The following is a 50882-nucleotide window of genomic DNA, read 5'->3' on the forward strand; positions in this document are numbered from 1 at the left end:
TCTGGGGCCGTGAGGATCGGGTCAACCCCCTCGACGGCGCACTGGTTGCGCTCAAGATGATCCCGCGCGCGCAACTCCACGTCTTTGGCGGTTGCGGTCACTGGGCGCAGCTCGAGAAGTTCGACGAATTCAACCGGCTCGCAACCGACTTCCTGCTCGACGGAGGTAAATGATGGGTATTCGATCTCTGGCGTACATGCGCATCGGGGCCACCGACATGGCTGCGTGGCGCGAGTACGGACTCAAGATCCTCGGAATGATCGAGGGCAAGGGCGTCGACGCTGATTCGCTGTATCTGCGTATGGACGACTTCCCGGCGCGTCTTGTCATCGTTCCGAACGACACCGACCATCTGCTCGTCTCGGGTTGGGAAACCGCGAATGCGGCTGAGCTGCAGGATATCCGTGACAGGTTGTCGGCAGCCGGTGTTCCGTTCAAGGAAGGCACGGCGGAGCAGCTCAAGGACCGTCGCGTCGTCGAGATGATCGCGTTCGAGGACACCTCGGGTAACTCCCTCGAGGTGTTCCACGGAGCTGCTCTCGAACACCGCCGGATCGTGAGCCCGTACGGGCACAGGTTCGTGACGGGGGAGCAGGGCCTCGGTCACGTTGTGCTCACCACTGATGACGACGACGCGTCGCTGCGGTTCTATCGCGACGTACTCGGATTCAAGCTTCGCGACTCTATGCGTCTGCCTCCGCAGATGGTCGGCCGGCCCGCGGACGGCGACCCGGCGTGGCTGAGGTTCCTCGGATGCAATCCGCGTCACCACAGCTTGGCGTTCCTGCCGTTGCCCAATCCGACGGGCATCGTGCACTTGATGCTCGAGGTGGAGAACTCCGACGACGTCGGATTGTGCCTCGACCGGGCATTGCGCAAGAAGGTCAAGATGTCGGCGACTCTCGGTCGACACGTCAACGACGAGATGCTCTCGTTCTACATGAAGACTCCGGGCGGGTTCGACATCGAATTCGGTTGTGAGGGGCTAGAGGTCGAGGATGAAAACTGGATCGCGAGGGAAAGCACGGCCGTGAGCCTGTGGGGTCACGACTTCACGGTGGGAATGAAGCCGTGAGTTCGCCCGACGCGTCGGTGAGCGCGGAGCAGGCGATCGATCCACGCCAGTTCCGCACGGTTCTCGGGCAGTTCTGCACGGGTATCACCATCATCACGACAGTCGACGACGGTGAACCAGTCGGGTTCGCGTGCCAGTCCTTCGCCGCGCTGTCACTCGACCCGCCTTTGGTGTTGTTCTGCCCCACCAAGGGTTCTCGGTCGTGGGCGGCAATCGAGCGGACCGGGAAGTTCGCCGTCAACGTGTTGGCGGAGGAACAGCAGGCAGTGTGTGCTCGTTTCGGGTCACGTGAGCCGGACAAGTTCGCCGGTATCGATTGGACGCCATCACCGTTGGGTTCGCCGATCATCGAAAAGTCGCTCGCACACATCGACTGCACGGTGGAAACCGTCCACGACGGCGGCGATCACTACGTGGTCTTCGGTCGGGTGTCGTCGATGAGTGAGATCAAGACCGAACGCCCGCTGCTCTTCTACCGCGGGCAGTACACGGGCATCGAGCCGGACAAGACCGTCCCGGCTACCTGGCGTGACGATCTGGAAGCGTTCCTGACGACCACGACGGAAGATACCTGGCTTTAGGGGGCAAGCCCCCTGTGAGTGGTTAAGGAGCCCACGGACTCCTTAACCACTCACGGGGCCGGAGGCCCTACAGCGAAAAACACGTATGACAGAAGTCGTCACCGAACGGCGTCAGCAGGATGCTACGACGCACAATCCTGTTGGATCGTCCTGCACGCTTGACCGCCTCGATCACCGACGGCTGCACCTCGACCACCTGGTACCGGTCGGCCTCGACGGGCTCGCGTGAGAACGCCACCAAACCGAGCCGATGCAGGTTGTTCAGGTAGGCGCTGATGCGGTCCAGATGACGACATCCCGCTAGTTCTCCGATCATCGACAGACCCTCGTCGATCATTTCCGAGCCGACTCCGAACGGCCGCGCCGTGCGCACATCGACGCTCGGTTGCGCACCGGAGGTGGCCAACAGCCGAAGAATTCGAGCTTCGTCCGGTGCGATCTCGTCGAGGATCCGGTCGTAGGCCGGGTGCAGATCGTCGCGATCGGTCACGTCCGCGGAACGGTCCAGCAACCTGTCGCCGCGTACCCGCAGCGCCGCGAGTGTGGCCTCGACGCTCTGTTTGCGATTGGTACGAGTTGCCATTGCCGCCCGCAGATTCTCCGTCCGCGAGCCGTCTCCGTTGGAGTTCTCCGCCCGACGTTCGGATTGCACGTTGGCGGATTCAGCAGCCTCTGCCGCGGCTTCCGCGGCGGCCTGAACGATCTGGCGAGTTGCTTCCTTCGCCGTTCCGAAAGCCCAACCCGTCAGCTTGATCGACGTGAGCGTCGTCGTGGCGGTCAGCCCGACAAGGCTACGGATCAGACGCTTTTCGACGGATTCGACCGGCGCGATGTCCGCAGCCCAGTCGTACGATTCCGCTTCGACGATCAGGCGATGGTCGTGCTCACTCATACTCATACTCATACTCCGAATATTGCGAGGTGCAGGAAACCGGCAAACGAGCCCAGCACGGCCCCGTGTACGAACAACAACCACTCGTCCTGTTTGACGGCTGAGCGTAGTAGTTCACTGAAATCTTCCGGTGAAAGGATGCTCATACGTTCGGTGACGAAGACGCGAATCTTCTCCGACTGGCTCTCGGCGAACTCCGCGTCCTCGAAGACCCGGGGGTACAGGTCGAGCACTTCGGTGGTGGCCAGGCCGGGCAGACGCTTGTAACTCTGCGAACCGACGGTCATCTTGACCACCGACTTAGCCCAGCCTGCCGCCTCGTCGACGGATTCGCGCAGTACCTGATCGAGCATCCGCCGCGTCCGGTCCGAACGGGGACCTTCGAGGAGTTCAGTGCCGATGTTCTCGAGCGTCACGACGTGATCGGCCAGGGTTTTTGCGTACCCGGCGATGATCTCGGTGCGTCGTTTCAGGAAAAGTCCCTGCCTCCACGGCACCCAACGGCTGGGGGTGATCGGCTCGAAGATCATCGTGATGCCGAGGTAGTTGACGATGTACCCGATGATCACGCCACCGATGGGAAGCACCCACCACTGCGGAACCAGGTGGAGGATTCCGACGAGCACGAAGCCCATCGGGAAGCCGAAGTAGAAGCCGAAGTTCTGCATGAACCGGAGCTCTTTGTTGCCCATCGTGCGGAAGATGTCGTTGAGCAGTTTGGGATGCGAGGAGAGGTAGCGGATCACCATCAGCTTCGCGTCGATGAACTCGTCGATGTCCTCTTCGATGCGGTCGGTGATCATTCGCACGCTGGCCGGCAGATCGTCCTCCACCTTGCGGAAGACGGCTTCCTTCACCGAGGTCGGAAGGTTGTGCCAGAGCTGAGGATTCTCGGCCGTCATGATTCTGGTGACCACGCCGCGCACTTCACTGCGCGAGATGTTCACCAAGTGCTCGGCAATGCTGTCCGGGTCCAGGACGCGGTAGAAGTCGGCGATGCTGCCGACTTTCGCGAGGGATTTGTCGACGGCGATCGACGCCATCTTTTCCGCTCGAGAGGGGACGATGCCTTGCCAACCGAATCGGCCGTCGCTCGTGATCGCGGGGATCACCTGGACGCGTCGAGGGAGGAACGGGAAGAGCAGTTTGAGGCCGGGCACTTTGATCCCGTGGAAGTTGATCGGAGCAAAAAGCATCAGGACGCCCGACCAATTGGTGATGTACCCGATGATTCCGGTGAACAAAGGAATGGTGATCAACTGTTCGAGCAAGTGGTCCGGCACCGTCGCACATCCTCCTCATATCCGAGAACCTCACGTTCGGACATGATTGCCGAAACTTCGCTCTTCGTGGGTGTCTCGTTGGCTACTGCTGCGCCTTCCCAGTTGCGTCAGCATAGAGGCCCGACAATTCGGGCTGTAGGTGGGTAGGAAGTTGATGTAACCTCGCGTACATGGTCAGTATTGCGCACAGCACGACGACGCCGGTTCTCTTCCGGCGCATCGTTTAGCAACTGCTGACCGAACCCTTTCAGCCCCGGGAGTTATCGCCCCGGGGTTTTCCTGTTTCTTCGCTCCGTGTGCGTCTCCCTTCGAACGATTTGGAGAGCTCTCATGAGCGTTGACCACCGCGAACTCGGGCGCGAGCTGGAGTTTTTCGCCACCACCCCCATCGTCGGAGCCGGCCTCCCGCTCTGGTTACCGGACGGCGCGATCATCAGGAGCGAGCTCGAAAAGTTCGCCGCCGAGCAAGCCGCGCGATCCGGTTGCCGGGGTGTCTATACCCCCGTTATGGCGAAGAAAGAGTTGTACGAGAGATCTGGGCATTGGTCCAAGTTCTCGGACGACATGTTCCCCGAAATGAAGATAGGCGGAGAGTCATTTCTCCTTCGTCCGGCTAACTGTCCTCATCACGCCCAGGTATTCGCCGCTCGCGGTCGTAGTTATCGCGAGCTACCATTCCGCGTTCGTGAACTCGGCTCGATGTTCCGTAGTGAACTCTCCGGAGTTCTCAGTGGCCTGAACCGCGTCAGACAGATCAATCTCGACGACGCACACGTCTTCTGCAGTCGCGAGCAGATTCGAGCGGAAGTGATCGTCGCGCTCGACGCGATCGAGGACTGCTACTCGACTCTGGGGATTGCCGAACGGGGGTACCGACTCTCGATCAGAGGGACAGGGCAATACCTCGGCACCGACGAGCAGTGGGCCGACGCCGAGGATCAACTTCGCGGAGCATTGAACGCGCGCTCGATCGAATATGTGGAAGCGAAGGGGGAGGCGGCGTTCTACGGTCCCAAGATCGACGTCCAAGTGCGAGACGCGCACGGCCGCGAGGAAACACTCTCGACCGTCCAACTCGACTTCAATCAACCGGAACGGTTCGAACTCGAGTACACCGCAGAAGACGGATCCAAGGCTCGCCCCGTCATGATCCACCGAGGACTACTCGGGTCGATGGAACGCATGACCGCGCTCTTGATCGAAAGGTTCGAAGGGCGGATGCCGCCGTGGCTGGCACCCAATCAGGTGTCGATTCTGCCCGTCGGTGACCGGCATCGGGATGCGGCCGAGCGTTTGCGAGCCGATCTCGAGGCGCGCGAGGTTCGAGCGGCGATTGCGCCTTACGGTTCGTTGGGACGTCGCATCCGCGAGGCCCGCACCCACCGGGATCCGTATATCGCGGTGATCGGGGACAACGAGGTGCACGGCGGCAGCGTCGACGTTCTGGTCCCTGCGCGAGGTGGGCGATCGGTCCTCGACGCGGGTGTGTTTGTCGCTCAGGTGGTCTCGGGCATCAAAGAGCGTGCCCTGCTTCCGGCAGGCTTCTAGCCGACGGGCAGCTCGTGGAGGGCGCGCACCAGCGGCGCGAGTTCGGGTGTCTTGCATGCCTCGTCGAGTGCGGCTTCGAGGGTGGCGTCGTGCGTCGGCCGGGCGCTTTCGAGAAGCTCGCGGCCGGCCGGCGTCAACTCCGTGTAGATGCCTCGACGGTCGTCGGCGCACAGGATGCGGGTCAGCAGTCCTCGATCTTCGAGTCGATTGACCAAGCGCGTCGTGGCACTACTGCTCAGTGCGGCAGCGCGAGCCAACTGGGCCATGCGCATGTGCCAGCCGTCCTGGCGGCTCAGCGCATCGAGCACGGTGTATTCGACGACGGACAGTTTGTGCTCACGCTGAAGGGCGCGTTCCAGTTCGGTGTCGAGGGCGCCATGCAGTGCTGCGAGTGTGCGCCACCCTTGCGAACGGATTTCGACGGCGTCGTCGGCGATCCCCATGTGATTCTCCTTATCCGTCTCTTGCCGCTCCAGGTTACCAGCTTGCGCATGTAGCGCGCGCGTGCAACTATTTATGGCGCGCCTGCAACTACTGCACACGCCCGCTAACGGCTTACGCGTAAATCTGTGAAAGGAACATCGAGATGCCATTGGGTCTCATTGCCCTCGCTATGGGCGGGTTCGGGATCGGCCTCACCGAATTTGTCATCATGGGCCTCCTGCCCGAGGTCTCGGCCGACTTCGAGGTCACCGAGTCCGTCGCGGGCTACCTGATCTCGGGCTACGCACTGTCGGTGGCGATCGGCGCGATCCTCCTGACCGCTGCCGTCACCCGCTTCGAGCGCAAGAAGGTCCTTCTCTCGCTGATGGTGCTGTTCATCATCGGCAACCTGATGTCCGCGCTCGCGCCCTCCTACGAGGTCATGATGGGCGGACGAATCGTCGCCGCGCTGTGCCACGGTGCGTTCTTCGGTATCGGTTCGGTGGTTGCCGCCGACATGGTCGCGCCCAACAAGCGCGCCGGCGCCATCGCGATGATGTTCGCAGGCCTGACCATCGCCAATGTTCTCGGCGTTCCGTTCGGCACACTGCTGGGCCAGCAACTCGGATGGCGCTCGACGTTCTGGGCCATCACCGTCATCGGCGTCATCGCGCTGATCGGAATTGCAGCACTCGTCCCGACGACGCCCGCAAGCACGACCGGCGGCGGATTGCGCGGAGAGTTGGGGGCGTTCCGCAACAAGCAGGTATGGCTCTCGATCGCCATCACCATCCTCGGCTACGGCGGAATGTTCGGAGCCTTCACCTACATCGCCTTCACCCTCACCGAGGTGACGGGATTCGCGACGTCCAGCGTTCCGTGGCTGCTCATCCTCTTCGGGTCGGGCCTGTTCGTCGGCAACTTCCTCGGCGCCAAGGCTGCCGACCGCTCGCTGACGAAGGCACTGGTCTGGATTCTCGCGATCCTGACTGTCGTTCTGATCGTGTTCGCCGCCACCGCCGAGAGCAAGGTCATGACCGTGATCTCGCTGTTCTTCATGGGCGCCTTCGGTTTTGCGACGGTTCCCGGTCTGCAGATGCGGATCATGAACTACGCGTCGGCCGCACCGACAATGGCGTCGGGTGCAAACATCGCCGCCTTCAACGTCGGCAACGCGCTCGGTGCATGGCTGGGCGGAATCACTATCGCCGCGGGGCTCGGCTTCACCTCCCCGATCTGGATGGGAGCGGCAGTCACCGTCGCCGGTCTGCTGGTCCTGATCGTCGCCGCGAAGATCGACCGCCCGACGGCGTCAGAGCAGTCGGCACCGACCACCTCGCTGCATCCGACCGCCGCCTGAACCTGGCCGCCGCGCGGTTCAGGTGAGGCGGAATTCGGACGTCACCCCGGAGAACGGCGTGATCGTGCCGCTACCCCGAGCCTTCGAAGCGCCGAAGTGCTGGACTCGATACGTACCTGCCGGAGTATCGGCCGGAACATTCCACGTGATGCGAACGACGGAACCGTTGCTCCCGACCCGGCGCCAGTGCAGTGTGGTGGACCAGTCGTTGTCGTCGGCGACCCGCGTCCAGGATCCACCGGTATTGCGCTGGATCTCGTAGAAGGTCCCGTTTCGGTGAGTGTCGTTCTTGGGGTGGCCGGAGACGAACTCGACGGCAACCTGCCTGCCCGGTGAGGTGTCGCCGGGCTGGACAGTTGTATCGCCGAATCGTGTTCCAGGCAAGGGCTCGTCGAAGTCGACGCCAGGTCCGAAGCTGGGTTGGAACCCGGACAGGTCGGCGGGCGCGGGGCCGCGAGGAGGTTCGGTGCCGTCGCGCATCGCGGATGCAAGGGCGGCATACCCCTGCTGATAGGCGGGCAGCGTGTAACGGCCGAACATCGTCGAACCGCCCTCGTACTGCTGAGAATCGTATTCCTGGGGCGTGGTGCAGTAGCTCGAGTACGAGTTCGCGTATCCCTGGAAGATGACGTTCTCGAGGGGGACCTCAAGCTCCTCGGCGACGGTTCGACGCACTCGTAATCCGGAGACGATAGTGAATTCCGCAGGGCCACCGACGATGTAGAACTGGCCGATCCGCAGGATCTGGATCTTGAGTACGTTCGGCACCCATCCGCCCGGTGGCAGCAGGCCCACCGGAACGACTACGAGCTTGGGGGCCTGTGCGTCCTGAAGCCATTGAGGCACAGGAGCATCCATGCCTCCCAAGGCGTCGATCATGGGGTTTCGGGTGCCCTCGGGGAAGATCGGAATTGCCGGTCCGTCCTCGACGCTTCCGGCGCTCATCGCCGCACCGATCGCGGCCGGAGCGGTGCGGTGCTCGCGCCCATCCGGGGTGAATCTTCCGCTCACCACCTGATCGGCCATGTCCAGGTACATGATCCGACTGTCCACGCCACCGGCCACGGTTTCGGAGGCCGAGTCGAAGGCAGTTCGAGCCGCCGCTACCTGGCGGAGCCCGATGATGCGTGCATTCTCGAATTCGTCTTCGGTCGGTCCGCGGCCGGGCTCGAGGAAGAGGTTGGGTGACATGTCGCCGCTGTTGGTCTGCGGAAAAGCAGCAATGAAGCTGGTGTCGCCGTCGAGGTAGCGCACACCCTGGTCGTCGTGCTCCCAGAAGTACGCCGCGGCGCCCTTGTTGTCCCCGGAGATGAGATGGTTCTCGTTCGTGAGCGAGGCGCAGTGGGTGGCGAACCAGTTGATCGCGCCGATGTCCCTGCTGCCCCGGCTGATCCGCATGACACGCATGTGGTGATCGTTGCCGCCGGGGTAGTAGGCCTTGTCCTCTTCGGGATTGAGGTCGAACGCTACCCGCGAGCGGTTGACGCTGGCATCGGTGAGATCGGACCGGCCGAAGCGAACCGTACCCGGCGCCAGGTTCTCGTGGGCAGCGCTGATCGCCTCGACCATGCCGTTGACTTCGGCTTCGAACACCTGCAGTTCGAATCCGAGAACGGCGAGGTTGTACGCGTAGTTGTGCGAGGCCCCACCGCACGCCGCGTGTGAATGGATGGCCGTCAACATGACGTTGCGTTCGGTGTAGATGTCGCCGAATCTCCCGGCCAGTCGGCGCAGGACCTCGTCGTGAACGGACTGGAAGATCATGCAGTTGTCGACGCAAACGTAGACGACCCGCGACCCGCCGGACTCGAAGATGAAGGCGCGTGCGCGCATTCGCTGGTGCAGACCTTCGGCGCGTTGGTCGAAGCTCGAGTAGCCCATCATGCCGACTTCGGCGACCGGCCCGGTCACATCGGAAATTCCGACACCCACCTGCAGTGGGGACGGCGACTTGTCGGTGCGTGCGGGCGAAACGGTGCGTACCGGCGAAGCTGCGACGGCCTGGCTCGTCGACAGAGCGGCGAGCGCAGGTGCGGCGGCAGCGCCTGCCAGTACGGTGCGTCGGGTGATCTGCACGAGTGTCCTTTCGGGCGGTCTGACGCGAATTGGTCAACCGTCCAGGAGTGTAGCCCGAGTCACACGTGACCGAAAGGGGTGCCGTCGGCCGACACTCAGATCGTTGTGGCCTCCCCGAACGTCATCGCCAGGTTTTTGATGGTCGTGGTCATCAGGGCGCGGCGGGGGAGTCCGAGTTTCCGAAGCTCTGCTGCCATCGGGTGACTGCCCAGTTGAACCTCGGCTCCACCAGGGCGCGATTTGACGCCGGTCGGTGCCATGTCCCACGACGTGCACCTGGTGACGCCGTCGAGATGTGAGTACGCGGCCAACGACATATTGGCTCCGCCGCCCGGCACGCTGACGCCGGACTTCACACTTAACTGCGTGATGAGTTTGCCGTCGCGCGAGACGGATCCGCGCTTGACCGAGCCGACGTGCTCGGTGTCGAACTCGGCGAGCACCTTCGGGAATCCCCAGATCTCCCGGCCGGCGGCCTTGGTGAACTCGCCGTCCACCGGCAACTCGTGAATGAGCGCCCCCGCAGTTCCCGAAGCGAGCGAACGTAGATCTCCTAGCACCGAGGTTTCAGGAGGTGCAGTGTGGCTTCGCACCATGTATGTCACGCCGAATTCGTTGTACGGACCCAGATCCCCGTCGATGTAGTCGACAAAAACCAGCCCGCACAGAGCCCGGCCGGGACGGTACTGGAGCACGGTCAGGCCGGTGTAATCGATGATCGACTGCGCGGTTGCGCTGGGTACGGAATACAACGCCATGAAGGCGGACGCGGTGCGAACTTCGACGGGCATCGCGACCTTTTTGCCCAGAATCGTGTAGCTCATGGCGCGACCACCCCGCGGAGTCCGTCGGAGCCGTAGACGGGTTCGAGCATCGAGCGGAAATCCGGTCCGCGGCGCAGCATTTGGCCTCCGTCGACGTTGATGATCTGCCCGGTGATCCAGGTGGATTGCGGTCCAAGGAGAAAGGAGGCGAGTCCGGCCACGTCCTCGACCTCGCCGACGCGTTCGAGCGGAGTGTTGGCCAGGTAGTCGTCCAGGATGGGACCACCGTCGGTGATGAGCGCGACGAGATCCGTTCGGGTCAGCCCCGGCCTGATTGCGTTGACACGAATGTTGCTGGCGCCCAGTTCGTCTGCTGCCAACTGCACCAGGTGGTCCACGCCGGATTTCGAGACGCCGTAAGCGCCGAACCAGCGATGTGTGTTGCTGCTGGCGATCGACGAGATCGCGACGATGGATCCGCCGCCTCCTGCCACCAGTGCCCGTGCGCCGTGCTTGATCGTCAGCATGGTCCCCGTGACGTTGAGGTCGACGGTGCGGCGCCACGCGTCGACGTCGAGTTGCGTGACCGGTGCGATGGTTTCGTTCCCACCGGCGCAGGCCACGACTCCGTCGAGCTTTCCGGTGGCGGACACCGCCGCGGCGACAGCGGCGACGACGTCTGATTCGATCGTGACGTCGGCAGGGGAGACGCTGACCGTTCCTGCCGGATTCGACTGCCGGATCGATTCGGCGGCAGCATCCAGTTTCTCCTCGTTGCGTCCGCAGATCGTGACGTGAGCGCCGGACGCAACAAGCGAACGAGCGATGCCCAGGCCGATGCCACTACCGCCGCCGGTCACCAGTATCGATGTGCCGGCGAAAGTGGGTATGCCCGCTGAGGCGGTGTCGTCGTCCATGCGTGTCTCCTGGTCGTTGCTCCGGCGGGCTCGCGTGCTGATTCTGGAGGTTTTCCGGTTCGGCTTCGGTGAAAACGCCCCACGCTATATAGGAACAGGTTCTACTTATTGAGGCAAGGGTTGTGCGAGAGGCGGAGTGATGGCTACCAGACCGACCTTCGATTTGATCGACGGGCGCTTCTACAGCGGAGACCTCGGCAATGTGCGCGACGCGTACGCCTGGATGCGCGATAACGAGCCCGTGTACCGGGACGACGCCAACGGCATCACCGCGGCCGCGAGCTACGACGCCGTCGTTGCAGCCGAGCGGGATCCAGAACTGTTCTCCAACTCCGGTGGCATCCGCCCCGAGACGGGTCCGTTGCCGCAGATGATCGACATGGACGACCCGCAGCACCTCACGCGTCGACGCTTGGTCAACGCGGGTTTCACACGTAAGAAGGTCGAAGCCAAGGCCGACCGTATCCAGGAGATCTGCGATCAACTGATCGACGCCGTCTGTGAGAAAGGAGAAGCCGACTTCGTCGCAGACCTGGCAGCACCGCTACCCATGGCCGTCATCGGCGACATGTTGGGTGTCCGTCCGGAGGAACGCGCGATGTTTCTGCGGTGGTCGGACGATCTGGTGAAGGCATTGGGAAGCAACGCTTCCCAGGAGCAACTGCAAGCCATGATGGCTGCGTATGTCGACTTCACCGCGTACATGATGCGAACCATCGCCGAGCGGAGGAGCGACCCAGCCGACGATTTGGTGAGCACGTTGATTCACAGTGAGGTCGACGGCGAGGCCCTCTCCGATCAGGAAATCGTCAACGAATCCCTGCTGATCCTGATCGGCGGTGACGAGACCACACGGCACGTGCTCAGCGGCGGTATGGAACAGCTGCTGCGCCACCCGGACCAGCATCGAGCGCTGGTCGACGATTCCGATGCCATTCCGTTGGCGATGGAGGAGATGCTGCGGTGGTCGTCGCCGATCAAGAACATGGCTCGAACCCTGACCCGTGATACCGATTTTTTCGGTGCGCAGCTGAAGGCGGGCGAGAAGATGCTGCTGCTCTTCGAATCGGCAAATTTCGACGAGTCCGTGTTCCTGGACGCCGAACGGTTCGATATCGGCCGCACGCCGAACCCTCACGTGGCCTTCGGCTTCGGAACTCATTTCTGTCTGGGTAATCAGCTGGCCAGGTTGGAGGGAAGGATCATGTTCGAGCAACTGTTCGCCAGGCTGCCGGACATGGAACTTGCCGCCGACGCGCCGTTGCAGCGGCGCGCCGCCAACTTCGTGTCCGGGCTCGAGTCGATGCCGGTGCGGTTTACCTCTTCCGCACCGTCAGCCGGGTAGTTGGCAGTTGGGCGGCGCAGCATCTTCGGAGAGGGGGCTACCCGCCGGATTGACATAGATGACTTCGAGTACCAATGGAGTTGTCTGCGAGTTGTTTCCGATGTGGACATGGTCCGAACCGCTGGGTTCGATCAATGTATTTCCCGCGCTGTAGATCCCGTCGACGGAGCAATCGGATCGGTAATGACTCAATGTGCCCTGCGCGATCAGTGCGTAGAGCGTCCCGTCGTGGAAGTGCCAACCGGTGGAACCGCCGGGGTCGATGGTGATCTGGCGCAGGATGTAGTCCTTGCCGTCAAAAGTCACCTGCCCGAGGATTTCACCGTGTACTCCAGTGCTCGGTGTTGCCGACGCATTGATCGGCGTCAGCGACAGCCCGATCGCTGCGGACACTGCAAGCAGAACCTGATGTCGTTTACGCATGAGCGGCCCTCCCAGACGGATGTGCTCCTGAGTGTCCTCCGACTGTGTTCGATTTATCCCGGTTTTCGTGGATCTAACAGGGTGAAGGTAGAGGTATGTCCCTAGGTGGTGGTTACGCTCGAGCCATGCAGCAAGTGGCGACGAGGCGCAGGAGCCAGCCGCCGCCTGCGCGCTTCATGTTCGAAGAGTTGATCGATCCCCACCGCCAGCTTGCCCGGCATTGGCTGGAACTACTCGAGAGCGAGATCGCACCGGAGATCGTCAGGGCTGTGGAACCGGAGCTGGTGATCTGGTCGTCGATCTGGCCGGACCGCCCCGACGCCGTCATCCGATTCGACATCGAGGCGGTCGGAAACAGCACGATGCTGCGTTGGACGTTATTCCTCGACAATCCGATGCCGTCCGAGTCGGATGTTGTCAGGATGCGAAGGCGGCTCAACACGTTGATCAATGCGAATCTGAGGTCGATCTTCGGCTGACGCGGCGCTCAGATCAGCGCCGGATTCTCGGCGTACACCTCTTCGAGGATCGACATGTCGAACAGTTGGTCCGCTGTAATCTCCAGCCCCGCCTTGGACAGTGCCGCGATGTTCTGTTCGATCAGTTGGGGTGTCATCGTAAACAACCCGTTGGCTTTGGTATCTGCCGACACCACCAGATCGTTCTGCGCTGTGGCTTCCTTGATCTGCTCTTCGAGTTCCAGGTTCTGGTCCTTGCCGTAGACCTCGACGGCAAGGCGTGCCGACTCTGCTGGATCGGCGACCGCGTCTTTCCATCCCTGGATTTCGGCCTTCAAGAACGCCTTGAGCTTGTCCCTCTCGTTGTCGATGGTGGACTGGAGAACCGTGAACGATTCGGCGACCAACGGCAGGTTGTAGTCCGCGAAGAGGAAGTGGGCGTTGGGGAAACCTTTGGCGGCCAGTGTGATCGGCTCGTTGGTCACGTAGGAAACCCAACCGTCCACCTCACCGTTTGCCAAGGGGCTCGGATCGAACTGCGCGGGTACGATCGTCATCTGGCTTTCGGTCAGGCCGTTTGCTGCCAGGAGAGCTCCGAAGACGAGCTGATTGGAATCCTGGACGCCGATCTTCTTGCCGATCATGTCCTGCGGTGAGTTGATCGGTGCCGCAGCGGAACTGACAATCGCAAAAGGGTTCTTCTGGAATGTCGCCCCGACGATCTTTGCCTCCAGTCCGTCGAGCACAGCGGGGGCAGTGAGCTGCGGTGCGGACATTCCGATCCACACCTTGCCGGTGTCCAAGCCGGCTTCGACGCCGGTGCCGGCTGCGCCACCTGCCACCAGGTCGACATTCCCGAAACCCGCATCCTTGTAGTAGCCCTTGTCGAGAGCGAAGTACTCGCCCGCGAACTCGATGTTCTTGATCCAGGACAACTGCACTGCAACCGTTCCGAATTCGGAACCGTCGTCCGTGGTTCCGCCACTCGAACTGCTGGAGTCACTGCTACACGCGAGCAATGACGCGCTACCGGCGACTGCGATGCCGGTCAGCGCGGAGTATCGGAAGAAGGCCCTGCGGTCCAGCTGGCGGACGGGCTTGATTGGCGTCATGAATCGGAACACTAGGGCCAGTCGGTTTCGTTCAGTTTGCTTGGGAGACAATGTTTGTTGAGGTCGTGTTAACAGATGTCACGCCTTGCCGGCAGAAGGCCCGAAACGGGACAGAGCGATGTTTTCGAAGATTCCGACCACGGCGTAGAGGATGATCGACACCACGGTGATCACCACGATCGATGCCCACAGTTCGTTGTACTGATAGCGCGGAATGGCTTTGATCATGCTCGAACCCAAACCTTGGCCGCTACCGAGCCATTCGCCGATCAGTGCTCCGATCAAGGCGCCGGGCACGGATACTCGAGCGGCGGCGAACACTGCCGGAAGCGCGGACGGTACGGACACCATTCGCAGTGCCGTCCAACGACTCCCGCCGTACGCGGCGATGAGATCTTGCGCCTGGGCCGGAGCGGCGCGCAGACCGACCATGATTATGACCAGGGCCGGGAAGAACACCACTATCGCAACCATGACCGTCACACCCACGATTCCGCGCCCGAATATCAGGACGATGATCGGGGTCATCGCAACGAGAGGAACAGATCGTAGAAGCATTGCAACGGGCATGAAAGTCTGTTCGACAGTGCGCGAAACGACAAAAATGGATGCGACCACGAGCGCGGCGGTCATTCCGACGGCAAAACCGACACCGGCATCGCGCAGTGTGATGAACAGGTTGTCGACGATGCCCGAACGCGCATCGGCAGATTTCGGTCCGGAGAATAGATACTCCCAGACGTCGGCAGGCGTCTTTCCCACACGCGGACCTACCTGGGGGAAGGCGTTGAGAAAGACCACCCAGATGACAAGCAACAGTGCCGAGGCGATGGCAATCGGGGCGAGGAATCCCAATGTTCCTCGTACCGCGGTCATTTCTGTGCTCCCGGAGCGCTCGTCCACGGGGTGACCAGCCGGGCGATCGCTGCGACGACGGCGTAGCCCAGGCCGGCGAGCAAGGCGGCGGCGATGGCCATACCCCAGGTTCGCGGTACGTTGTACGACGTCTGAGCGGCCGTGAGTGCGACGCCGATCCCACTGTCCACACCGCCGAGGTACTCGCCGAGGATGGCACCCAATACTGCCGAGGGTGCGGCAATCTTGAGGGCCGCAAAAGTGCTCGGAAGTGCGCTCACAAGTTGGACTTTGGTGAACTTCTGCCAACGCCCACCGCCGTAGGCGGCGACGAGATCGAGGCTCGTCTTGTCTGCCGATCTCAGGCCTGCGAGCGTGCCGACCATCGTGGTGAAGAAGCAGTACATCGCGGCGAGAAAGATCGTGGGGGTCCGGCCGCCGAAGACGACCAGGATGATCGGGCCGAGCGCCAACAGCGGTGTGCAGTAGCTCAGGATTGCCAATTGTGTGGCCAACCCCTCGATGGGCGGAATGAGAACTACAAGTACGGCAAGCGTGATCGCCAGCAGGTTCCCCCAGAAAAAGCCCTGCAACGCACCGGAAGCCGTGACGGTGAAATTGGGTCCGTACAGCGACCAGCCGTCGTCGAACATCGTCGAGACAACCACCCACGGCGTCGGAATCGTGCCTCCCGCAACACCGGCGGCGGCGAGAATCCACCAGAGAGCGATCAGTCCGCAGACGCCGACTGCACCGCCGAACCATGTCGGACGCTTCACTCGGATCCGGCGCGGCGCTGATGGCTGCGCCGCCGCGGCCGCGACGTTCTCGATATCGGTAATGGTCATGCGACGCCTGCTTTTCCGAAGAGCAGTCCGGAGAGGTAGTCGTGAATCTCGTGGAATTCGGGTGTCCGCATCATTTCGGGCGTCCGCGGGCGCGGCAGGTCGATTGGCACGACTTCGAGGACGCGTCCGGGCCGCGGCGTCATGACAGCGACGACGTCGGAGAGGAACACAGCCTCGGCGATACCGTGCGTCACCATCAACGTAGTCGCCGGCTTCTCGGTCCAGATTCTGAGCAATTCGATGTTGAGCCGTTGTCTGGTCATGTCGTCGAGCGCGCCGAACGGCTCGTCGAGTAGTAGGACGCTCGGCTTGACGACGAGTGATCGTGCGATCGACACACGCTGACGCATACCGCCGGACAATTGTGCGGGCTTGGCCTTCTCGAATCCTTCGAGGCCGACGAGCGCGATCAGGTCGGCTACCAGGTCGGGGTCGGGATCGATGCCGGCAACTTGCAGCGGCAGTTTGATGTTGGAGGTCACCGTCCGCCACGGCAGCAAAGCCGAATCCTGGAAGGCGATTCCGAGTTCGCGACGCTTGCGCAACTCGGCGGGGGACTGCCCGTTGACAAGGGCTGTTCCCGACGTCGGAGTATCGAGGCCCGCAAGAATGCGGAGGACGGTGGACTTCCCGCAACCGGACGGCCCGAGCAGAGACAGAAAGGAGCCTTCGCTGGTTTGGAGGGACACGTCGGTCAGCGCGGTCACCGACCGACGTCCCATCTCGAAGGTCTTGCCGAGGCCGGAGATGTCGAGACCGGTTCCAGCGGGGCGAGGTGTGGTGACGGGACTGGTCATTCCCGCACAGTACGAACGTCCGGTTGCGGTCATGTTGCCTGCGCGTCACCGCTGCGTGAGGCTGGTTCGGCGTGTCCTGTCACAGCGCCGTGGTGAGATGGACCTCTGAACGGAGTGAGGGGAGCGAAGATTGCTGAAGTTGTACCGGGCCGAGCGATCGGACACCTTGGTCTCGGCGTTGGCCACGCTCCTCCGTACGCCGCTGTCGGATCCATTCGCCCGGGAAACCGTTGCGGTGCCGGCCAAGGGCGTCGAGCGTTGGCTCAATCAGCGGCTGTCCTCCCAGCTAGGCACGTCCGGACCGTCAGCAGTGGACGGAATTTCTGCGAACATCGTGTTTCCTCCACCCGCGCGCCTGGTCGCGGAGTCCGTGGCCGCGGTCAGTGGAGTCACTGCAGACGACGATCCATGGTCGCCGACGCGATTGGTGTGGACGGTTCTCGATGTGATCGACGAGTCGCTCGGCGAGCCCTGGTGCGGGGTTCTGGCGAAGCATCTCGAAGGCCATCGTGAGGGTCGACGGTTTGCGTCCGCCACACATGTCACCGAACTCTTCCGCAGCTATGCCGCGCAACGCCCGCAGATGCTGATCGATTGGGCCGCCGGGCGGTTGACGGACGGGCACGGGTTATCTCTCTCGGAGGATTTCGAGTGGCAGGCACGCCTGTGGTGCATCGTCGCGGACAGGATCGACCTCCCGGGACCCGCAGAGCGATTGGGGCAGGTGAGCCGCGCGCTTGTCGAGGATCCGGCCTTGGTCGATCTACCGGAACGCCTGTCGGTCTTCGGGCCGACACGTCTGCCGGTCGATCAGCGAATGATCTTGAGCGCCCTGAGCGCGCATCGGGACGTGCACGTCTGGCTCCCGCATCCGAGCCCCGCGTTGTGGAACAAGATGAGCTCGCGCATTCCACCTCGAAGTGAGGGCGCGATCCGACGTTCGGAAGACGGGTCGGCCCTGATATCTGCCAATCCGTTGCTGTCGAGTCTCGCTCGCGACGTTCGTGAACTTCAGATCAGCCTCGGCGCCGCAGAGTTCGAGTCGGTGCATCTTCCTGAACCAGCCGGCCCGAAATCCCTCCTGGCGACGGTCAAAGCCGACGTCATCGCAGATCGCGCTCCCAGCGTTTCAGCGGAACCGGATGGGACAGTTCAGGTCCACGCCTGCCACGGTCCGGCGCGGCAGGTCGAGGTGCTCCGAGAATGTCTTCTCAGATTGTTCGAGGACGACCCGACATTGCAGCCACGCGACGTACTCGTGATGTGCCCGGACGTCGAAACATACTCACCTTTGGTTCGTGCCGCATTCGGACAGGGCGTCCATGGCCACCCCGGGCATCTTCTACGAGTTCGTCTGGCAGACCGCGGATTACGTCAGACCAACCCTGTCCTGGCCGTTCTCGGCTCTCTCCTCGTATTGGCCGACGGCCGGGCCACGGCCAGTGAGGTTCTCGACCTGGCTGCGACTCAGCCTGTCCGCACGCGCTTTTCGTGGGGTGACGACGAGTTGGAAAGATTGCGCGAATGGACGACGGAAGCGGGTGCTCGCTGGGGAATCGGTAGTCGCCAGCGTGCAACGTTCGGTCTCGACGCATTTCCGCAGAACACCTTCAACACCGCCATGGACCGAATCTTGTTGGGGGTCAGTGCGGACGAGTCGGAAAATGCCTGGTTGGATCTCGCGCTGCCACTCGATGACGTAGACGGCACCGACATCGATCTGAGTGGACGGTTCGCAGAATTCGTCGATCGCCTGGCTGTCTCGCTTCGCGACCTTGCCGGCCCGCATTCGCCGGCCGAATGGCTTCGCGTGCTAATGCGGGCTCTGGACCTGCTGACCGACACAGCGCCCGCCGATTCCTGGCAGAGCGCGGGGGCTCATCGCGAGTTGGTGGCCGCTGTCGAATTCGGCGGAGAGACCGTGTTACGTCTGGCCGATGTTCGCGCGATGCTCTCGCGCAGCCTCGCGGGCAGACCTACGCGTGCCAATTTCCGAACCGGCGAACTGACGGTGTGCACGATGGTTCCGATGCGTTCGGTTCCGCATCGCGTGGTCGCGCTGATCGGGCTCGACGACGAGGTGTTCCCCCGAACCGGTGGAGTCGACGGTGACGACATCTTGTCCCGTGATCCCGTTGTGGGGGAGCGTGATCTGCGCAGTGAAGACAGGCAACTGCTTCTCGATGCCGTGATGTCTGCGGGTGAGCACCTGGTGCTGTTGTATACCGGTGCCGATCCGGTAACCGGTGTCGTCAGACCGCCGGCGATCCCCCTCAGCGGTCTCCTCGACGTACTCAGTGCGACGGTGGGTCCGGACGCGATGAACGGGGTGCTGACACGGCATCCGTTGCAGTCGTTCGACAATCGAAACTTCTCTCCGGATAAGCCGTTCAGCTTCGACACGGCAGCGCTGGCCGGTGCGAGGGCTGCCGCCGGAACACCTGTCGAACTGCCGACAGTCTTGTCGACGGAGTTACCTCCGGTAGTAACCGAGGAAGTGAACCTCGCGGATCTGGTGAACTTCCTCGTTCATCCCGCGCGTGGTTTTCTGCGCCAACGCCTCGGCGTCCGGGTACCTGAACTCGACGACGATATCTCGGATTCGCTGGCAACCGAGCTCGATCCACTGTCCACCTGGGCTCTGGGTGACCGGATGCTTCTCTCGCGCTTGGCTGGTCGCAGCCCCGCAGATTTCCGCGCAGCCGAGTGGCGCCGCGGTACTTTACCGCCCTACAACCTGGGCGCCTCCGTTCTGGGCAACGTCGAGTGGGTGGTAGACCAACTTGCCGGTCTTGCATTGCCGCACCTCGACGGCGACTCCGAGGCCGTCGACATCGACATCGACCTTGGTGACGGGCGTCGACTCACCGGAACGGTGACCGGGGTGCACGGCAATTCAGTGGTTCGGGCGTCGTATTCCTCATTGGCGCCCAAACATCGGATGACGGCCTGGATCAACCTGCTCGCCCTGAAAGCTCACGGACGACCCGGTGCGCTTGATGCAGTGTCCATCGGACGGGGTCGGGGAAAGATCGCAGCGGCGCGTTCAGTGCTCGATGTGCCAGATAACGCCGTCGATTTCCTGAAGCAGCTGGTGGACCTTCGGGAGCGGGGACTTCAGCGACCGTTGCCGATGTGGGCCGCCACGTCAGCCGAATACGCGCGCCGACGCTTTGGCGGCGAGTCGGTCGACGATGCCACAAACGGTGCGGATACCCAGTGGACCGGACAGTACGGCGAGATGATCGATCCAAGCAACGCTTACGTTTTCGGTGAAGCCCGAACACTCGCGGAGCTGGCGGCGGACCCGCCTTCGGACGACGAGTTCGTCTGGGCCGAGGAACCAACTCGGTTCGGAGTTCTCGCCCGACGACTGTGGGATCCGTTGCTGACCAACGAAAGAGCGGAGTAACCCGTGGACTTCGACCTTTTGGGGCCACTGCCTACCGGTACCACGGTGTTGGAGGCCAGCGCCGGAACAGGTAAGACCTACGCGATCGTCGGACTCGCGACCCGTTGTGTTGCCGAAGGCCTCGCTGACATATCGCAAGTTCTGCTGGTGACATTCAGTAGAGCTGCCACTCAAGAACTTCGTGAGCGTGCCAGGGAGAGGTTCGCCGGAGTGTCCGCAGCACTGGTTGACCCAGAGGGGGCACGGCGGTCGGAAGATGATCTGGTGGCGTACCTCGCCACAGCTGACGACGAGGAGATCGGCGTGCGGCGTCGTCGACTCCTGCGTGCCCTCGCGGAGTTCGACGCCGGAACCATCACGACCACTCACAGCTTCTGCCAACGGATGCTCGACGGACTCGGCATCGCCGGGGAACGTGAGCCGGACACAACTTTTGTGGAATCGGTCGACGACCTGATCAGTGAGGTCGTCTCGGATTTGTACCTCGGCCGCTACAGCCGGACGGACTCGTCTCCACCGTTCTCCACGAAGGATGCGCTGGCCATTGCGCGAAGCGCAGTCGGCGATGGTCAGGCAATTCTCGAACCCGATGGCGAGGAGGAGACCGCACCCGGCCAGCGCGTCCTGTTCGCGGCTGCTGCTCGCATCGAGGTCGAACGACGGAAGCGGACCAAAGGAATTCGCGACTTCAACGATCTCCTGACGTTGTTGCACGGCGTATTGGTGGATCCGGAATACGGCCCCGTCGCGTGCCGTCGGGTGCGCGAAAAGTTCAAGGTCGTGCTGATCGACGAGTTCCAGGACACCGATCCGTTGCAGTGGGACATTCTGCGGTTGGCCTTCCACGGGCACACCACCCTGGTCCTGGTCGGTGACCCCAAACAAGCCATCTATGCGTTCCGCGGGGCAGAAGTCCTGAGTTATCTCGATGCGGTCAATCAGGCGGACGCTCACCAGGAGTTGACCACCAATTGGCGTAGCGATCCAGGGTTGTTGGCGGCACTCGAACACCTCTACGGTGGTGCCGCACTCGGTAACGAGGGCATCGTCGCGCATCCGGTGGAGGCTTCCCACAAGAAGTCTCGGTTGTCCGGCCCGGTGCCGATGCGTGTGCGCCATCTACCGCGAACCGGAGCTGGCCCGCTCAATCGTTCAGGATTCCCGGCCGTCGGCAGACTTCGCAGTCGCGTCGCCGACGACGTCGCAGCAGACGTGGTCGGCTTGCTGGGCAGCGATGCCCGATTAGTCGTCGACGGTGATCCACGCCCTGTCGAACCGGGAGACGTCGCGGTGTTGGTACGCACCCACAAGCACGTGGCGATGATCCGCGATGCTCTCGATGCCGTAGGCGTACCTTCCGTATTGACTGGCGGGTCCAGTGTTTTCGCGACACCCAGTGCGACGCAGTGGCTGTGGCTACTGCAGGCAATCGAGCAGCCGCACCGATCTGATCGTGTCCGGTTGACCGCGCTCTCGCCGATTTTCGGGCGGACCTCCAAAGATCTGGACGCAGACGGCGACAACGTCGTCGCAAAACTCGCGGGTCAACTGCGCTCCTACTCAGGGTTGTTTGCACGCGTCGGGTTCGCGGCCGTGTTCGAAAGAATCTCCGCCGAAACAAATCTGGAGAAGCGTGTACTCGCGGCCCCTTCCGGCGAACGAGATTTCACCGATCTGCGGCACGTTGCACAACTTCTCGGTCGTGTCGCCACCGAGGAAGCGTTCGGGTTGAGCGCACTGGTGCGCTGGCTCTCCGACCGGATCAAAGACCCGACGTCCGGGAGTGCCACAGACCGAAGCCGTCGCCTCGACAGTGATGCTGCCGCAGTGCAAATCGCAACCGTGCATGCCACCAAAGGTCTCGAGTTCCCGATCGTCTACGTCCCGTTCAGTTGGGAGAGCGTGGGCGGCTTCAACTCTCCGACGCAGTTGCTGCACGACCCCGACGGACGCCGAATCCTCGATGTCGGTGGGCAGGAAGGCCCAGGGTACAACGCCAGAAAGACTGTTGCCGAGGCTGAAGAAGCGGGCGAAGAACTGCGGCTGCTGTACGTGGCGCTGACCCGGGCGCAGTGCCAACTCGTGCTCTGGTGGGCGCCAAGCTACGGGACCTCACGCTCGCCACTGCACCGGCTGATGCTCGGACGTACACCCGGCATCGCCGAACCTGCTCGGGTAGTGAAGGTGCTCGACGACGGCACGACCGCAGCACGTCTCGCGACCTGGCCGGCAGCAGCTTCCGACGTGATCTCGGTGGAACCTGTAGGCCCACATCCACCCTCGCTCGTCCGGTGGTCCAGTGCGGCCACTGACGTGTCAGAACTGGCTGCGGCGCGTTTCGATCGAGACCTGGACACTCTGTGGCGTCGTACGTCGTACTCGGCACTCACCGCCGGAGCTCACCACGCGGCCACGACCACCGACAGTGAGGTTGAGGATCCCGAAAAGGACGACGAGCCGGAGGATTCCGTAGACATCGGGACCGTCGCCTCTTCCCCGCTGGAGGCGTTGCCTTCACCGATGAACGGGCTTCATGCGGGCGCCGCATTCGGCACCCTGGTGCATGAAGTGCTCGAGGTGGTGGACACGACTGCGGCAGATCTGAGAGCGGAACTCGGGATGCGCTGCGCCGAGGCGATCGCGGTGAGGGCGGCCGAGGTGGACTCCGAAGCACTCGCGGATGCGCTGTATCTGGTGATGCAGACTCCACTGGGATTCGGAACCTTGGCCACGATTGCACCGAAAGATCGACTTCCTGAACTCGATTTCGAACTCCCACTGGCCGGCGGCGACGATCCGGTGTCGATGATCGTCACCCTTCGCGGAGTGTCGGAACTGTTGAGGCGCCACCTTCCCTCCGACGACATCCTTGCGTCATACGCCGACCATCTGGACCGCGTCGAGACGTCACCGATGCGCGGATTCCTGACGGGCAGTATCGACGCCGTCCTGCGGATCCCGGGCCCGTCTTTCGTGATCGTCGACTACAAGACCAACCGGCTCGGCCGCGGTGATCTGACGGCTGCCAACTACACGCGTGAACTCATGGCAACGGAAATGATGCGCTCGCACTATCCGCTGCAAGCACTGCTGTATTCGGTTGCGCTGCATCGGTATTTGCGCTGGCGACTGCCCGATTACGATCCGCTCCGCCATCTCGGCGGCGCTCAGTATCAATTCGTGCGTGGGATGCTCGGCCCGGACAGTCCGCCGGAATGCGGTGTGTTCGAATGGAAACCACCCGCTCAGCTGACGGTTGAACTATCGGATTTGCTGGCCGGTCTTGATGCGTCCCACACAGCAGGGGAGATGGCTCGATGACCGAGGCACAGCTGGCCCAGCGCGCCAAGGGGGTTGTGCGAATTTTCAACGAAGCTGGGGTGCTGGTTGCCGCCGATGTCCATGTCGCGACGAGGGTGTGCAGCCTGGGCGGTGAAACGTCGGAAGAGGTGATGCTGGCTGCAGCGTTGGCGGTCCGCGCCGTGCGATCAGGTTCGGTCTGCCTTGATCTACGACGGATGCGTGATGTGAGCGTCGACAACGCGACGGAAGACGAACTTACGTCGTTGCCGTGGCCCGAACCGTCGGAGATCGTTGCTGCCCTTCGGCTGAGCCCACTGGTGATCGGAGGCAACGCTGGACCGCTCAGGCCGCTCCGGTTGGTCGACACGGACGACGGCGAGCTTCTCTACCTCGATCGATATTTTCTGCAGGAGCAGACGATTCGGCGAGTCCTCGGTGAGCGTGCGTCCACCTGGCCGCCCGCCGACGTGAATGCCGTCCGAGCGCGGCTGGACTCGTTGTTCGCCGACGAGAACGGCCCGACTACAGCCCCTGATCGTCAACGGATAGCGGCTGCTCTCGCCGCGACACAGTGGACCACGGTCATCGCTGGTGGGCCCGGAACCGGCAAGACCCATACGGTCGCACGTATTCTCGCTCTCTTGTCTGCAGAGCTGGGATCGAACGCCCGGATCGGACTGGCCGCACCGACGGGTAAAGCTGCAGCACGGCTGCAGGAGTCCGTTCGTGAGCAGACCGCGAGCCTTGGCCTTCCCTCAGAACTCGCGGCCATGACGTTGCACCGGTTACTCGGTTGGCAGCGGGGGAGTTCGAGCCGCTTCAAATACAATGCCACCAACAGGCTTCCCTATGACGTGGTCGTCGTCGACGAGACGTCGATGGTTTCGCTCACCTTGATGGCGCGCCTGCTCGAGGCTGTTCGCCCTGATGCTCGGCTACTGCTCGTCGGCGATCCCGATCAGTTGACCTCCGTCGACGCGGGCGCTGTTCTTGCTGATCTTGTCGCCCGCCCGGTAGAAGTCAGTGGAAATCCGGCGCTGACACAGTTGGTGGGTGACGATCTCGCGACCGCCGGATCCGAAGAGGCACTGAGCGCGGACGAGCAGGATCGTTTGCGGGGCGGGATCATTCAACTCTCACGCGGGCGCCGCTTCGACGGAACCATCGCACTGTTGGCCAGGGCAGTCCGAGCGGGAGATTCCGCTGAGGTTCTGCGTATCCTGCGCAGCGGTGATCCCGCCGTCTCCTTCCATTCTCCCGAGGACGTTGACGCACTGCGCGCCGACATCGTTGCGAGTTCAGAGGTGGTAACGAGGTCGGCCGAGGAGGGTGATGCGATCGGTGCACTGAAAGGCCTGGAATCGCACCGCCTTCTGTGCGCGCACCGTGACGGTCCGTACGGTGTCGGGCGGTGGGCGCAGCAAGCGATGGAGTGGGTCGGCACGGCATCAGGGCAATTCCTGGACCCGACGCGGTGGTATCCGGGCCAGCCGCTGTTGGTGACGGCCAACGACTACGAGGCCAAGATCTACAACGGGGACGCCGGGGTGATCGTGCAGCGTGAGGATGGCGTTCCTATTGCCGCCTTCCAGCGGGGTAGTGATGCGTTTCTGCTTCACCCGAGCCAGCTCTCGTCGGTACAAACCGTCTACGCGATGACGATTCACCGGAGCCAGGGCAGTCAGTACGACACGGTATCGGTGATGTTGCCGGCCGAAGCGTCGTCACTGCTGACCCGGGAGTTGTTGTACACGGCGATTACTCGCGCCAGAAACCATGTGAGAGTAATCGGCACCGAGGAATCCGTGAGGGCGGGAGTGCAGCGTCAAGTGCTCAGGGCAAGTGGACTGCGTCGTGAGATCCGTCCGTACGACGGGCCGTGAAAGTCGGATGTTGCGGATTCTCTTGGTCATACGTTGTATACGACGAACACCTTTCGCACGGTCTCGGTGACCGTCCACGTACCCTTCCATCCGATTGGGAAGATTGCGCTCGTACCGGCAATGAGGTGTACGGGATCGCCGTCGTCCTCCTCCACGGTCATGGCGCCGGAGACGATGGTGATGATCTCGCCGCGGGTGAGGAACTCCCACCGTGACTTGCCTGGTTCGCTCTCCCAGACTCCGGATTGAATGCGGCCGTCGTCACTGGTGAACTCGACGTCTGCACGAGTGATGATGTCTCCGCCGAGTGGCTCTGCACTGGGTTGGCCGAGCAGTGCTTGCTGAAAGATCCCGCTTGCGCTGTTCAACTCTGCGGCGCGGAAGGTAACGGTCACAATTCGATCCTGACTTTCGTAACTCATGTGAATTATCGGACTTGTCGATGATGTCGTGTGTCAGTCGAGCCGGGATAGGTTCACTTGTCGCATCTTTCGGCAGTTCGCTCGTACAGATGTCGAAAGTGCGATCGACCACCATTCAACCGGGGTTCAGGGAACCATCTCACGCCGAAACATGCCCGAGCCCATGGCGAAATTCCCCCGCGTCGGCGATCTCGGACGGGGGTGATCGGTTGCGTGGGGGGCTTACGTGGTGGACGCAGTCAACGAGGTGATGAAGCGCTCGGCTGCCGCGTCGACCTCGGCGTCAGGGGTGAGCAACCGCTGCAGCAACAGTCCTCGCAGACACGCGGTTGCGATGATGCTCTGCTGCTGTGCATCCACCGCTGTGGATCCGTCGCGAAGGGCTGCCTCTTCGAGGAGATGTGCCAGATCATCGAGGTCGGTGACGAACTCTTGGAATGCATTGTGCTCGTACACCGCAAGTCCGACCAGGTGAAAAAAGGCACGGCTTCGATCTTCGCGCTCGGCGTTCGAGTAGAAGCTCCAGATCGCCCTGCACAGAGCTGTGAATCCGAGATCTTTGCCGATTTCGGCGACGGCGAGGTTGTCACGGCGCCGGGCCTCCGACAGCACGGCAGCGAGAAGGCCCGGTCGAGATCCGAAGTGATAGGTCAGCAGCGTGTGGTGCACTCCGAGCCGCTCAGCTACTTGGCGCATCGACAGCTTCGGACTTGGGCCGGTTTCACCGAACTCGTCGAACAGTGCCTGTAGCAGTCGCTCTCGACCCTCCCCAACCGGCGATCTCACATTACCTCCATTGACGAATTCACCACTGTTGAGTACCGTACCGCACATCGAATTCACCAGTGTTTAGGAGAGTGGTTTCTAATGCTCGGGAGGTCCCTTTGACTGACATATGGTTTGCCGGCGGAATGGTCGCGGATGGATCGGGTACCGACCCTGTCGCGGTCGATGTGTGCGTGAGCAACGGCCTTGTCACGGCGATCGGACAGGTGCCGTCGGGTGCGACGACAGTCGACCTCGACGGCATGCTTCTGACTCCAGGGCTCATCGATGCCCATGTCCACCTGGGCCTTTCGAGCCCGATACGACGGCAGTTCGGGTTTGAGCTCTCGGCAGCCGAACTCGCTGCGGATATCTTCGGCGCTGCGGGACAGGCCCTCGACGCAGGCTTCACCACGGTGCGAGACGTCGGTGGTATCGACGGCGGAGTCGTCGACGTCATCGCCAGCGGCAAGGTTCGTGGTCCGCGTGTCCTCTCGTGTGGTCCGGTGCAGTGCCAGACCGGTGGGCACGGCTATTACGGGGCTTCGTGGGAACCGACTGAGCTGTGGAACATGCACCACGTCCCCGGGCTCTGCGCCCTGTCTTTGATGTCGGGTAATGCCGACGAGCTACGACGCAACGTGCGCGAGTCGTTCCGCCGAGGCGCAACATTTCTGAAACTGTGCGTCACCGGCGGTGTCGTCGGAGGCCACGACCGCCTCACCGACACACAGTTCACCGTCGAGGAAATCTCCGTGGCAGTGGAAGAAGCAGCGTCGCGCGGCACCTACGTCACGGTGCACGCGCACAACAATGCGGGCATTCGCAACGCAGTGCGGGCCGGTGTCCGGTGCGTGGAACACGGCACCGACATCGACGCGGAGACTGCCCAGTTGATGCGCGAGCACGACGTGGCTCTGGTCCCCACCTTCGCCGTGGTCGAGCAGTTGACGGACACCGAGAGCATGGACCTGGACCCTGCAATACGAGAGCGCGCCGCCGGAGTCCGTCAGCGCATGGCCTCCGCACTCGAGGTCTCTCGCGCAGCAGGCCTGAGGATCGGCCTGGGCTCGGACCTCATCGGGCCGCACCAGCAGCGCCGAGGCGAGGAGTTGCGCTTGCGCGCCGAGTTGGAGTCGCCGATGCACGCACTCGTGTCGGCCACCAGCGTCAACGCCGACATCCTCGGTATCGGGGAAACCGTCGGGACGATCCGCGTCGGAATGCAGGCGGACATGGTTGCCTGGCAACGAGACCCGCTCCGAGACGCCAAGGTGTTCGCCGATCCGGACATGGCTGTTCTCGTCGTGAAGTCCGGCCGCGTAGTGAAGGGAGAGGTTCGATGAGCGCAATGCTGCACGGTTGCCTTGCAGACACGGAGTACTTCGAAATAACGGCGAAGTCGGGGCACAGATACGGCGTCTGGGTGACCACACCCCCCGGCTACGCGGACTCCACGGATTCCTTGCCGCTGATCTACGTGATGGACGGCAACTTGGTTGTAGGGTTCACCGCCCCGCTCATCGTCACGCAGGCAGACCCGTATCTGACGATCGCTCCGTACATCCAGGTCAGCGTCGGTTATGCCGGTGAAGAAGCCGTCAACTGGGCACGGCTACGCAACCGCGATCTCGTGCCGCCGGGGGAACCGGTAGGCGACGAAATGCTGGCTACTCTTGCCGCTGCTCGCGACTCGGGTGCAATGACCCAGGAGTACGTAGACGCCTACCTCGAGGAGCTGGCAGATACCCACGCGGATGTCTTCCTCGACTTCCTGACCAACGAGCTCCACCCTCATCTGTGCTCGTCGGAGCTACGTGTCAGCGAGTCCGGGCACGGTCTCTTCGGCTACTCCTACGGAGGCCTTTTCACCCTCTACGCATGGCTGCGCGACGCGGCCCCATTTGCGACCTTCGGTGCGGGTAGCCCGGGAGTTGTGAATACAGACAGCCAGATCCACACAATGGTTGAGGCCCTGCCAGAGCGTGGCGTGGGCTCAGTTGTGCCGAAGTTGCACGTCACGCTGAACGAAGTCGAACTGACAGGGCCCATTCCGATCTATCGCGGACTGGCACGCAACGTTCTCGCTGTCGTGGAGAAGTTGCACGGCAAGGGTCGGTCGCAGGATGTTTCGACCGCGTTGTTGCGGGAGACCCACGTCACCGGGATACAGGCATCTTTCCTCAGCTACTTGAAGACCTGCCATGCACGTTAGCTGTCCGTCCCGGAGACGATGTACCCACTGACACGTTCGACGGGCGATTTTCCGTAGACGCCGTTGAAGGAGAAGTCGGCTGTGGGTGTCCACCACGTGGTGGACACCCACAGCCGTGTCTATTCAGTTGTCGCGGCTATCGATTGAGCGGCCTGATTGCTCTCACGTGAAGTGGCACTGCCTGTTGGTGCCAGAGCGGTACGTGGGTGCGACGTTGCCGCTGATTTCCCCGCTCCGACATCGATTCGAGGATTTCACGTCGAGATTTCTGGTCGGTGCCGCTTCTCAGAAGTCAGGCACCGACCAGAACAGCACAACGACTCACACGGTCGGACAGAAGATTTCGTCGTTCCTACGACAAATCTCCAAGCCGGACAACACTTCTAACCCATAACGGTTCCGGTCGACTCGGCATTGGGTGCTCGAAGGCGGGAGAATGCTCCGAGGTTGATTTCGAGCCCGGTGTGGGTCCCGACATAGGTCACGGGATCAGCGTCATGATCGTGTCCGGCTTCCACCTTGTCGATGATCCTCGACATGAGGCGTCCAGCGATGGGTGCATTCTTGAATTGGTTTCCGCTGGTGCCCATGGCGACGTAGAAACCTCGTCTATCTGTCTTGTCGTAGATCGGGGTCCAGTCGGATGCTGCGTCGTACACGCCGGCAATACCTTTCGGTTGTGACGGAACCTCCAGGGTGGGAAAACGCCTGGCGGCGCGGAAAACCTGCGCTTCGAACCGGGCAACAGTGCGATTCGGGTTCGCGGTATCAGGATCGTCGATCCACTCGAGCGGATCGCACTCCGGTTCGGTTCCCCCGACGAGGAAACCGTTTCCAGGTTCGGCTCGCATGTAGGTGCCGAGATCCAAATCGGCGATCATCGGGCCGAGGATCTCGCCGTCGTTGTACCCAGTGGGTGCGGTGACATGATGGACTTCCTGACGCAAAGGCCGAACCGAAACCTTGAAGTCGGAGCCGACATTCGACAGCTTGTTGAACGCTCCCGACCAGGGGCCGGCAGCGTTGACGACAATCTTGGATTTCACACTTTCCCCGTCGTGGAGCCCTAGCTGCCAGATGCCGTCAGGCAACTGCTCGACTGCCACTACACGCGTGTTGTATGCGAAAACCGCACCGTGCGAACGCGCTGCCGCAGCAAGATTCGCGGCGGCCAGTTGCGGGTCGTCGACGAACCCCGCCTGAGGTGTGTACAGCGCGCCGAGCGTGGTTTCCGCATCTGCGAAGAAGGACTCCGAGCCGACTGGCTTCGGGGGATAGTATTTACCGGCGTCGATACCGGGAATCTTTTCGACGAGTGTCGTTGCGTCCCAAAGCTGGTAGTCGATTCCGATCTTCTCGAACAATCCGATCGTGCGCGCGTGGGGTGCGACGTCGACGTCGAGCAGTGCCATCCCGCATTGCCGAAACTTCGCAAGCGCGCCGTCGACTGTCGCGTTGAGATGCTCGTTCCAGTTTTGCCAGCAATGCAGCGACTCCCAAGCCGCAGCCATACCGTCGAATGTGGAGTAGTTGAACCGGATAACCGCACTGGATGCACTGGTCGAGCCGTAGCCCGGACCACCAGACTTGTCGATGACCAGGACTTCGTAGCCTCGAGCGGCCAGTTCGTAGGCGATGGAGCTGCCGATTACTCCAGCTCCGACCACAACTGCGTCGGTCTTGTTGGTAGGCACTTTCGGCCCCTCCTTCTTGTGGCTTCGCCAGATCGAAAGCGCATCTTTTCGACTGACGAGCTTGGGTTCTTGGTAAATCTGACGGTTACGACCTCCTCTGGAGAGCCGCACCCCGACCTCTCGGAATGGGCACTGCCTTGCCTGATTTCGCACCTGAAGGTTCAGAAGAGTCCGTCATCCTCAACTCTTGCTCGGCGGCCGTCGGAACGCTATCGACAGCTGCGCAAAAAATCGCAACCGTGGCGCGCCCGTTGTCAGAATTGTTTCGTCGAACTGCCCCGCGTGGCAGACCAGTTTTTCGATTCCGGAATCCCTCGCCACAGAATGGGAAGTGCGATCAAGGCGATGGCGGTTGCGTAGAAGGCCGGCGACAGCTTCCTGTGGCGTTGACCAACGATGCGCACACCAGAGGCGCAGTTCCCGCAAAGAGTGCATACGCGACGTTGTAGGGGATTGCTGTGCCGGTGAATCGCGCATGTGTCGGCATCATTTCGAGAATTACGAGCAAAGCGGAAGCAAGTAGGGCGAGCGCGACGACCAGAGCGGCCAGGGCAACGGCAATCGCGAAAGCATTCCCGGTGCCGATGAGCATGTAGCTGGGCACCGATACGAAAACTGACATCACCATGCCGATTCTGACGAGAGGTCTCCGGCCGATTCGGTCGACCGTGGCGCCGAAGAAAATGAACAGCGGGACTGCGAGAACCAAAGCGCCGGTTGTCATCAGTAGTGCAACCGTGCTCGAGACATCGGCTGAAAGAACCAGAAATGTCGGCATGTAGCCGAGCAGCATATGAGTAACGACACCGAGCGAGGCGAAATACACGAAGGACGTGAGCAGAGTCCGCCAGTGATTGCGGAACAGATCTGCGAGCGGGCGGGTTGGAAGGGAATCGTTTTCTTGCATTTCCTTGAACGCCGGAGTCTCCTCGACGGCAAGCCTCATGAACAGACCCACCATGGCGACAACGCCTCCGATGATGAACGGCCAACGCCATCCTCCGTCGGCAAAGGACTCAGTGCCGACCAAACTGAATGACAAGACTGTGACCGTGGCCAAGATGCTGCCGATGAACGACGAAGAGCTGATTATCCCTGCGTACAAGCCGCGGCGGTGGGATGGCGCATGCTCGACGACGAAGGTGGCAGCACCGGTGTATTCGCCGCCGGCCGAAAATCCTTGAACCAATCGGCACAGCAGCAGCAACAGCGGTGCGGCAACACCGATCGAAGCGTATGTCGGTAGGAGACCGATTGCCGCCGTCGAGCAGCCCATGAGCGTAATTGCCAGGGACAATGATCTCCGTCGGCCGAGGCGGTCACCCAGTCGTCCGAAGAAAATGCCGCCGGCAGGTCTGGCCAAGAATGCGACTCCGTAGAGAGCGAAGGTGGCAAGCAGTGCGCCACTGCCGAACTCCGGAGGGAAGAACACAGTCGCGAGAACTGCGGCAGTGAAACCGTAGATCGTGAAATCGAACCATTCGACGATGTTGCCTGTCGCGCCGGCAATCAGGGCCCTGCGGCGTGCCGATCGACGTTCAAGTGAAGTCCCGGTTTGATGCTCTACAGGAGCATTCGCTGTGCCGGTCATGATGATTCCTCTCGGGATATGCTGAATGGCAACGGTTTTGCGACGTCACGGTCGCCGATGTCATTCGGAGGCATTCGAAATTGAAAGAGGTCGGTGGGATCCGACGTTGAACTGGCGAACGTAGGTCGTTGTCGATTTCGGGTCAGAGGCGACTTTTCCTGAGGGAGATCGTGCCGGCCGGCCTCGGGCCACACTATGCAAATCTCATAGCTGCAACAGATCTCGTCGCTGCTGAACGTCCGACCTGTCGGTGCCACGTCTGCCGGGTTGCAGACCGAGTGAAGACGTTCCGGTTCTCGAGTGCTTCGGCATGAAGCGAGCTTATGGTGCGAAAGTTAGTTGCATCACTGGCATTTGTGCAAATTGCCGACGACAAATTTGGTCATATGTTGCAAAACGGAGAGTGCAACTCGTACAGTTCGACCATGGCCGGAGAACTACAGCATTTGGTGGACACCACCGGGCGCCGACTCGACCGTTCCGTTGCGATCGATGATGCACAGATCCGTCTACTCGCGTACAACTCGCATGACAGTGCCGTCGATCCAGTCAGAATGAATTCCGTTCTACAGCGGAATGTTTCACGTGAGATCGTAGACTTCATCTACTCGAGTGGAGGTCGTGAAGCCCTCGATGTGTTCACTGTTCCCGTCAACGAGGAACTAGGGCTGACCCTTGGCCGGGTCGGGATGCCGATCCGGTACCGCAATGCGCTGCTGGGCTTCGTCTGGCTGCTGACTTCGGAGGGTGACGTTGACGGGGATCAAGCCGAGGTCTTGAGACGCACGGCTGACGCGGCAGCGACGATCCTTCACCGCGAACAGCTACTGGACGAGTTGTCCCGGAGTCGGGAGCGGGAACTTACTCGCGACGTACTTTCCGGCGAGCGGTCGCTGCGCGAGGACGCGGCAAACCGGTTGGACGAGGAGGGCTTGTTGGCTGCGGGTCCAGCAGTCGTGGTCACTCTGTTGCTCCGTCCTGTCGACCAGTCGACATTGACCGAAAGAGATCGTCTGAGTGTTGCCGTCGGCGTCGATCAGCTTCGGCGGAGGCTCCCGCGGAACAGTGCAATCCAACTCGACCGCCCCGACCACAGTCTGCTGATCGTATCGGTGGCCGAACGCTCGACGCATACCGATCTGGACTCGCTGATCGTGGCAGCCCAAAAGCGAATCCTGTCTGAAAGTGGCCGCCAGAACCTGGAATGTTGGGTTGGTATCGGTGAATCGCGAACCTCGGTCGCAGACGTGCGCGAATCCTACGAAGAGTCCAGGCGTTCCGCAGATGTGGCCCAGGTCGTCAAGGTGCTCGGAAATGTTGTGCGGTATCGGGATCTCGGTGTCTACGGACTTCTTGCCGAACTGTCGGAGGATCGGCTCGAGAACAGTATTCATTCTGGGTTGCAGTCCTTGCTGAGCCATGAGGACACCAAGAGTGAGGCCCTTCTCGCGACGCTGGAGAGCTTCTTGGACAATGCCGGTGACGTAAAGCGAACGTCCGAGGCGCTCTGTGTGCATCGAGGGAGCTTGTACTACCGTTTGCGGCGAATTCAGGAGATAACACGCGCAGACTTGGCAAACGGCGACGACCGGTTGGCCTTGCATTTGAGCCTGAAAGTCGCGCGGCTGTTAGATCTCCGATGATCCTAATCCGAGGAGAGGGGACTGCGGAAGAATCCAGCGGCTCAATGCAGTTGGCGGATTTCGATCATCAAGCGGGACGCTTTCTGGGGTGGGAAAGGAAGCGCGTCGTACATCGGGCGGGGTGGGTCGGCCCAACCTGCTGAGATGTTCATACGTGTGATCGGGCATCTTCTATTTTCTTGTCGGCAGATGCGACGGAGTGCAACTTTTTCGGGCAGTGAAAGTGCACAATCGTCGAGATGGGTGTCGAGTTGTGTCAAGAAGGCGCGTTTTTGTAAACCGAAATGACGACGAATTTGATCTGAGTTCGGTCCCCCGGTACGCAGATGTTTGCGCGCAAACTGGACTATTTGTTGCCGACTGCAAACAGAGGATTTCGCGTCCATTCCCGTTGGCTCCCTTTACGGTTGGTTTGGATCAGGTACCTGAGTCGGTGCGATTTATACGCGCCCCTGCCCTGCAGGTCTGGTCTGATCTTTCCGAAGTTGGAGTCGCAGAGATATATGTAGTTGTTCGAGATCGTTCCCCCGAAATTGAACAAATGCGCCAGACTGGATTGTGGACATTGATGGCTGCACGTCTATCCACTTGCTTGTTGCTGAGCAGGCTGGTCAGTACGACACGGTATCGGTGACGTTGCCGGCCGAAGCGTCGTCACTGCTGACCCGGGAGCTGTTGTACACGTCGTGAGATCCGTCCGTACGACGGTCCGTGAAAGTCGGATCGATCCCTTCTGCTCCGGTATTCACTGTGGACACTATCGCCAAACGGTGAAATGGTTTTGCCACGAGAACGACACGTTTTTGCCGGCATTCGAGACGACGACCCCGCGCGGATCGACCTCTGGCGGAAGGGGGACCGACCACATCATCTTTCCGTCGCGAGCCCGGATCGCGTGCATGCCGGTGTAGTCGCTGAAGACGAAGTGGTCGCCATCGGTCGCTCCGTTTCGAATCCAGTACGCGTCTTGCCAGGGTGTTTGCCACAGCTGTCGACCACTCTCGACGTCGAGACCCGAGATTGTGCGCGTCTCCGGCGACGTGACCAGGATTGTTTTACCAACCACTGCGGCAATGGCGCTTCCCGTCCCGGCCATCTCGGTATTGATGATTTGTGAACTGCGCCAAAGTTCGTCACCGGACTCCGGGTCGTAGGCGCCGTCGCCGAGAAACATCGGCACCGCTGTCGAGGGCTTACTCGGGTAGGACGACGATGAGGAAGAGGGAATCGGTATCGCACGAATCGTGGATCCGTCGGAAGCCAAAAGGTTTTGGGTTCCTACATAGCCTGATCTGCCGCCGACACTGGTGAGGAACAATCCGTTCCCGGCTGGGACGAGCGAATCACCCTCGAATCTGAATCGTTCTGCGCCGGAATCCAGATCGTAGATTCGATAGCGGTACTGCGGGTCCCCGCCATCGCCCTGTTCCATCGCAATGACAGTGTTGGTGCTCGGGATCGTGTAGACCGATCCGAACTTTTCACTTGGTTCGAAGGTACGAACGAAGTTGGCCGTCACATTGGTGGTGTTGCCGCTGGCAAGAATTCGGGTGCGAACGGTTCCGTCCACTCTCTCGCCGGACGTGTACACAGTGTCTCCGGTGATGGCGGCACCACTGAGATCGAAGTCGGTTCCGAGGTCTGACATCAGAGTTCCGGTCGAGGTATCGACAAAGATCATCCGTCGATCGCCCCAGCACGCGATGATCGTGGATTCGTTCTGTTGGCTGCACTGGCCGATGACTCCGCCGATTCGCGTTTTCCACAGCGGACTTCCGTCGTCGGGATTGACACCGACCAGTGAGACGTCACCGACTCCCTGACTCGACGAAGACTCGTCGGTCTTGGGAAGGGGATAAGCAGTCGCGGCCACCAGCACATCACCGACTTGGTACGCGTTGCCGTAGCCGTAGTAGCGATCGAGGGTGGAAGGCATCGACAGCAGCACGTCGCCGGAGTTATCCGTGAGCGTTCGAACATCGAGTTCCCAGGCTTGTTGCGGAGGATCGGAGAGGTTCACGTCGACAACGCCCTGCTCGACGATCGGACCGCCTGTCTTCTGCTTCTGCGATGCCGCCTCACTGGAGTCGGAGAGTGCCGATACGACGATGAACGCGATCGCCACGATCAACGCCAGTCCGAGGGCGACCAGTTTCCAGTGTTCCTTCAACCGAAGCTGCATCGAAAGACCGTAACCGATCGAGCAAACTGCACGGTTCGTTTCGCGGCCGGCTGGCTTGATCCTTGCCTCGAGATCGTTCCCACGGCCTACCGCGTCAGTGCCGGGTAACGTCTGGTCTCCGACCAAGAGACTGAGGACCGACTGCTGCGCATGGTGAAGGCTCGGGGGAAAGTGCGGATCGTGTGTCGTTATCGCTACCCGTTCCGGCACCCCGGGGACGCTACGGGCCGCACTGACCAAGTATCACCGTGACATCTTCGAGCCCACCCGGTGATCGCGGCACATCGGACCCGGACCTGCACAGCCCGCGCGTGGCGGAGGTCTTCGCTCAACTCTTCGACGCCCATGCCGCAGATCTTCGCCGGTACGTGTGCGCTCGTGCCGGCGAACATCACGCCGACGACCTCGTCGCCGAGGCTTTTGCCGTCGCGATCGATCGTCGATCCACCTACGACCCTGGTCGGGCTCCCGTTCGCGCTTGGCTGTTCGGCATTACCCACACCCTGCTCCGGGCACACTTCCGTTCCCAGGCTCGCGCCGAACGTGCACTCGCGCGGGTACATGGCGAACGCGTCGTGCTCGAGACTGCGCCGGAAGACTTCGTCACGGCTCGGGTGGACGCGTCCCGCCGCCTGGAGGTAATCGCGTCGGCACTAGCCGAACTGACCGAGGACGAACGCGACGTGCTCCTCCTCTCGTCCTGGGCACAACTCGAACCGACCGAGATCGCGGAGATCCTGTCCGTGCCGGCCAGCACCGTCCGGTCCAGGCTGCACCGCACGCGCACTCGCCTGCGGACTTTGCTGCTCGACTCCGAAAACCTCCAACAAGCCTCGGGAGAGAACTGATGGCGCATCCTCGGACCGATCCCCTGGACGACACGTTGCTCGAACTCCGCGATGCACTCGACAAGCCGGATGTCGACGCGTTGGCGGCGATCCGGAATCGGGTCCTCGTCGACGCGGAAGCGGCCGAAAGTTCTCCGCCGGTGCGCGATCGCAGGTTCGCTCTGCGGCGCGTTCCCGCTTCGGTCTACGCCGGTGCCGCGGTGCTCATGGCGGTCTGCTTGGCCGCGGTGCTGGTGCAGTTCACACCTTCAGCGCAGACAGGCACTACGGGTGCTGTGTCGCTGCCGGTGCCTTCCATCGAACTCGCCTCCGCCGAACACGTCCTACAGCAAGCCGCGCGTTCGCTCGAATCGATCGAGATGATCTCCGCTCAACAGGGACCATTTCGACTCGTCGAGGAACACGCGTGGGTCGAACAGGGGATGGAGTACGGATCTCCGTACGAAGCAGGTCCCGACGCTCCACGCAACGGCTACACCTACCTACTCGAAACCCTTTCGCAGCTATGGATTCCGGCAGACGAAACACAGGAATGGCTCGAGCGGCGGTCAACTGGCCAGTCGCGGTGGCTCGGCGGCACCACGCCGGAGAGTGAATCAGCTCTGTACATCGACGAAACCCGAAACGGGGAATGGCGTGCCCGCTGCGGCAGATTCTTCGACGACGATCGCGACAACTTCAACTGCGTTCCGGACGATTGGGACGATCCCAACTTCTATCGGTCGCTGCCCGCTGACCCCGGCGGGTTGCTGCAATGGCTTCGCGACTACACGGCGCCGCGCGGTTCGACGCCGGACGCGATGTTCCACATCGCGATTGAAATACTGAGAGCCGGCATGATGCCGCCAGACGTCAAAGCACAGTGGTATCGCGCGATCGCCGGAATCGATGGTGTGGAGACTGTGGAACAGACCACGCTCGACGGACGGGTCGGAATTGCACTCGGGCTCAGCGGCGTTCACGAGCGTCGCGACTTGATCATCGATCCGGGTACCGGTGAGTTCATCGGTGAACGACGGGTCGCGGGCGCTACCCCGGAAGATCCTTGGATAGCCCCCGGCACCGTGTTGGGGACAAGTTCGATCACTGTCCGGTCCGTCGACGAACTGGGAAACGGATAGAGAACGTGCTCGGTATGACGAAGTGTGGTGGCCTCGTACGCTCGAGACCACCACACCGACGGCGTCAGACGTAGGGCGAGTACGCCGGGAGATCCAACTGACCGTTGCCCGACAGCCCGATCACGATCACCTCGGGTTCGGTGACGGCACGAGCGTGAGCGATGGCGCCGGCAACCGCGTGCGTTGATTCCGGAGCCGGGATGATTCCTTCGGCGCGGGCGAAAATCAGACCGGCCTGAAGTGCGTCGTCCTGATCGACGGCAATCGCATCCATGAGTCCGAGGTTGACTGCATGCGAGACCATCGGCGACATGCCGTGGTAGCGAAGGCCACCGGCGTGGATGGCCGGCGGAACGAAGTCCTTGCCGAGAGTGTGCATCTTGAGCAGCGGGGTCAGTCCGGCGACGTCACCGAAGTCGTAGCGGTACTCGCCCTGGGTGAGGGACGGGCATGCCGAAGGCTCGCAGGCGACCAGGCGAGTCTTGGTGCCTTCGCGAAGGTTTCGTCCCAGGAACGGGAAGGTGAGTCCCGCGAGGTTGGAACCGCCGCCGGCGCAACCGAACACGGTGTCAGGGACGGCGTCGCCGGCTTCTTCGAGCTGGACCATTGCTTCCTGACCGATCACGGTCTGGTGCAGCATGACGTGGTTCAGCACGCTACCGAGTGAGTAGTGTGTGTTCGGATCCTGCGCGGCGACCTCGACGGCCTCACTGATGGCCATACCAAGGGAGCCGGTGGTGTCGGGATGCGACTTCAGCAGTGCGCGTCCGGCTTCCGTGAGATCGGAAGGCGACGGGTGACAGATTCCGCCGTACGCCTCCATCTGGATGCGGCGGTACGGCTTCGAATCGAAGGACGAGCGAACCTGCCACACCTCGACGTCGAGTCCGAGCAGCGCGCCCGCGAACGACAGCGACGCACCCCACTGGCCCGCACCGGTTTCGGTGGTGAGCTTGGTGGTTCCCTCGATTGCGTTGTAGTAAGCCTGCGCGACAGCAGTATTCGGCTTGTGCGAACCGACCGGGCTCACGCCCTCGTACTTGTAGTAGATGCGGGCGGGTGTGCCCAGAGCGCGCTCGAGTCGGTGTGCACGGAACAGGGGTGAGGGCCTCCACATGCCGTAGATCTCGCGAACCGTCTCCGGGATCTCGATGTAGCGCTCGGTTGCGACTTCCTGCGCAATGAGGTTCATCGGGAACAGCGGCGCCAAGTCCTCGGGGCCGAGCGGCTCACGCGTGCCCGGATGAAGGTGCGGGGGAACGGGCTCGGGGAGGTCGGCCGCCAGGTTGTACCAGTGCGTCGGCACTTTCGACGGGACGGAGACGCCCAAGGGCTCGAGCGAACGGTTGAGTGGGGTGGTGGTCAACTAACTCTCCTTCGTGGATTCGGTACCTGATCTTGGCGGTCGCAGCGACGATGCGTACGGCATTTGCCGGATCGGGGATCCTGGGAGAAGCCTGCTGGACCACCCGATATCGGTCCGGGCAGCACGCAGTTGCGGCTGACCGTCAGCGGTCGGGCCACCAGAGGTGCGCAGTGAGCAGGGTCACGAGCCGATCGTACATCGACACTCGCGCCCTGCTCACATCCTTCGTCGGCTCAGCGGAAAATCATGCACGTCGTGGTTCCGTGCGCCACCAACTTGCCGTTCTTGTCGAGGACCTTGCCCTCTGCGGTCGCGGTACGCCCACCCACGTGAATGACACTGCCGTGCGCGGTCAGTTCATCGCCGTCGAGAGGCACGGTGCGGATGTAGTTGAGCTTGAGTTCGAGGGTCGTATATCCGACGCCGGCCGGCAGCATGGTGTGCACAGCGCAGCCCATGACCGAGTCGAGCAGCGTTGCACAGATGCCGCCGTGGACCGTGCCGAGGGGATTGCTGAAATCAGCGCGCGGGGTCAGCGCGAAGCTCACGGATCCTTCGTTGACCTCGCGCATCTCCATCCCGAGGAGGCGCCCGATGCTGGGGCGATCGTTGACCTGAGTCCCCATCCAGCGGAGAAGTTCGAGGCCTGTCATCTGTGCCGGATCGACGGTCGCGGTTGTCTCGTCACTCATTGTTTCATCCCATCACTATGTAGGTCGTCATACATAACGTAGCGTATGAGTCGACGGGTGTACCGACGGCCGAAGGATCTGTGACATGGCAGAGCTGAGCTCACGTGAACGCATGATTCGCAGTGCGGTCGAACTGATCAGCCGCAACGGCGTCGATGCGACGTCCTTCAGTGACGTCATCAAGCACAGCGGCGCGCCCCGTGGGTCGATCTACCATCACTTTCCAGGCGGTAAGACAGAGTTGATGATCGAAGCCGTGCGCGCGGCCGGTGCGATCATCACCAGGCGAATCAGTTCGGCTGCGACCACCGGTTCCACTGCCGACGTGATCGAAGCGGTCGGGGAAATCTGGCGACTCAATCTCACGCGCTCGGACTTCGCGATCGGCTGTCCGGTGATTGCCGGCGGATTGGCGCGCGCCAGTGAACCGGAGGTCGCGGAAGTGGCGGCTGAAGTCTTGCTGGGATGGCAGAAGTTGATCGAATCGCAACTCGAAAACGCGGGTTATCCTGCAGCGCAAGCAAAATCGATCGCAAACCTGACGATCACGTCGGTCGAAGGTGCAGTGGCGGTGTGCCAGACGACTCGAAGTATCGAGCCGCTCGAACAGGTCGTCGCTTCGCTGCAGGGGCTTTCGCGTTCGGAAGCGTGGTTAAGCTGAGCGCTCGGGGGTTGACTTCGGTCGCCGAGTATCCGTAACTTCATGTAACGGCTAATTGGGCAGGAGCGGCGATGACACATTGGTTCGACCTCGAACCGGTCGGTGTCGATTTCTTCGACACGGCACCGCATATCTTCACGTACTCGATCGATCTCGCTGCCCAACCGGATGACGTCTGGGCCGGTCTGACCGCGGACGAACCGTTGTCGTGGTGCCGAATGCTCACAAAAGTTCACTACACCTCGCCTCGCAAGTACGGCGTCGGCACGCGCCGAATCGCGGAGGTGGGCGGCGGTGCGATGCAGATGCGCGAAAAGTTCATCACCTGGGACGAAGAAACGCGTCGGCACTCGTTCTACGTCGAACAGTCGAATGTTCCACTGTTCCAATCCTTTGCCGAGGACTACCGTGTCGACGAACTTGCAGTGGGCTCGAGACTGCTGTGGACCTTTGCATTCTCACCGCGTCCGAAGCTGTCGCTCGCGGTACGCGGCGGTCTGCCGGTCAACTCACTGATCTTCTCGAGCTTCGTGCGCGATACCAAGCGGCACTTCGGTTCTGCGCCCCGCCATTGACCTTCTTCCCCCATTCACGCGAGAGGCATTCATGACCACGCTCGGAGAATCGCTGACTTTGCCCTGCGGGCAGATACTGCGAAATCGGACCATGAAAGCTGCGCTCAGCGAGGCTCTGGGGGACCGGACACATGGACCGTCCGCCCGACTGGAAACGCTGTACCGTCGTTGGGGCAGTGGCGGATACGGGCTGCTGATCACCGGCAATGTCATGGTCGATCGATCGCAGATCGCCGAACCGGGCAACGTCGTGGTCGACGACGATCGTGATGCCGAAGCACTGACCGCCTGGGCCAAGACAGCCAAGAACGGCGGCGCCGAGATCTGGATGCAGCTGAACCACCCAGGCCGACAATCCAACCCGATCGCGAGTAGAGGTCGACCGGTCGGCCCCAGTCCGATCGCGCTGAAGATCCCGGGAATGGCTGCGCCGCGAGAACTCTCGACCGCCGAGATCGAAGAGATCATCAACAGGTTCGCGGAAACCGCTCGCGTCGCCGAGTCCTCGGGATTCGGTGGCGTGCAGATACATGCCGCGCACGGTTATCTTGTTGCGCAGTTCCTTTCGCCGTTGTCCAATCAGCGTACGGACGGGTGGGGTGGAGATCCTGAGCGTCGCCGACGCTTTCTGATCGAAATCGTTCGGCGCATACGCTCTACCGTTGCTCCGGGATTCGCGGTGTCGGTCAAGCTCAACTCGGCTGATTTTCAGCGCGGCGGGTTCTCGGAAGACGAGTCGCGAGAAGTAGTGCGCGCGTTGACCGAAGAGTCGGTCGATCTCATCGAGATCAGCGGTGGCAGCTACGAGTCGCCGGCCATGATGGGTAAAGCGCAGAAGCAGAGCACTCGTGACCGCGAGGCATATTTTCTCGAATATGCCGAGACTGTCCGAGTGATTGCCGGTGACATTCCGTTGGCGGTCACCGGCGGCTTCCGCTCGCGATCGGCGATGATCGAGGCACTCGCTTCGGGCGCGTGCGACGTGATCGGCCTCGGTCGGCCGACGATCACGATTCCCGACGCGGCAACCGTTCTCCTGGAATCGAATCGGGAGCAACTGAACGTCCCCACTGTGGAGTTCGGAGCGCGGAAATTGTTGGGGAAGGTTGCCGACATCTCGATGCTCGACGGTGCACTCGACCTGCAGTGGCACACCGATCAGTTGCACAGAATGGGCGACGGAAACGAGCCGGATCCAGCTCGGCCGTGGTGGAAGACCCTCGGAACCATGGTGAGGCGAAACGGAATCGATGCGCTTCGCCCCACCAAACGAGCGGCTTGATCAGCTCGGCGCACCGATATCGAGTTCATCGGGATGCGCGCCGACGCGTGTGCCGTCGTCGAGAGTATCGATTTCGCTCAGATCGAGATCAGTGAGTTCGAAGTCGAATACGTCGATGTTCTGAGCGATCCGAGCGTCGTGCACTGATTTCGGGATGACGATCAGGTCGTTCTGAAGGTGCCAGCGGATCAGGACCTGAGCAGCAGTCTTGCTGTGGCGGTCACCGATTCGAGTGATGATCGGGTCGGTGAGCAGCGTGTTGGGCTTCGAAGCATTACCCCAACCCGCGTTGCTGGTGCCGCCGAGGGGACTCCACGATTCGACCTTGATCCCGTGCTCGGCGGCCTTGTCCCGGATCGCGTGCTGCGTGAGGTGCGGATGCAGTTCCACCTGATCGACGGCAGGTAACATTCCGCCGCGATCGACAAGAAGTTGCAGATGGTGCGGCTCGAAGTTGCACACCCCGATTGCCTTGGCACGGCCCGATTCCGCGATCTTTTCGAGCGCTTCCCAAGTGCGGAGGAGGCGGTCGTTGTCCTGCAGCGGCCAGTGGATCAGGTAGAGATCGACGTAGTCGACGCCAAGCTTGTCGATACTGGTGTCGAAAGCCTTCAACGCCGGCTCGTAGCCCTGGCACGCATTCCACAGCTTCGTGGTGAGGAAGATGTCCTCTCGCGCGACGGACGAGTTGGCGATACCTCGTCCGACGCCCTCTTCGTTTCCGTATGCGGCTGCAGTGTCGATGTGCCGGTAGCCGGCCTCGTCGAGTGCGAACCGCACTGCATGCTCGGTTTCGTCGTTGGTGGCCTGCCAGACTCCGAGGCCGAGTTGCGGGATCGTGGTTCCGGAATTCAGCGTGATGTCAGGATTGCTCATGGATCAAGGCTAGCGATCTCTAGCCTTCCTCGCCGGGGTCAGAGCGTGGCAGCCGAGTACCCATGTGCTGCTGCAACACTGTCCGACAAGAGCAGACCGTCGTGTGTACTCAGTCCCGATTCCAGACCGGGAACAGTCGCGACGGCGTCCTTCCACCCCTTGTCGGCCAATGCGACGACGTACGGAAGTGTCGCGTTGGTGAGCGCGTACGTCGATGTGCGGGGAACGGCGCCGGGCATGTTCGCAACGCAGTAGAAGACCGAACCGTGAACCTGGTACGTCGGATCGGCGTGCGTGGTCGCGTGCGAGTCCTCGAAGCAGCCGCCCTGGTCGATGGCGATGTCGACCAGCACCGAACCCGGCTTCATGCGCGCGACCAGGCTGTTGGACACGAGAGTGGGAGCCTTCGCTCCGGGGACCAGCACTGCGCCGATGACGAGGTCGGCGTCGAGGACTGCCTGTTCCAGTTCGAGGCTGTTGGACGTGATGGTCTTGACCTGACCGTGGTACAGCTCGTCGATTTCTCGCAGGCGCGCGATCGACAGATCGAGAACGGTGACGTCGGCCTGCATGCCGTATGCCACTGCGATGGCGTTCATGCCGGAGACACCGGCACCGATCACCACGACCTTGGCCGGGCGTACTCCGGGTACACCGCCCATCAGCACTCCGCGTCCGCCGCCGTGACGCATCAAGTGGTAGGCGCCGGCCTGCGGTGCAAGGCGTCCGGCTACTTCGCTCATCGGGGCGAGGAGGGGCAGTGAACCGTCGGAACCGACAACGGTTTCGTAGGCGATGGAAGTGGTCTTCGACGCCAGGAGTGCGTCGGTGCATTCCTTCGACGCGGCCAGGTGAAGGTAGGTGAAGAGCACCTGATCCTTGCGGAGCCGCGAATACTCCTCTGCAATAGGTTCTTTGACCTTGAGGAGCAGATCTGCGTCCGCCCAGACCTGATCGGCGGATCCGAGGATCTGCGCGCCTGCGGCCTTGAAATCCTCGTCACTGAACGAGGAGCCGACGCCTGCACCCGTTTCGATGACGACCTCGTGCCCTCGGCCGACCAGTTCGTGGACGCCTGCTGGGCTGATGGCCACGCGGTACTCGTGGTTTTTGATTTCGCGGGGAATTCCGACCTTCATGACACGGCTCCGAACTGAGTCTGTTGTTTCTTCGAATGGCAGGTGCCAAGCATGAAGTTTCGTCGCCAGATAGTGAAGAGAAGTGAAGATAATTCTCTACGCTGTATTCATGGTGCGCGAAAGTTCAAAAATCGGTATTCAGACGGCTGCCTCGCCGAAGCATGTTCGGGCAGCCATGAGGTTGGACGAGGTCGACCGGGTTCTGCTGGAAGAGTTGGCGAAAGACGCGAGGATTCCGAACAATGCGCTGGCTGCGATCGCAGGAATTGCGCCGTCGACGTGCCTCGGACGTGTGCGCGCCTTGGTGGACAACGGCGTGATCAGGGGATTCCACGCGGACATCGACCCGGCGGCTCTCGGAATGGATCTGCAGGCGATGATCGCAGTTCGGCTGCAGGCCAACGCGAGGTCGCACCTGAACCGTCTCGGTGACGACTTCGCCAAGCTGGACTCCGTGCTCAACGTGTATTTCGTGGCGGGTGTCGACGACTACATGTTGCACGTCGCAACGACGGATTCGGCGCAGTTGCGTGACTTCGTCGTCAACAACCTGTCGGCCCATCCGGCAGTGGCCGCGACCGAGACGATTCTGATTTTCGAGCACGTCAGGCCTCGTGGCGGTACTGCCTGATTCGTTCTCACCCGCGTTCTCACAAGATGGCGGGGCGACGCCCGGACCAGGCGTTCTCGAGGAGTTCGATCAGGCCTGACGCGGTGATCTCACGCGGGTTCGGATACGCGGCGGAGGTTGCGAGTTCGACTGCACGGCCGACCTGATCGTGACTCATGCCCAGTTCTCGCAGAGACGTCGGTCCACCGCACGAGGTGGCGAGGTCGAAAACGCCGGTAGCGGCATCGGATACACCCAGGGCGATTGCTATTCGCGACATCACTTCCGGGACGGCCGGCGCGTTGAACGCCATTGCATGGGGGAGGACAACGGTGTGGGTGGGGGCGTGCGGCAAGCCGAAGCTGCCGCCGAGGGTGTGGCACAACTTGTGATGAAGTCCCATGCCGACTGTGCCCAAACAGGTTCCGGCCAACCACGCGGATTGCAGCAGGTCGGCCCGGCCTTCCACATTTCTCGGATCGTCGACAATGATCGGCAAAGCACGGGCGATCCCGGAGAGTGCCTCGATTGCCATCGAGTCGGTGATCGGATTGGACTCGGCGGAATACAGCGCTTCAACTGCGTGAGCCATCGCGTTGACAACGCTGGTGACGGTGGTTTCCAGCGGCAGATCGAGGGTGAGGTCGACGTCGTAGATGACGGTTTCGGGTCTGATGTGGGGTGACGAGCGAGTTGTTTTGCGTCCGTTCTCGGTTTCACCCAACACCGGAGTGACTTCTGATCCCGCATACGTCGTCGGAACGATGATCTGATCGAACCCCGCTCGCAGTGCGAGTGCCTTGGACAACCCGGTCGCCGAACCGCCGCCGATCGCGACGACGGCGTCGACGTGATGGTTCTGGGCAAGTTCGAGCGCGGCTGCCGTGACTTCGATCGGAGTATGCATCACGGCGCCGTCGAAGCGGACGACGGCCATGTCGCCGAGAGATTCGGTGACGTCGGCGGCAAGCGCGTCCAGTCGACGGCTTGCCAGCACCATCACTCGGCTCCGGCCGAGCCGTCTCACTTCTTCGGCGATCGTGCCGATCGTCCCTTGGCCGAAGACAATTCGAGCCGGTGAAGCGTTGTACGAGAAGGACTTCATGTCATCCCTGCGAAACGGTGGCGTGCATTTCCCAGACGATGACCTCGGCGCCGGTATCGGAGCTGACCTGCTGGCCTCCGCCGCCGGACACGCGTACCGCGTCACCTTGTTCGAGCACTCCGACGCCTTCCATGGCAGCCTGACCGTCGGCGACAAAAACATGCAGGAACGGTGCGTCCGGCAGGGTCACGGGTTGTCCGGGTTGAAGACGAGCGACGTGCATCGCGGCGTACTTGTTCTTGATCCGGATTGCCGAGTGATCGGCGTACGCGTCCATGCCCGAGGCGACGGGAATCAGTCCACCGGCGAGCAATTCGGCGTCGATCTCCAACTGCTCGTAACCGGGCGTGATTCCGGCTTCGTCGGGGACAACCCACATCTGGATGAAGTGAACCGGGTCGCTGTGCTTGTCCGAGTGCGCGCCGGCCACGTCACCGAGTCGCCACGAGTCGTTCTTCTCGGAATGCAGGATGCCGGTTCCGGCGCTCATCCGCTGGGCGAGTCCGGGGTAGATGACACCCGAATGACCCATCGAATCCTGATGTACGAGAGAACCTCTCAGAACCCAGGTGACGATCTCCATGTCCTGGTGCGGGTGGGTGTCGAATCCCATTCCCGGCGTGACGATGTCGTCGTTGTTGACCAGAAGAAGGCCGTGGTGAGTGTTCTTCGGGTCGTAGTGATTGCTGAACGAGAAGGAGTGCTTCGAGTCCAGCCAACCGGCATTGGACTTGAAGCGATCGCCCGATCGGCGGACGTCGAAGTTCGGTTGCGACAACGTGGAGGTCATGGGGTGCCTTCCGAATGGTGTGGGGGAGAGCAAGTTTTCAGAGGACGTGATTGCCGTACATCTCGCCGAGGGGATCTGCGATCAGTTCGAGTCGAGCGCCGTCGGGATCGCGGAAGTACAACGAAACCTCGCTGTGCTCGATCAATACGACGCCGGCCTCGGTCAGTCTGGTGCGCAACTTCGCCCACTTAGCCGGCTCGACGCTGATCGCGATGTGGTGGAGGCCGCCGAGAACCTCTTGGTACGGGCCCACGTCAAGGCCCGGGAAGTCGAAGAAGGCCAGGAGGTTGCCGTTGCCGATGTCGAAGAAGAAGTGCGAAGACCCGGGGTAGTCACGGTTCTCGATCAGCTCGGTGAGAGGGAAGCCGAGGAGATCCTGATAGAACTTCACGGTTTGCTCGACGTCGCTGCTGATCAGGGCCGTATGGTGCAGCCCGCGTGCCATCGACGATGGTCGTTTGTCGGCGGGGATCAGATGCCGATCCCTTATCTCGGCACGGCGTTCCTCGACCTGTGCTGCGTTGTCGACCTGCACTGCGTTGTCGTCGCTCATGGCGCCCGCCTCCCGGTTGGATCTTCACTTCGAACAAGTAGTTGACTGATCAACTACACTGAGAATAGCTCATTTGATTTCGTTGTCAACTACTTCGGATATGCTGGCGTTATGGAATCAACGCGGTGGTTGACCGACTCGGAGCAAACGGCCTGGCGGGCGTACCTGGACTCGACTCGGCTGCTTCAGCGTGTGCTCGACCAGCAGTTGGTGCGAGACTCCGACATCTCCTTCACAGACTTCGAACTACTGGTCGCGCTGGCCGAGGCGCCCGGGCGACAACTGCGCATGAGTGAACTCGCCGACGCCGTAATGGCTACAAGAAGTGGTGTGACCAGGGCCGTCAATCGCTTGGTCAGTGCCGGATGGGTGCGCAGGGTCGAGTGTGTCGACGACAAGCGAGGCGCCAATGCGGAGTTGACCGACTTGGGTTCCGAGAAACTGGCGTCGGCAAGCCCAGCTCACGTTGCCGCAGTACGAGAGAACATGTTCGATCTGCTGAGTCCGCGAGATGTCGAGCGGCTGGGTGTGGTCTTCGGCGAGATGCGTCGTCACCTTCTCGGGGGCCAGTAAGGTAATTGACAGAGCAATGGCCCATTTACGTAGTTGGTGAGGACTGCGAACGGACTGCCATCATTGTGTGGTGACCCGCATTCGTATGTTCGCGACTGACCTCGACGGCACCCTGCTGCGCTCCGATCGAACGATTTCCACGCGCACCGCGCAAGCCATGGAGAATGCGCGGCTGGCGGGTATCGAAGTTGTATGGGCGACGGCCCGCGCTCGACATTCGGTACATACGTTGGCGAGCTCGTGCGGATTTCGCGGTAAAGCTGTGTGTGCCAACGGAGCTGTCATTCTGGACCTAGCCGATGGTACTCCGGAGATCGTCGACACCGTTTCGATCGAAATGTCCTTGGCGGCAACGGCTATGGAGCAAGTTCGCGCACTTGTTCCGGGCGTCGTGTTCGCGAATGTCGGACCCACCCAGTTCTTTGCAGAGCCGGAGTATGCCGCGCTGTGTGAGTTCGCGGACCATCACCGGCACCTGCACGAGATGGTGCTGGCCGATACCTTGCCGCTCGATGTTGAGCCGATGGTCAAGATCGTGGCTCGGCATGCGGAAGTTTCCAGCGCCGACCTGTACCGAACTGCGGTCGCTGCGGGCATCGAGGGTGTGGAGTTGACCCACTCCGGTGCTCCGTACATGGAGATGGCTGCAGCGGGCGTCTCGAAGGCCAGCGCTCTCGCACAGTTGTGCGCGATCGACGGCATCGACGCGTCGGAAGTTGCGGCAGCAGGTGACGCGTTCAATGACGTTGCCATGCTGACCTGGGCCGGAACGGCTCTGGCGCCGGCCAACGCCAGAGCTGAGGTTATCGAACTTGCCGACCGAATTCTGCCCACGAACGACGAGGACGGAGTGGCAAGCTACCTCGAAGAGTTGGTTGAGGGGAGCGGGTTCAGCTGCTGACGGCCTTGGGTCCGGTGCCGATACCGACTCCGCAGTCCGTCATGAATTCGGAGAAGACACGGTCGAAGCGATCCGGGTAGTCCAGGTGTGGGAAGTGTCCGGCGCGTTTGAAGATCTCGACCCGCCCGAGCGGTAGCTCGGCGCGAGCGTTCTCGGTGTGGGCGTTGGGGATGATGGTGTCTTCCTCGCCCCACACCAGTAGCGCCTGCAGATTCTTGAAGTTCGCGAAATGCGGAGTGGCATTGACGGTTTGGCCGTTGTAGTTGATGACGGATCGCGCGGTCGCCAGAAATGCCTGACGTGTCGACGCGTCCGATACCGAAGCAAAGCTCTTTCGGGCCTCGCTCGCGCTGGCACCGAGCTTGAACAGGCCGATCTTGTTGAAAAGTCCGAGCGCTTTGTCGGTCACGTCGGTCAGCGTCCTGGACGCGAGGACGGGAAGTACCAATTCGCTGCCGGGCAGAGTCGCCGCGCGCAGGAGAGGGCTCACCTCCGGGCCGAGGCCGCCGCTGGCCACCAGGCACAGCCGTTCCACGCGGTCGGGGAACAGATACAGCGTCTGCATCGCGATCCCACCGCCGAGTGAGTGACCGACCAGGGTGGCCGACGGAATGTCGAGGGCTTCGAGGAGATCACGCACAGTGGCTGCGTGAGCACTGAGTGAGTAGTCGCCGGCAGGCTTGTCCGACGCACCATGTCCGAAGAGATCAGGAGCGATGACGCGGTAGTGGCGCGAGAGCGTCTCGATCTGCGGCTCCCAGTTGGAGTGCGCGCCCAGCAGGCCGTGAATGAGCACCACAACGGGGCCACTGCCTTGGTCGACGTATTTGAGCTGGTCGCCGTGCAATACAACCGTCTGTAATTGGTCGGTTGCCATGATTGAACCTTTCGGAGCGGCCAGTGTCTGTGGCTGCTCGCGTGTTGTCGGACCGCACCCGCCCCGACGCGGATCCACGGGTATTTGTGACCGGGAGTAACCCCAGTTCCCTCAGTATGCCCACCGAGGGGCCCGATGTCGTCGCCATTGGGCGTGTTGTGACGAACCGTGAGCCGTCGGCTGAGGGGAGACGTACAACTCACCGCCGCTGGTCGGGGCTGTTGATCAGGCGAAATCAACCAGTTTGCCGAAGGTGAGGGCAATGTCCCACGGTGTGACGCCCCAGGTCTCGATGGCTGATACCGCGAAGATTCCGGCGGCCTCGATGGTGTCCTGCGAGGCTGGTGCCGACACCGAAACACCGGTTTGGCCGTGTGGAACCTCCGGCCAGACGCCTGTGTCCACGGGTGCGGGGGTGGCCTCCGTGACTGCATTGGCCAGGCCCGATTCGTCGACGGTCGTGAAGAGGCAATTCGGCTGGTGCGGAGAATCCCACCCGCCGAGTTCCGCGAGCCAGAATTCGCCGCGTCCAGCAGCGGAGATCGCGATGGACGCGAGTGTCGACTCGAGATCTTCCCAAGCGTCGCCGGTCGGGGCGGACGCCTCGGTGAGCTTGAACGGTGCGGCGAGGGCAGTGCTGTCCGGGGAAGCGAAGCGCGGCTGCACAGTGAGGGTCTGCGTCTGGGCGTCCAAGAATGCCACTTCTCGGAACTTGTTGTCCGGCAGAGCGGTACGGGCGACGAGGCCGCGTCCCAGCAGTTTACCGAGCTCCTCGGGATCGTCGACGCTCCACAAGCGGGTCTCGTCCTCGGACCAAGTGCGAATCATTCCGCCGACGACGGGACTGATCAGCACGGGTTCGAGGTTCGTACTGCCTGTTGACTCGCTCACCGTTGGCTCCCACCGCACGTCGTACCGCCGGACCGGTTCCGAGCGACCAGACAAGTATGCCGCCTTGCTGCTGTGCGCCTTTATCAACCGCCGGCGGTTGTGTGAAGTGTCAGGACATCGTGGACACTTTCATGTGTCATGACCTTCTGGACGGT

47 protein-coding genes (1 of these 47 cut by a window edge) are annotated in these 50882 nt (G+C 61.8%); 21 read left to right on the forward strand and 26 right to left on the reverse strand.

What is annotated here, in order from left to right; all coding sequences use genetic code 11:
* The 3 genes in view from hsaD to hsaB are tightly spaced (each overlapping or abutting the next) and all read left to right on the forward strand, a layout consistent with a single transcriptional unit that may run on beyond the window.
* Nucleotides 1-173, forward strand: partial view of a 4,5:9,10-diseco-3-hydroxy-5,9,17-trioxoandrosta-1(10),2-diene-4-oate hydrolase gene (gene hsaD / locus QM716_RS26660; RefSeq protein ID WP_283307208.1) — the 3' portion only. The gene continues 706 nt to the left of window position 1, outside the view; the window shows 173 of its 879 coding nt (coding positions 707-879); its start codon lies beyond the left edge, outside the window; its stop codon occupies nt 171-173.
* Nucleotides 173-1075: an iron-dependent extradiol dioxygenase HsaC gene (gene hsaC / locus QM716_RS26665; protein ID WP_283307209.1), complete on the forward strand. Its 903-nt coding sequence runs from the start codon at nt 173-175 to the stop codon at nt 1073-1075. Before hsaD ends, hsaC begins: the two co-directional genes overlap by 1 nt.
* Nucleotides 1072-1656: a 3-hydroxy-9,10-secoandrosta-1,3,5(10)-triene-9,17-dione monooxygenase reductase subunit gene (gene hsaB, locus QM716_RS26670; RefSeq protein ID WP_283307210.1), complete on the forward strand. Its 585-nt coding sequence runs from the start codon at nt 1072-1074 to the stop codon at nt 1654-1656. The genes hsaC and hsaB overlap by 4 nt, the downstream gene beginning before the upstream one ends.
* Before the next feature lie 67 nt (nt 1657-1723).
* Here the strand turns inward: hsaB and QM716_RS26675 are convergent, their stop codons facing one another.
* On the reverse strand, nt 1724-2548 hold the full coding sequence (locus QM716_RS26675) for an Abi-alpha family protein (RefSeq protein WP_283307211.1): 825 nt from the start codon (nt 2546-2548) through the stop codon (nt 1724-1726).
* Between the two features lie 8 nt (nt 2549-2556).
* Nucleotides 2557-3831 carry a DUF445 domain-containing protein gene (locus QM716_RS26680; protein WP_283307213.1) on the reverse strand — a complete coding sequence of 425 codons (1275 nt, stop codon included), beginning with the start codon at nt 3829-3831 and terminating at the stop codon, nt 2557-2559.
* Nucleotides 3832-4161: 330 nt separating this feature from the next.
* Here QM716_RS26680 and thrS point away from each other — a divergent pair, with 330 nt between their 5' ends.
* Complete coding sequence (gene thrS, locus QM716_RS26685) at nt 4162-5379, forward strand: threonine--tRNA ligase (protein ID WP_283307214.1); 1218 nt, start codon at nt 4162-4164, stop codon at nt 5377-5379.
* Here the strand turns inward: thrS and QM716_RS26690 are convergent.
* Nucleotides 5376-5822, reverse strand: a complete 447-nt coding sequence (locus tag QM716_RS26690) for a MarR family winged helix-turn-helix transcriptional regulator (RefSeq protein ID WP_003945852.1) — start codon at nt 5820-5822, stop codon at nt 5376-5378. The genes thrS and QM716_RS26690 overlap by 4 nt on opposite strands.
* Nucleotides 5823-5965: 143 nt before the next feature.
* Between QM716_RS26690 and QM716_RS26695 the strand changes: the two genes are divergently transcribed.
* Entirely contained in the window at nt 5966-7162 is a 1197-nt protein-coding gene (locus QM716_RS26695; RefSeq protein WP_283307216.1) for an MFS transporter, read from the forward strand.
* 18 nt (nt 7163-7180) lie between these two features.
* Here QM716_RS26695 and QM716_RS26700 read toward each other — a convergent pair whose 3' ends face one another.
* The 3 genes from QM716_RS26700 to QM716_RS26710 form a co-directional block, all read right to left on the reverse strand.
* Nucleotides 7181-9238 (reverse strand): neutral/alkaline ceramidase, encoded by a 2058-nt coding sequence (locus QM716_RS26700; RefSeq protein WP_283307217.1) that lies wholly within the window; start codon nt 9236-9238, stop codon nt 7181-7183.
* A 95-nt stretch (nt 9239-9333) separates the two neighbouring features.
* Nucleotides 9334-10062 carry an acetoacetate decarboxylase family protein gene (locus tag QM716_RS26705; RefSeq protein ID WP_283307218.1) on the reverse strand — a complete coding sequence of 243 codons (729 nt, stop codon included), beginning with the start codon at nt 10060-10062 and terminating at the stop codon, nt 9334-9336.
* Nucleotides 10059-10919 carry an SDR family oxidoreductase gene (locus tag QM716_RS26710; protein ID WP_283307219.1) on the reverse strand — a complete coding sequence of 287 codons (861 nt, stop codon included), beginning with the start codon at nt 10917-10919 and terminating at the stop codon, nt 10059-10061. The genes QM716_RS26705 and QM716_RS26710 overlap by 4 nt, the downstream gene beginning before the upstream one ends.
* Nucleotides 10920-11058: 139 nt before the next feature.
* Between QM716_RS26710 and QM716_RS26715 the strand changes: the two genes are divergently transcribed.
* Nucleotides 11059-12264 carry a cytochrome P450 gene (locus QM716_RS26715; RefSeq protein WP_283307220.1) on the forward strand — a complete coding sequence of 402 codons (1206 nt, stop codon included), beginning with the start codon at nt 11059-11061 and terminating at the stop codon, nt 12262-12264.
* Here QM716_RS26715 and QM716_RS26720 read toward each other — a convergent pair.
* Complete coding sequence (locus tag QM716_RS26720) at nt 12253-12687, reverse strand: cupin domain-containing protein (protein WP_230814803.1); 435 nt, start codon at nt 12685-12687, stop codon at nt 12253-12255. The genes QM716_RS26715 and QM716_RS26720 overlap by 12 nt on opposite strands.
* A 125-nt stretch (nt 12688-12812) precedes the next feature.
* On the opposite strand from QM716_RS26720, the gene QM716_RS26725 reads away from it, so the two are divergent.
* Nucleotides 12813-13166, forward strand: a complete 354-nt coding sequence (locus QM716_RS26725) for a hypothetical protein (RefSeq protein ID WP_283307221.1) — start codon at nt 12813-12815, stop codon at nt 13164-13166.
* A gap of 8 nt (nt 13167-13174) precedes the next feature.
* Here the strand turns inward: QM716_RS26725 and QM716_RS26730 are convergent, their stop codons facing one another.
* From QM716_RS26730 to QM716_RS26745, 4 genes are all read right to left on the reverse strand, one after another.
* On the reverse strand, nt 13175-14257 hold the full coding sequence (locus QM716_RS26730; RefSeq protein WP_283307222.1) for an ABC transporter substrate-binding protein: 1083 nt from the start codon (nt 14255-14257) through the stop codon (nt 13175-13177).
* Between the two features lie 78 nt (nt 14258-14335).
* Nucleotides 14336-15133, reverse strand: coding sequence for an ABC transporter permease (locus QM716_RS26735; protein WP_283307224.1), 798 nt, complete (start codon nt 15131-15133; stop codon nt 14336-14338).
* A complete protein-coding gene (locus QM716_RS26740; RefSeq protein WP_283307225.1) occupies nt 15130-15960 on the reverse strand; it encodes an ABC transporter permease in 831 nt (276 codons plus the stop codon). The genes QM716_RS26735 and QM716_RS26740 overlap by 4 nt, the downstream gene beginning before the upstream one ends.
* On the reverse strand, nt 15957-16790 hold the full coding sequence (locus tag QM716_RS26745) for an ABC transporter ATP-binding protein (RefSeq protein WP_283307226.1): 834 nt from the start codon (nt 16788-16790) through the stop codon (nt 15957-15959). The genes QM716_RS26740 and QM716_RS26745 overlap by 4 nt, the downstream gene beginning before the upstream one ends.
* Nucleotides 16791-16887: 97 nt before the next feature.
* Here QM716_RS26745 and recC point away from each other — a divergent pair, with 97 nt between their 5' ends.
* From recC to recD, 3 genes are read left to right on the forward strand one after another with little or no spacing between them, the layout of a single operon-like run.
* Complete coding sequence (recC, locus tag QM716_RS26750; RefSeq protein WP_283307227.1) at nt 16888-20169, forward strand: exodeoxyribonuclease V subunit gamma; 3282 nt, start codon at nt 16888-16890, stop codon at nt 20167-20169.
* A gap of 3 nt (nt 20170-20172) precedes the next feature.
* Complete coding sequence (locus QM716_RS26755) at nt 20173-23490, forward strand: UvrD-helicase domain-containing protein (RefSeq protein WP_283307229.1); 3318 nt, start codon at nt 20173-20175, stop codon at nt 23488-23490.
* On the forward strand, nt 23487-25355 hold the full coding sequence (recD, locus tag QM716_RS26760) for an exodeoxyribonuclease V subunit alpha (RefSeq protein WP_283307230.1): 1869 nt from the start codon (nt 23487-23489) through the stop codon (nt 25353-25355). The genes QM716_RS26755 and recD overlap by 4 nt, the downstream gene beginning before the upstream one ends.
* Before the next feature lie 26 nt (nt 25356-25381).
* On the opposite strand, the gene QM716_RS26765 is transcribed toward recD, so the two are convergent.
* Nucleotides 25382-25750: a cupin domain-containing protein gene (locus QM716_RS26765; RefSeq protein WP_283307231.1), complete on the reverse strand. Its 369-nt coding sequence runs from the start codon at nt 25748-25750 to the stop codon at nt 25382-25384.
* 249 nt (nt 25751-25999) lie between these two features.
* Nucleotides 26000-26563 carry a TetR/AcrR family transcriptional regulator gene (locus tag QM716_RS26770; RefSeq protein ID WP_283307232.1) on the reverse strand — a complete coding sequence of 188 codons (564 nt, stop codon included), beginning with the start codon at nt 26561-26563 and terminating at the stop codon, nt 26000-26002.
* Between the two features lie 98 nt (nt 26564-26661).
* Here QM716_RS26770 and QM716_RS26775 point away from each other — a divergent pair, with 98 nt between their 5' ends.
* Nucleotides 26662-27888: a metal-dependent hydrolase family protein gene (locus tag QM716_RS26775; protein WP_283307233.1), complete on the forward strand. Its 1227-nt coding sequence runs from the start codon at nt 26662-26664 to the stop codon at nt 27886-27888.
* Complete coding sequence (locus QM716_RS26780) at nt 27885-28757, forward strand: alpha/beta hydrolase (RefSeq protein ID WP_283307234.1); 873 nt, start codon at nt 27885-27887, stop codon at nt 28755-28757. The genes QM716_RS26775 and QM716_RS26780 overlap by 4 nt, the downstream gene beginning before the upstream one ends.
* Nucleotides 28758-29140: 383 nt before the next feature.
* On the opposite strand, the gene QM716_RS26785 is transcribed toward QM716_RS26780, so the two are convergent.
* Entirely contained in the window at nt 29141-30451 is a 1311-nt protein-coding gene (locus QM716_RS26785) for an NAD(P)/FAD-dependent oxidoreductase (RefSeq protein WP_283307235.1), read from the reverse strand.
* A gap of 337 nt (nt 30452-30788) precedes the next feature.
* Nucleotides 30789-32042, reverse strand: coding sequence for an MFS transporter (locus tag QM716_RS26790; RefSeq protein WP_283307236.1), 1254 nt, complete (start codon nt 32040-32042; stop codon nt 30789-30791).
* Nucleotides 32043-32467: 425 nt separating this feature from the next.
* Here QM716_RS26790 and QM716_RS26795 point away from each other — a divergent pair, with 425 nt between their 5' ends.
* Nucleotides 32468-33685 carry a PucR family transcriptional regulator gene (locus QM716_RS26795; protein WP_283307237.1) on the forward strand — a complete coding sequence of 406 codons (1218 nt, stop codon included), beginning with the start codon at nt 32468-32470 and terminating at the stop codon, nt 33683-33685.
* Nucleotides 33686-34296: 611 nt separating this feature from the next.
* On the opposite strand, the gene QM716_RS26800 is transcribed toward QM716_RS26795, so the two are convergent.
* Both QM716_RS26800 and QM716_RS26805 read right to left on the reverse strand, forming a co-directional pair.
* Nucleotides 34297-34434, reverse strand: a complete 138-nt coding sequence (locus QM716_RS26800; protein ID WP_283307239.1) for a hypothetical protein — start codon at nt 34432-34434, stop codon at nt 34297-34299.
* Between the two features lie 8 nt (nt 34435-34442).
* On the reverse strand, nt 34443-35867 hold the full coding sequence (locus QM716_RS26805) for an outer membrane protein assembly factor BamB family protein (protein WP_283307241.1): 1425 nt from the start codon (nt 35865-35867) through the stop codon (nt 34443-34445).
* A 248-nt stretch (nt 35868-36115) separates the two neighbouring features.
* On the opposite strand from QM716_RS26805, the gene QM716_RS26810 reads away from it, so the two are divergent.
* Both QM716_RS26810 and QM716_RS26815 read left to right on the forward strand, forming a co-directional pair.
* The gene (locus QM716_RS26810) at nt 36116-36715 is read left to right on the forward strand and encodes an RNA polymerase sigma factor (protein ID WP_283307242.1); all 600 of its coding nucleotides are present in this window, start codon (nt 36116-36118) and stop codon (nt 36713-36715) included.
* Nucleotides 36715-37836, forward strand: a complete 1122-nt coding sequence (locus tag QM716_RS26815; protein ID WP_283307243.1) for a CU044_5270 family protein — start codon at nt 36715-36717, stop codon at nt 37834-37836. The genes QM716_RS26810 and QM716_RS26815 overlap by 1 nt, the downstream gene beginning before the upstream one ends.
* Nucleotides 37837-37900: 64 nt before the next feature.
* Here QM716_RS26815 and QM716_RS26820 read toward each other — a convergent pair whose 3' ends face one another.
* Together QM716_RS26820 and QM716_RS26825 are read right to left on the reverse strand one after the other, a co-directional pair.
* Nucleotides 37901-39202 (reverse strand): TrpB-like pyridoxal phosphate-dependent enzyme, encoded by a 1302-nt coding sequence (locus QM716_RS26820; protein WP_283307245.1) that lies wholly within the window; start codon nt 39200-39202, stop codon nt 37901-37903.
* Between the two features lie 233 nt (nt 39203-39435).
* Complete coding sequence (locus QM716_RS26825; protein WP_003945940.1) at nt 39436-39894, reverse strand: PaaI family thioesterase; 459 nt, start codon at nt 39892-39894, stop codon at nt 39436-39438.
* 85 nt (nt 39895-39979) lie between these two features.
* Here QM716_RS26825 and QM716_RS26830 point away from each other — a divergent pair, with 85 nt between their 5' ends.
* The 3 genes from QM716_RS26830 to QM716_RS26840 all read left to right on the forward strand — a co-directional run bounded on the left by QM716_RS26830 (nt 39980) and on the right by QM716_RS26840 (nt 42412).
* Entirely contained in the window at nt 39980-40555 is a 576-nt protein-coding gene (locus tag QM716_RS26830; RefSeq protein WP_283307247.1) for a TetR/AcrR family transcriptional regulator, read from the forward strand.
* A 71-nt stretch (nt 40556-40626) separates the two neighbouring features.
* Nucleotides 40627-41130, forward strand: a complete 504-nt coding sequence (locus QM716_RS26835) for an SRPBCC family protein (protein ID WP_283307249.1) — start codon at nt 40627-40629, stop codon at nt 41128-41130.
* 31 nt (nt 41131-41161) lie between these two features.
* Nucleotides 41162-42412 (forward strand): NADH:flavin oxidoreductase/NADH oxidase family protein, encoded by a 1251-nt coding sequence (locus QM716_RS26840; RefSeq protein ID WP_283307250.1) that lies wholly within the window; start codon nt 41162-41164, stop codon nt 42410-42412.
* Here the strand turns inward: QM716_RS26840 and QM716_RS26845 are convergent, their stop codons facing one another.
* A complete protein-coding gene (locus tag QM716_RS26845; protein ID WP_283307251.1) occupies nt 42413-43288 on the reverse strand; it encodes an aldo/keto reductase in 876 nt (291 codons plus the stop codon). It lies immediately after the preceding gene.
* 38 nt (nt 43289-43326) lie between these two features.
* On the reverse strand, nt 43327-44427 hold the full coding sequence (gene ald, locus QM716_RS26850; RefSeq protein ID WP_283307253.1) for an alanine dehydrogenase: 1101 nt from the start codon (nt 44425-44427) through the stop codon (nt 43327-43329).
* A 109-nt stretch (nt 44428-44536) separates the two neighbouring features.
* On the opposite strand from ald, the gene QM716_RS26855 reads away from it, so the two are divergent.
* Nucleotides 44537-45058 (forward strand): Lrp/AsnC family transcriptional regulator, encoded by a 522-nt coding sequence (locus tag QM716_RS26855; protein ID WP_283307255.1) that lies wholly within the window; start codon nt 44537-44539, stop codon nt 45056-45058.
* Nucleotides 45059-45077: 19 nt separating this feature from the next.
* Here QM716_RS26855 and QM716_RS26860 read toward each other — a convergent pair whose 3' ends face one another.
* Genes QM716_RS26860 through QM716_RS26870 form a run of 3 tightly spaced genes read right to left on the reverse strand, consistent with a single transcriptional unit; the run spans nt 45078 to nt 47485 of the window.
* Nucleotides 45078-46142 (reverse strand): maleylacetate reductase, encoded by a 1065-nt coding sequence (locus QM716_RS26860; RefSeq protein ID WP_283307257.1) that lies wholly within the window; start codon nt 46140-46142, stop codon nt 45078-45080.
* 1 nt (nt 46143) lies between these two features.
* On the reverse strand, nt 46144-46932 hold the full coding sequence (locus QM716_RS26865; protein ID WP_283307259.1) for a pirin family protein: 789 nt from the start codon (nt 46930-46932) through the stop codon (nt 46144-46146).
* A gap of 37 nt (nt 46933-46969) precedes the next feature.
* Entirely contained in the window at nt 46970-47485 is a 516-nt protein-coding gene (locus QM716_RS26870) for a VOC family protein (protein ID WP_283307261.1), read from the reverse strand.
* 111 nt (nt 47486-47596) lie between these two features.
* Between QM716_RS26870 and QM716_RS26875 the strand changes: the two genes are divergently transcribed.
* A complete protein-coding gene (locus QM716_RS26875; RefSeq protein WP_283307263.1) occupies nt 47597-48058 on the forward strand; it encodes a MarR family winged helix-turn-helix transcriptional regulator in 462 nt (153 codons plus the stop codon).
* Between the two features lie 70 nt (nt 48059-48128).
* Nucleotides 48129-48959 carry an HAD family hydrolase gene (locus tag QM716_RS26880; RefSeq protein ID WP_283307265.1) on the forward strand — a complete coding sequence of 277 codons (831 nt, stop codon included), beginning with the start codon at nt 48129-48131 and terminating at the stop codon, nt 48957-48959.
* Here QM716_RS26880 and QM716_RS26885 read toward each other — a convergent pair.
* Both QM716_RS26885 and QM716_RS26890 read right to left on the reverse strand, forming a co-directional pair.
* Nucleotides 48949-49836 (reverse strand): alpha/beta fold hydrolase, encoded by an 888-nt coding sequence (locus tag QM716_RS26885; protein WP_003945464.1) that lies wholly within the window; start codon nt 49834-49836, stop codon nt 48949-48951. The genes QM716_RS26880 and QM716_RS26885 overlap by 11 nt on opposite strands.
* 225 nt (nt 49837-50061) lie before the next feature.
* Entirely contained in the window at nt 50062-50727 is a 666-nt protein-coding gene (locus tag QM716_RS26890) for a hypothetical protein (protein ID WP_283307266.1), read from the reverse strand.
* Between the last annotated feature and the right edge of the window lie 155 nt (nt 50728-50882).

Source organism: Rhodococcus sp. IEGM 1409, from assembly GCF_030056735.1.
GTDB lineage: Bacteria > Actinomycetota > Actinomycetes > Mycobacteriales > Mycobacteriaceae > Rhodococcus_F.

Excerpts from the sequence above, each read along its gene's own strand:
- QM716_RS26870 (WP_283307261.1), bottom strand. The coding sequence starts at position 47,485 with ATGAGCGACGACAACGCAGTGCAGGTCGACAACGCAGCACAGGTCGAG.
- thrS (WP_283307214.1), top strand. The coding sequence starts at position 4,162 with ATGAGCGTTGACCACCGCGAACTCGGGCGCGAGCTGGAGTTTTTCGCC.
- QM716_RS26715 (WP_283307220.1), top strand. The coding sequence starts at position 11,059 with ATGGCTACCAGACCGACCTTCGATTTGATCGACGGGCGCTTCTACAGC.
- QM716_RS26725 (WP_283307221.1), top strand. The coding sequence starts at position 12,813 with ATGCAGCAAGTGGCGACGAGGCGCAGGAGCCAGCCGCCGCCTGCGCGC.
- QM716_RS26705 (WP_283307218.1), bottom strand. The coding sequence starts at position 10,062 with ATGAGCTACACGATTCTGGGCAAAAAGGTCGCGATGCCCGTCGAAGTT.
- QM716_RS26795 (WP_283307237.1), top strand. The coding sequence starts at position 32,468 with ATGGCCGGAGAACTACAGCATTTGGTGGACACCACCGGGCGCCGACTC.
- QM716_RS26860 (WP_283307257.1), bottom strand. The coding sequence starts at position 46,142 with ATGAAGTCCTTCTCGTACAACGCTTCACCGGCTCGAATTGTCTTCGGC.
- QM716_RS26830 (WP_283307247.1), top strand. The coding sequence starts at position 39,980 with ATGGCAGAGCTGAGCTCACGTGAACGCATGATTCGCAGTGCGGTCGAA.
- QM716_RS26885 (WP_003945464.1), bottom strand. The coding sequence starts at position 49,836 with ATGGCAACCGACCAATTACAGACGGTTGTATTGCACGGCGACCAGCTC.
- ald (WP_283307253.1), bottom strand. The coding sequence starts at position 44,427 with ATGAAGGTCGGAATTCCCCGCGAAATCAAAAACCACGAGTACCGCGTG.
- QM716_RS26730 (WP_283307222.1), bottom strand. The coding sequence starts at position 14,257 with ATGACGCCAATCAAGCCCGTCCGCCAGCTGGACCGCAGGGCCTTCTTC.
- QM716_RS26690 (WP_003945852.1), bottom strand. The coding sequence starts at position 5,822 with ATGGGGATCGCCGACGACGCCGTCGAAATCCGTTCGCAAGGGTGGCGC.
- QM716_RS26710 (WP_283307219.1), bottom strand. The coding sequence starts at position 10,919 with ATGGACGACGACACCGCCTCAGCGGGCATACCCACTTTCGCCGGCACA.
- QM716_RS26805 (WP_283307241.1), bottom strand. The coding sequence starts at position 35,867 with ATGCAGCTTCGGTTGAAGGAACACTGGAAACTGGTCGCCCTCGGACTG.
- QM716_RS26790 (WP_283307236.1), bottom strand. The coding sequence starts at position 32,042 with ATGACCGGCACAGCGAATGCTCCTGTAGAGCATCAAACCGGGACTTCA.
- QM716_RS26855 (WP_283307255.1), top strand. The coding sequence starts at position 44,537 with ATGGTGCGCGAAAGTTCAAAAATCGGTATTCAGACGGCTGCCTCGCCG.
- QM716_RS26865 (WP_283307259.1), bottom strand. The coding sequence starts at position 46,932 with ATGACCTCCACGTTGTCGCAACCGAACTTCGACGTCCGCCGATCGGGC.
- QM716_RS26840 (WP_283307250.1), top strand. The coding sequence starts at position 41,162 with ATGACCACGCTCGGAGAATCGCTGACTTTGCCCTGCGGGCAGATACTG.
- QM716_RS26825 (WP_003945940.1), bottom strand. The coding sequence starts at position 39,894 with ATGAGTGACGAGACAACCGCGACCGTCGATCCGGCACAGATGACAGGC.
- QM716_RS26745 (WP_283307226.1), bottom strand. The coding sequence starts at position 16,790 with ATGACCGCAACCGGACGTTCGTACTGTGCGGGAATGACCAGTCCCGTC.
- QM716_RS26720 (WP_230814803.1), bottom strand. The coding sequence starts at position 12,687 with ATGCGTAAACGACATCAGGTTCTGCTTGCAGTGTCCGCAGCGATCGGG.
- QM716_RS26845 (WP_283307251.1), bottom strand. The coding sequence starts at position 43,288 with ATGAGCAATCCTGACATCACGCTGAATTCCGGAACCACGATCCCGCAA.
- recD (WP_283307230.1), top strand. The coding sequence starts at position 23,487 with ATGACCGAGGCACAGCTGGCCCAGCGCGCCAAGGGGGTTGTGCGAATT.
- QM716_RS26735 (WP_283307224.1), bottom strand. The coding sequence starts at position 15,133 with ATGACCGCGGTACGAGGAACATTGGGATTCCTCGCCCCGATTGCCATC.
- QM716_RS26695 (WP_283307216.1), top strand. The coding sequence starts at position 5,966 with ATGCCATTGGGTCTCATTGCCCTCGCTATGGGCGGGTTCGGGATCGGC.
- hsaC (WP_283307209.1), top strand. The coding sequence starts at position 173 with ATGGGTATTCGATCTCTGGCGTACATGCGCATCGGGGCCACCGACATG.
- QM716_RS26780 (WP_283307234.1), top strand. The coding sequence starts at position 27,885 with ATGAGCGCAATGCTGCACGGTTGCCTTGCAGACACGGAGTACTTCGAA.
- QM716_RS26675 (WP_283307211.1), bottom strand. The coding sequence starts at position 2,548 with ATGAGTGAGCACGACCATCGCCTGATCGTCGAAGCGGAATCGTACGAC.
- QM716_RS26835 (WP_283307249.1), top strand. The coding sequence starts at position 40,627 with ATGACACATTGGTTCGACCTCGAACCGGTCGGTGTCGATTTCTTCGAC.
- QM716_RS26740 (WP_283307225.1), bottom strand. The coding sequence starts at position 15,960 with ATGACCATTACCGATATCGAGAACGTCGCGGCCGCGGCGGCGCAGCCA.
- QM716_RS26875 (WP_283307263.1), top strand. The coding sequence starts at position 47,597 with ATGGAATCAACGCGGTGGTTGACCGACTCGGAGCAAACGGCCTGGCGG.
- QM716_RS26815 (WP_283307243.1), top strand. The coding sequence starts at position 36,715 with ATGGCGCATCCTCGGACCGATCCCCTGGACGACACGTTGCTCGAACTC.